Below are 57,671 nucleotides of genomic sequence, written 5' to 3'. Positions count from 1 at the left end.
TCGTTCTGCCTCCCCGTTCCGTGGGTGGCCGCACGGACGCTCCGCCGCCGAGCGACGAGGAGTACTCGCCGCGACTCAACCCGAAGTACACCTTCGACACTTTCGTCATCGGTGACAGCAACCGCTTCGCCCACGCGGCCGCCATCGCGATCGCCGAGGAGCCCGGCCAGGCCTACAACCCGCTGTTCATCCACGGTGACTCGGGCCTCGGCAAGACCCACCTGCTGCACGCCATCGGGCACTACGTGCACGACTACCACCCCAAGTTGCGGGTGCGCTACGTCAGCTCCGAGGAGTTCACGAACGACTTCGTCAACTCCATCCGTGACGACCGTGCGGCCACCTTCCAGCGCCGCTACCGCGACAACGTCGACGTCCTGCTCATCGACGACATCCAGTTCCTCCAAGGCAAGGAGCAGACGCAGGAGGAGTTCTTCCACACGTTCAACGCTCTGCACTCCTCGGGCAAGCAGATCGTGCTCACCTCCGACCAGCCGCCGGAGAAGCTGACCACGTTCGCCGACCGCATGCGCAGCCGGTTCAAGTCCGGCCTCACGACGGACGTGCACCCGCCCGAACTGGAAACCCGCATCGCGATCCTGCGTAAGAAGGCCAACGCCGAGCGCATGGACATCGGCGACGACGTCCTCGAACTCGTGGCCTCGAAGATCTCGACGAACATCCGAGAGCTCGAGGGCGCGCTCATCCGCGTCGCTGCGTACGCCTCGCTCCAGAAGGAGCCGGTCGACCGGGCCAAGGCGGCGTTCGTCCTCAAGGACGTCGTACCGAGTGAGACCGGGCAGATCACGGTGCATCAGATCATCTCCGAGACGGCCGTCTATTTCGGTGTCACGGTGGACGACATCAAGGGCACGTCCCGCTCGCGCAACCTCGTCACCGCGCGCCAGATCGCGATGTATCTCTCCCGTGAACTGACCGAGCACTCCTTCCCCCAACTGGGGCAGCACTTCGGTGGACGTGACCACACCACCGTCATGCACGCGGAGAAGAAGATCCGCCAGCTCATCGGCGAACGTCAGCCGATCTACGACCAGATCACCGAGCTGACGACACAGATCAGGCGCCGCAGCGCTTGATCCACGAGGGTGTGTTTCACGTGAAACACACCCTCCCTCGTAGGCTCGGCCGGTGACTTCCGCCCCACGACGCGCCGGCGTCCTGCTGACCCTCATCCTGGCCGGCCTGTCGATGTTCGGCCCGTTCAACGTCGATGCGCCGCTGCCCGCCTTCGGCGAAATGGGTGCGGAGTTTCACGTGGAACCAGCCGCGATGCAGTTGGTCGTCAGCGTCTACCTCCTCGCCTTCGCTCTGATGAGCCTGCTCCACGGCCCCATCTCCGACGCCGTGGGCAGGCGTCCCGTCATGCTCATCGGCATCGGCGTCTACGTCGTCGCTTCCATCGGGTGCGCCCTGTCGATCTCCCTGACGATGCTGCTCGTCTTCCGCATGTTCCAAGGGTTCGCGGCCGGTGCAGGGCAGATCATCGCGCGAACCGTCATCCGTGACCTCTTCGAGGGAGCGGAAGCGCAGCGACTCATGAGCCAGGTCTCGATGATCTTCGGTGTCGCACCGGCCGTGGCGCCCGTCCTGTCCGGGCTCCTCCTCCAGCTGGGCTCCTGGCGCACGATCTTCTGGTTCCTCGTCGCCTTCGGCATCATCATGGCCGTCTCGGTTGCTCTTTCTCTGCCGGAAAGCCTCCCCGCCGAGCACCGGACGCCGCTGCGCGTGGGCTCACTCGTGTCTGGGCTGCTCGCCGCAATGCGGAGCGGCCGCTTCATGCGCGTGGCCTTCGCAGCCGCGTTCTCCTTTGCGGGCCAGTTCCTCTACATCTCCGCCGCACCGTTGTTCCTCATCGGACTGCTCGGTCTCGGCGAATCAGACTTCTGGGTGTTCTTCGTCCCGATGGTGGCTTGCATGATCACCGGATCCTGGACGAGTGGACGGCTCGCCGGACGGGTGACGAGCGACCGCCAGATCACCTACGGCCTGGGCTTCGCCCTCCTCGCGGCCTCAGCGGGCGCCATTGTCTCGGTGACGCCGGTCGGCGACGTCCTGCCGTGGGCCATCGTGGCTCCCGCTCTCATCGCCTATGGGATCGGGCTGTCCCTGCCCACCCTGCAAATTGCCATGCTCGACCAGTTCCCCCACGCCCGCGGAAGCGCGGCGTCGGCAGGCACCTTCGTCAACCTCGTGACAAGCGCTCTCGTGGCAGGTCTCGTGGCTCCTTTCGCGGCCGAGAGCGCCTGGACGATGGCGGTCACGGCGCTCGGTCTCGTCATGCTCGGGGCCGCGATGTGGCTGTGGCACCTCGTCTCGACCCGCCCCGTCAACGCGCTCCGTCAGAGCGTCCGACGCACTGTCCCCGGCTCGTCCCGTCGGTCTTGAGCGTGAGGCCGATACTCGGGGTTGTCCACAGGTTCTGGGGACAACCCTGGGGACGCTGTGTGCAACGACCGCTCGGACGTCCCATCACAGCCGGGGCAGCCCCGACATTCCGCGAAACTCCGCCTGGGGACATCCCTGTGGATTTGTGGACAACACCACTGTGATTCACCTGCCCCACATGAACAGGACTCCTTCGTCACACGCTTTTCCACAGAATCTGGGGATAACTCCGTGGACAACGGTCGAAATCAGGGGATAACACCCCTTGAGCGCCGTCGGCGTCTGTGGACGCGAAAAATCCGTCCACACCCCCACTGTGTCGTCCCCAACCACCATCCCCACGCTGCCCACAACCGGAAACCGCGGGATCTCCGGCACAGATGTGGTTGTCCCCAGAATCCACACCCCCTATGACGACGACCAACTCTTTCTCCATCGCGATCAAGCGCCCCACGAATCCACACCCAAGCCAACTGCGGCGACCGCCTCGGACAGCTCCTCGACGCTTGGGGCGTCAGCTCCACCTGCGTTAAGCTCACCGCGAATACCTGTGCTCCTGCGCTCGCTTCCCCACGACGTAGGCGAACCACGAAGTGACGAGGACGGTGGACGTGAAGCTCCGGGTTGAACGTGATGTGTTGGCCGAAGCTGTGGCGTGGGCCGTTCGAGGTCTCTCGCAGCGCCCGCCGGTTCCGGTGCTCGCGGGTGTCCTGCTCGAAGCCACCGAGGACGGCCTGACGCTCTCCGCGTTCGACTACGAGGTCTCGGCCAAGGTCACCGTCGACGCCGACGTCGAGGAGCCCGGCACCGTGCTCGTGCTCGGCCGCCTGCTCGCCGACATCAGCAAGAGCCTGCCGCACAAGCCGATCGAGCTCGTGAGCGAGGGCTCCAAGGTCCAGGTCACCTGCGGTTCGGCCAAGTTCAGCCTCCAGAGCATGCCGACGGGCGAGTACCCGACGCTGCCGGAGAACCCCGAGCCCACCGGCGTCATCGGCGGTGACGTCTTCACCCAGGCCGTCGCGCAGGTGAGCGTGGCCGCGGACCGCGGCGACACCCTGCCGATCCTCACGGGTGTTCGCATCGAGGTTCAGGGAAACAAGCTCACCCTGCTGGCCACCGACCGCTACCGCCTCGCCATGCGTGAGGTGCTGTGGAACGGCGGTGACGAGAACGCGGAGTACGCGGCCCTCGTCCCGGCTCGCACGCTCGACTCCCTGGCCAAGGCGCTCGGTGCGGCGGGCAGCGTCTCGCTGTCGCTCAGCGGCGCGTCGACCGGCTCCGGCCTCGCCGGTTTCGAGGCCGGCCAGCGCCGCATGACGACGCGCCTGCTCGACGGCGACTACCCCAAGGTGACGAGCCTGTTCCCCACGAGCGTCGACACGACGGCGGTCGTCGAGACGGCGATGCTCGTCGAGGCCGCCAAGCGTGTCTCGCTCGTCGCCGAGCGCAACATGCCCGTGCGTCTGCGCTTCGGTGACGACGCCGTCCGCATCGAGGCCGGTACCGGCGAGGACGCCCAGGCCTCGGAGACCTTCGAAGCCCGCATCGAAGGGCCGGAACTCGAGATCGCCTTCAGCCCCCAGTTCCTCCTCGACGGCCTCGGGGTCGTCGGCACGAAGTACGTGCGCCTGGGCTTCACCCAGCCCACGCGTCCGGCCGTGCTGTCCGGTCAGGACGAGCTCGACGGCGAGGCCGACGACAGCTACCGCTACCTCATCATGCCGGTGCGCTTCGCCAACTGACCCGCCTCGTCCGGCGGTGTCGGACGGCATGTGGTCGTTCCCGCGACGGCGGCGTAGCGTGAGCACCGAACGCCGCGCCTTCGGGTGCGGCAACCAGACTTCCTCAGCAAGGAGCTAAAGACCATGCAGCTCGGACTCATCGGCCTCGGCAAGATGGGCGGCAACATGCGTGACCGCATGAAGGCCGCCGGCATCGACGTCATCGGTTTCGACACCAACCGCGAGATCAGCGACGTCGCCGATCTCGCGGAACTCGTCGAGAAGCTCGAGGCTCCCCGCAACATCTGGGTCATGGTGCCGGCCGGCAAGATCACGGACTCGGTCATGTCCGAGCTGCAGGGCCTGCTCGCCGAGGGTGACCTCGTCATCGACGGCGGCAACAGCAAGTGGTCCGATGACCTGGGGCACGCGGAGCAGTTCGCCGAGACCGGCGTGCACTTCATGGACTGCGGCGTGTCCGGTGGCGTGTGGGGCAAGGAGAACGGCTACGGCCTCATGTGTGGTGGCGCCGAGGAGGACGTCGAGCGCATGATGCCCGTCTTCGACGCGCTGCGCCCCGAAGGACCTCGCGAAGAGGGCTTCGTCCACGCGGGCAAGGTGGGCGCCGGTCACTACGCCAAGATGGTTCACAACGGCATCGAGTACGGCCTCATGCACGCGTACGCCGAGGGCTGGGAACTGCTCGAGGCGAAGGACATCGTCACCGACGTCCACGGTTGCTTCAAGGCCTGGACGCGCGGCACGGTCGTGCGGTCCTGGCTGCTCGATCTCATGGTCAAGGCGCTCGAGGAGACGCCGCACCTCGAGGGAATCTCCGAGTACTCGACCGATTCCGGTGAGGGTCGGTGGACGCTCGAGGAGGCCATCGCGAACGCCGTGCCGATGCCGGTGCTCGCCGCCGCTCTCTTCTCCCGCTTCACGTCGCGCCAGGAGAACAGCCCGCAGATGCAGGCCGTCGCCGCGCTGCGCGGACAGTTCGGCGGTCACGAGGTCATGCAGTTCGGCCAGGAGCCCTACCACGTCACCAAGGAGGGCCAGGCCGAGGTCTCGCCCGCGGCCCAGCCCAAGCAGGACGACGGCGCGTCGCGTCCGGGTGCCGCCAAGAGCGAGCACTGAGTCTTCCTCTTTCGACCCCAGGCACACGAGTTCGACGTGAGGCTGCGTCACCTGTCGCTGCGTGACTTCCGCTCCTACAGCGAGGCGGAAGTCGATCTCACCGAAGGAGTCACCACATTCGTGGGACTCAACGGCCAGGGCAAGACGAATCTCGTCGAAGCCGCCGGCTACCTCGCGTCCCTGGGGTCGCACCGTGTCTCGAACGACGCTCCCCTCGTCCGGTTCGGTGCGGAACGCGCCTTCGTCCGTGCGGCCGTCGTCCGTGATTCCCGTGAAACAGTGCTCGAACTGGAAATCGTGCCCGGCCGAGCGAACCGGGCACGCGTAGGGCGATCGGCTGCCACGCGCCCCCGTGACATCCTCGGCACGCTGCGTACCGTGCTCTTTGCGCCGGAAGATCTGGCTCTCGTCAAGGGCGACCCCGGAGAACGTCGCCGCTTCCTGGACGAGTTGCTCGTGGCTCGCCAGCCTCGGTGGGCTGGCGCACGCTCCGACTACGACAAGATACTCAAGCAGCGCAACGCCCTCCTCCGTTCGGCGCAGCCCGTCCTGCGAAAGGGAAGCCGGGGCGGCACGCTGACCCCCGAAGAGGCCGTTTCACGTGAAACGACTCTCGACACCCTCGTCGAGTGGAACACCCACCTTGCCGCAGTGGGCGCCTCTCTCGTCTATGCGCGCCTGCGTCTGCTGCGCGATCTGGCACCGCACGTGGCGTCGTCGTACGACGAGGTGAGCGCGGGCCGCTCGGAGGCTCGGCTCACGTACGTCTCGTCGCTGCCGGAGGCCGTCGCTCATCGGATCGCCGACGGTGAGGTGCCCGAGCGCGAGGAACTGGAGAAGGCCTTCCACCAAGCGTTCGAGGAGATGCGTCAGCGCGAGATCGACCGGGGCGTGACCCTCGTCGGGCCGCACCGCGACGACGTCACGCTGACACTCGGTGAGCTGCCCGCGAAGGGCTACGCCAGCCACGGTGAGTCGTGGTCGTTCGCCCTCGCCCTGCGTCTTGCGGCCTTCCACCTCCTGCGCAACGACCTCAAGACCGACCCGGTTCTCGTGCTCGACGACGTCTTCGCCGAGCTCGACGCGGGACGACGCGAGCGCCTGGCCGCCATGGTGGCCGACGCCGAGCAGGTGCTCATCACCGCCGCGGTGGCCGAGGACGTCCCCGACGCACTCAGCGGGCGCACGTACTACGTGACGAAGGGGTCGGTCTCCGCCGAGGAGGCGGATGCTGCCCCGCTCACCGAATCCGGCACCACCTCGGGGTCGCCGGCCGACGCAACGTCCGATGACGGCGGTGCCGATCATGACTGCCGGCGACGGCGACAGCCGCGGGGACGAGTCCACGGACGCCCGGACGACGCACGCGGCACTCGACGAGAGTTCGGTGGAGGCACCCGCGACGTCTGCTGTCGAGGACGACCCCCTGACGGCAGCCCGAGCGGCGTTGGCTCGCGCTCAACGGGGTGCCGCCGAACGCGGGTTCCGTCCGGGGTCTCGACCCATGCGTCGAAGCCCACGCGCCACGGACACACACGACGCGCGCAAAGGACGAGGCGGACGCAACGGTCGCGACCCGCTGCTGCTCGGCAACAACATGAAGCGACTGCTCGAGGACCGCGGATGGAATGTCGATGTCGCCGCGGGCACCGTGATGTCACGGTGGGCCGATCTCGTCGGACCGGGTGTCGCGGACCACGCCTCTCCCGTCAGCTTCGAGAACGGAATTCTCACGGTACGGGCGGAGTCGACGGCGTGGGCGACCCAGCTGACCTTGCTTGCGTCGACGATCATCCGGTCGATCGAGCAGGGCGTCGGTGACGGCGTGGTGGCGGAGCTCAAGATCGTCGGTCCCTCTGCCCCCAGTTGGGTGCGAGGTCCCCGACGTGTCGCCGGGCGTGGTCCGCGGGACACCTACGGCTGACATTTCCGACACAACGCAGTCCACCGCTAGCGTGGTATGTCCGGCGCCATAGGGGGCGCGATCGCTTCACCTCACGTTTCACGTGGAACATGAGGACGGAACGAGAGGTGACGAATGAACGAGCCGAACGGTTTCGACGAGTGGAATCGGGGCGTCGAGCGACCCCCGTCACGCGGCAGTGGCTCCGACCCGGGTGCCGAAACCGAGCCCGGTGTGGCCGACCTGTGGGGTGAGGCCAGCGAACCGGTGCCCTACCGCACCTCACGCCGACCCGACTGGTTGGCGCCGGCGCTCGTCATCGTGCTCGCCAGCCTCGCGTTCGCCACGGCGTGGTTCATCACCCGGGGATCGGGCAGCCGGCCACCCGTCGCTCAGCCGTCGGCGGCCACGGCTCCCTCCGACACACCGTCGTCCAGGACGCAGCCGCAGACCAGGACAGCCGCTCCATCGACGTCCGAGGCGCCGGCGTCCTCGTCGACGACGCCCTCGTCCTCCGCGGCGACCAAGGCATCCTTTCCTGCCGGTACCGTGGCGACGTGTGGCTCGGGCGAGGCCGTACCCACGTCCAGCGTTCGTCTCGCCCGCGGCACGAACTCCACCTGCTCCTACGTCGCCGACGTCGTGACCAAGGTCAACGCGCACCTCGCGGAGAATCCGGGTGCCACGACCTACACGGTCAGTCCGTACAGCTCCTCGTTGCGCAAGGTCGTGACGTTGCACTGCACCCGCGCCGACCACCTCTCCGAATGCACCGGTGGTTCCAACGTTCGTCTCTGGGTGAGCGACAGCGTCGGCTGAACTGTGGCAACCGGCGTCCCTCCTCCACCTAGACTGACGGCGGAGAGGGGAAGACGATCACCATGTACGAGGACGAGACGCGGGGCTACCCGCAGTCGCCGGAGCCACACGAAGCACCGACGTCGTGGGTCACGGCCGACCGGACGATGGCCGACAGCGGGGGCGCGTCGCAGCAGTACGACGGAGAACCCCCTCGCGGGCCGAAGCAGTGGCTCGTACCGGTGTTGCTCGTCGCTGCCGCGATCGTCGGCTTCGCCGTCGTCACCTTCTTCATGTCCGGGGGCGACGAGACGCCGGCGAGCACCCAGTCCTCGACCGTTGCCTCGGCACCGTCCTCCACGCCCAGCGAGCCGAGCGCTGCCGAGGCCACCTTCCCCGACGACAGCGTGACGACGTGCGGCCAGGGCGACCCCATCACCGTTCCCGACATCCGCATTGCACGCGAGTCGAACACGAGCTGCGCTTACGTCGTGGAGATCCGGAGCAACGTGCTGGCGCACCTCGCCCAGGATTCGGGCGCTACCTCGTTCACGATCAACCCCTACAGCGTCTCGAAGCGCGCGTACGTGCCGCTCACCTGTGAACGCTCCGATCACCTCAGCCTCTGCACGGGTGGCACTGCTGTGAGGGCGTGGGTGAAGGACTCGGTCGGGCCATGACCCACGACGAGGAGACGCGCGCGTCGGGCCCCGAGCACGACACGGAACCGAAGACCCCGGCGTTCTGGAACGAGCCAGAGGCCGAGACGCCGGAGCGGCGATCGCCCTCACGTGGCCTTGTCATTGCCGTCGCGCTCACATCCGTGCTCGTCCTCGCGCTGGCACTGGGGGCGCTCGCCCTGACGCGCGGACAGAAGGACGCATCCCCGCCGCCCTCCGACCCCGCTACCTCGAGCGACGCGCGGTCGACGTCGAGTTCCTCCTCCTCGAGTTCCTCCTCCTCGAGTTCCTCGAGCAGTTCGTCCTCGGCGCCGTCGTCGACGACGAGCGAGACCGGTGGCGACTCCCGAACCGCGGCGCCTGCGCCGTCGTCCCCAGCGCAGAGTGAGAGCCGAAGCTCCGTGGCCGAGGCTTCGACCAGCACCCCGACTCTCACGCGCACGGGTCTGACGCCGTTCCCGGCCTCGACGTGGAACCTGTGTGGCGACCGCACGAGTCAGCAGACCAACACCGCCGTTCAGGTGCGCCAGGGGCAGGGGCACTATTCGAGTTGCCCCTTCCTCGTCACCGTGCGTGACGCAGCGTTGAGCCAGGTGGCGCGAACGCCTGACACCTCCTCCTTCCCGTTGAAGGTCTACAGCGCCTATCGCAAGGAGAACGTCGCCGGTTCCGACGGGTACATCGACCTCACCTGCTCGCGCCGGGGTGGGCTCGTCAACTGCTTCCGGGCGAGCGATCCCGACGTTGACATCTGGGTTCAGGAAGGCGCCGCCTGATCCCCTTCAGCTCGGACGCGCGACACGTCGCAGACGGCCCCGAGCGCCTTCGGTGGCCCCAGGGACGATCCCCGGCACGCCGGGCGAGAGAAAATCGCGGAAAATGCCCGTGTGGGCATGTTTCGGGGCAGTCCTGCGTCCACTGACCCGGTAGAATGGACACGATCAGGACCTGCCACCCTCTCTCGGCCTTCGTACGCCGATCTGTGACGTTCGACCCCGTGTCGCGTCCGCACCACCGTGGCAGGCACCGCACGGTGAAGGAGCACAGTGGCCGACCAGCCCACGCACGACGACGCGACGAACGAGCCGATCCCCGGCGGCGAAGCACAGCAGGTGGTTCCGCCCGAGGCACACGTGCGCTCGCAGATCGACACCGAGTACGACGCCAGCGCCATTCAGGTCCTCGAAGGCCTCGAGGCGGTTCGCAAGCGCCCCGGTATGTACATCGGCTCGACCGGTGAACGCGGCCTGCACCACCTCGTGTGGGAGATCGTCGACAACTCTGTCGACGAGGCCCTCGCCGGCCACGCCGACCGCGTCGACGTGACGATCCTGCCGGACAACGGTGTACGCGTCAGCGACAACGGTCGAGGCATCCCGACCGGCCGCAACGAGCAGTACGACATGTCGACCGTCGAGCTCGTCCTCACGCAGTTGCACGCCGGCGGAAAGTTCGGCGGCGGCGGCTACAAGGTCTCCGGTGGTCTGCACGGCGTCGGTAGTTCCGTCGTCAACGCGCTCTCCACGCGCCTCGAGGTCGAGGTGCGCCAGAAGGGCCACGTCTACCGCATGGAGTTCGAGGGCGGTGTGCCGCTCGGCCCCCTGCGCGAGGAGGAGGCCACCGACGAGACCGGTACGACGATCACGTTCTGGGCCAGCCCCGAGATCTTCGAGACGACGACGTACGACTTCGAGACGGTGCGCGCTCGCTTCCAGCAGATGGCGTTCCTCAACAAGGGCCTCACCATCGCGCTCACCGACGAGCGTGCGGAGGTGCTCGACGAGGGCGCGGCCGACGAGGCCGCCGCTGACGCAGCAGCCGAGGGCGGCGACGCGGAGACGGCCGACGCCGCAGCCGAGAAGGCGAAGAAGGGCAAGTCGGTCACGTACCGCTACGACGACGGTCTGCTCGACTACGTCAAGCACCTCAACTCGAGCAAGCGCGCCGAGGTCGTCAACGAGGACATCATCGCGTTCGAGGCCGAGGACACCGAGCGTTACCTCTCCGTCGAGGTCGCGATGCAGTGGACGACGGCGTACAACGAGTCGGTCCACACCTACGCCAACACGATCAACACGCACGAGGGTGGCACGCACGAAGAGGGCTTCCGCGCCGCGATGACGAAGCTCGTCAACGACTTCGCCCGCCGCGAGAAGCTGCTCAAGGAGAAGGACGACAACCTCACGGGTGACGACATCCGCGAGGGTCTCACCGCCGTTATCTCCGTCAAGCTCGCCGAGCCGCAGTTCGAGGGCCAGACGAAGACGAAGCTCGGCAACTCCGAGATCAAGGGCTTCGTCCAGGCCGCCGTGCGCGACGAGTTCGACCACTGGCTGCAGATGCACCCGCGCGAGGGCAAGGCCATCGTCAACAAGGCGATCGCTGCCGCGTCGGCACGCATGGCGGCCCGCAAGGCACGCGAGACCGCACGCCGTAAGGGCCTGCTCGAGGGCGGAGGTCTGCCGGGCAAGCTCAAGGACTGCCAGAGCAAGGACCCGAGCCTGTCCGAGGTCTTCATCGTCGAGGGTGACTCCGCAGGCGGCTCCGCCGTGCAGGGTCGCAACCCGTTCAACCAGGCGATCCTGCCCATCCGAGGCAAGATCCTCAACGTCGAGAAGGCCCGCATCGACAAGGTGCTCGCCAACCAGGAGGTCCAGGCCCTCATCTCCGGTTTCGGTACCGGCATCGGCGAGGACTTCGACATCGACAAGGCGCGCTACCACAAGATCGTGCTCATGGCCGACGCCGACGTGGACGGCATGCACATCCGCACGCTGCTGCTGACGCTGCTCTTCCGCTTCATGCGCCCGCTCATCGAAGCCGGCTACGTCTACCTCGCGCAGCCGCCGCTCTACCGCCTCAAGTGGAGCAACCACGAGCACGAGTTCGCGTTCACCGACCGCGAGCGCGACGCGATGATCGCCGAAGGTCAGTCGAAGGGCCGCCGCCTGCCGAAGGACAACGGCGTCCAGCGCTACAAGGGTCTCGGCGAGATGAACTACCAGGAGCTGTGGGAGACCACGATGGACCCGGAGGCGCGCACGCTCCTGCAGGTCACCCTCGAGGACGCCGCGGCAGCCGACGAGATCTTCGCCGTGCTCATGGGGGAGGACGTCGAGTCGCGCCGCAGCTTCATCCAGCGCAATGCCAAGGACGTCCGCTTCCTGGATATCTAACCTCTGTCGCGCCTTCTCAGCGCGCGGGCTTCAGGGTCTGCTCCTTCGTCGCATCCCCTGCTTCCCGCGCTTGATCGGCGGCGCGACGTCGTGGGCGGTCGGCTCCCGTAGGGGGCGTCGCCGTCCGGGGTCGGGTCTGACGTGACGACCTACTTGCGTTGGGCAATCCTCGCCAACTGAACATCGTGTTTCACGTGGAACGGTCGGACGTTCCCGTCCTTCGTTTCACGTGAAACACCACCTAAGAACTCAATGAATTTCCCTTCGTCGAAGGAAAGAAACCATGTCTGACGACACGAACCTGCCGGGTGACGACGCGGCCGACCTCCCCGAGGTGCCCGCCGGAGACCCCGACGCGCCCGTGAGCGACGCCGCAGCGGCCACCGCCGGCACGCCCGGTGACGTCGAGACGCCGAAGGTGCCGAACACTCCGGAGGCTCGCGCCGCCGTCGAGGCCCCGGTCGCCCACCGCGTCGACCCCATCGACCTCAACGCCGAGATGCAGCGCAGCTACATCGAGTACGCGATGAGCGTCATCGTCTCCCGTGCGCTTCCGGACGTGCGTGACGGCCTCAAGCCCGTGCACCGCCGCATCGTCTACGCGATGTACGACGGTGGCTACCGCCCTGACCGTGGCTACAACAAGTGCAGCCGCGTCGTCGGTGACGTCATGGGTCAGTACCACCCGCACGGTGACTCGGCCATCTATGACGCCATGGTGCGCCTCGTTCAGCCATGGTCGATGCGTTACCCGCTCGTCGACGGCCAGGGCAACTTCGGTTCGCCGGGTAACGACGGCGCCGCCGCCCCGCGATACACCGAGTGCCGCATGGCGCCGCTCGCGTTGGAACTCGTGCGCGACATCCACGAGAACACCGTCGACTTCGAGCCGAACTACGACGGCAAGACGATGCAGCCCACCGTGCTGCCGAGCCGTTTCCCGAACCTGCTCGTCAACGGCAGCGCCGGCATCGCCGTCGGTATGGCCACCCAGATCCCGCCGCACAACCTGCGCGAGGTCGCCGACGCCGCACAGTGGCTGCTCGCCAACCCCGAGGCGAGTCGTGAGGCGCTCCTCGAGGAGTGCCTGCGCCGCATCCCCGGCCCCGACTTCCCGACGGGCGCCCTCATCATGGGCAAGAAGGGCATCGAGGACGCCTACCGCACGGGTCGCGGCAGCATCACGATGCGCGCCGTCGTCAATGTCGAGGAGATCCAGGGCCGGCAGTGCCTCGTCGTCACGGAGCTGCCCTACCAGGTCAACCCCGACGCCCTCGCCGAGAAGATCGCCATGCTCGTCAAGGACGGCAAGATGGCGGGCATCGCGGACATCCGCGACGAGACGTCGGGTCGTACCGGCCAGCGCCTCGTCATCGTGCTCAAGCGTGACGCCGTGGCGAAGGTCGTGCTCAACAACCTCTACAAGCACACGCAGCTTCAGCAGAACTTCGGCGCGAACATGCTCGCCCTCGTCGACGGAGTGCCCCGCACGCTGCCGGTCAGCGCGTTCATCCGCTACTGGGTCGAGCACCAGATCGACGTCATCCAGCGACGCACGCAGTACCGCCTCGACGAGGCCGAGAAGCGCATCCACATCCTGCGCGGTTACCTCAAGGCGCTCGACGCGCTCGACGAGGTCATCGCCCTCATCCGTCGTAGCCCCACGGTCGAGGAGGCCCGCGCCGGCCTCATCGACCTGCTCGACGTCGACGAGATCCAGGCCAACGCCATTCTCGACATGCAACTGCGCCGCCTCGCGGCCCTCGAGCGTCAGAAGATCGTCGAGCAGCACGACGAGATCCAGGCGCAGATCGACGACTACAAGGACATCCTGGCCAAGCCGGAGCGTCAGCGTCAGCTCGTCTCCGACGAGCTCGCCGAGATCGTCGACAAGTACGGCGACGACCGTCGCAGCCAGATCGTGCCGTTCGACGGCGACATGAACATGGAAGACCTCATCCCCGAGGAGGACGTGGTCGTCACCATCACGCACGGCGGCTACGTCAAGCGCACGAAGGTGAGCGAGTACCGCAGCCAGCGTCGCGGCGGCAAGGGCGTGCGCGGCGCGACGCTGCGCGGCGACGACGTGGTCGGGCACTTCTTCACCACGTCGACGCACGACTGGCTGCTGTTCTTCACGAACGCCGGGCGCGTCTACCGCACCAAGGGCTACGAACTGCCCGAGGGCTCGCGCGAGAGCAAGGGCCAGCACGTCGCGAACCTGCTCGCGTTCCAGCCGGGCGAGCAGATCGCCCAGGTGCTGCGCCTGCGCACGTACTCCGACCACGAGTACCTGCTGCTCGCCACGCGCAACGGCCTCGTGAAGAAGACGCGCCTGTCCGAGTACGACTCGCCGCGTTCGGGCGGCCTCATCGCCGTCAACCTGCGTGACGGTGACGAACTCGTCGGCGCCAAGCTCGCCGAGGCGAGCGACGACGTCCTGCTCGTCTCGCGCAAGGGTCAGGCCGTGCGCTTCGCCGCCACGGACGACTCGCTGCGCCCGATGGGCCGCTCCACGTCCGGTGTCACCGGCATGAAGTTCCGCGACGGCGACGAACTGCTGTCGCTCAGCGTCGTGCCCGAGGGTTCGAACGAGGTGGAGCGCGGCGCCGCCGAGAAGCTCTACGTCTTCGTCGTCTTCGAGAACGGCCTCGCGAAGCGCACCCCCGTCGAGGAGTACCCGACGAAGGGCCGCGCGACGCTCGGCGTCAAGGTCGCCACGATCTCCGAACGAGGCGGCGACCTCGTCGGCGCGCTCGTCGTCGAGAACCGTGACGAGGTCATGGTCGTCATGGAGAAGGGCAAGATCGTGCGCAGCGCCGTCAGCGAGGTGCGCGAGACCGGCCGCAACACCCAGGGCGTCCAGTTCGCCACCCCGGGCAAGGGCGACTCCATCGTCGCGGTTGCGCGCAACGCCGAGAAGGAAGCCGAGGAAATTGCCGACGAGCAGGTAGGTTCGGATGCGAATACGGCAGATGACGCAGAGGTGACAAACCCCTCGGAGGATGCCGTTACCGCCGAGAACGACGAGTCGGGAGACAGTGAGTGAGTAACTCGCGAGAACCGCGCACCAAACTGCCGGGCGCTGAGGCGACTGCTGCGGCACCACGCCAGGGACGCCCGCCGCAGCAGCGCGTCGCGTCACCAGCCGGCCGCTCGGCCGCGGGAGCGCCGAAGGGCGGCGCGGGGCGTCCGGCACCGCGGCGCACCACGCCTCGTCGCGTGCGCCTCACCCTGTCGCGCGTCGACACCTGGTCGGTTCTGAAGATCGCCTTCCTGCTGTCCGTGGCCGTCGCCATCGCGTCCGTCGTGCTCGTCGCGACGCTGTGGACCGTCCTCGCCGGCATGGGCACCTTCAGCGCCGCCAACGACATGCTGCGCACCCTCGACCGTCAGGGATCGCAGTTCGACATCCTCGACTACGTCGGATTCGGACGCGCCATCTCGTTCAGCATCGTCATCGGCGTGCTCAACATCATCCTCATGACGGCCATCGCCACCCTCACCGCGTTCCTCTACAACATCTGCGCCTCCCTCGTCGGCGGCGTGCAGTTGACCCTCAGCGACGAGTGAGCTCCCTTGTCCTGTCTTCCGGTGATGACCTCGCAAGCTCGGTCAGATCCCTCGGTGCGACAGGCCTTCGGGGGCGGGTCGGCTTCCAGCGTGGTCTCGTAGGTCTGCGCTGGTCCGGTTGGTTTGTTGGCAGGGTTTTCAGACCCGCGACTGAGGTCTGTCGCTGCTTTTCGAAGGCACTCACCACACTCGTGGTGGGGGCCTTCGGGCGTCTGCGGGCATCCTCGGTTCCAGCCGGTGCAGATGTCTGGATCTGGCCGCGATATATCGCCGTCAGATCGGCAGAAGTTCCCCAGATCCGGGTGGGGCTCGTCTGCGCGACGGCCCCTGCGTCGCCGGTGCCCCTCGGATTTGCGGGGCGCGCGCGGCGTAGGGTAATCTCAACGCTCGTGCCGCTCGGTGAACGAGCAGGCGCGGAAGCGGTGCAGGGGCCTATAGCTCAGTCGGTTAGAGCGCTGTCCTGATAAGACAGAGGTCACTGGTTCAAGTCCAGTTAGGCCCACCACCACTGCCCCTCGAGTTCGCTTGGGAGTTCCCGATGTACAAGGTTCTTCTCGCCGCCGCCGCCGCGGCGACAGCCATCTACGCGAACAGTGAGTACCAGAAGCAACAACTGGGCAAGGAGCTGTGGGCGAAAGCGACGGATCAGCCGGAGAACACCGCACCGGGCAAGAACTGACCGTCACCCCTCGGGGGTATGGCGCAATTGGTAGCGCACCTGCTTTGCAAGCAGGGGGTTAGGGGTTCGAGTCCCCTTACCTCCACCGAACGACGAAGGCCCTCACCGCACAGGTGAGGGCCTTCGTCGCGTCACGGGAGCAATTGGCGCGGCGACCGTAACGAAAGAAGGGCCTCGTGGGCGCGGTGACGCTCCCACGAGGCCCTTCTCCGGCGAAGTCTGCTTTCCCTGCGCGGAGGCGGGCCAGCACTCAGAGGTAGGCGATCGGGTCGAACTCGTCGATCGGGATGATGCGCAGCCGCGGCAGCGTCGCGTTGAACGCCTTGACGTCGTGCTCGAGGTCGAAGAACTCCATGCCCTGCGCCTCGAGGGGAGCGAAGCCCGAGTTGCGGAACTCCTTGAAGCCGATGAGTCCCACCTTGCGCGAGCCTCCGAGCAGCGGCTCCACCTGCGGCAGGAAGTCCCCGTCGTGGCTGACGAGCATGACGTCGGCCTGGTAGGTCCGCAGCGCGTCCAGCGTCTTCTGGATGGCCATGTCGACGACCTTTTCGTCGGACGCACCGGAGAGCGGAATCGGCTGGTAACCCAGGGCCGTCAGCGCCTGGATGAACGACATCGGCAGCTCGGGGCCGTTCGCGGCGAGGAAGAACAGACCCTTGGCATCCTGACGCCACTCCTGCTCCGCGAAGCGCAGCAGCCGATCCCAGCGCGGCCGCTCGTCCGGGTGCGGTCGTCGTCCGAGGATGGACGTGCCGAGCGTCGCGTCGATGTTCTCGCCGTCGATGAGCACGTAGGTGATGCGCTTGGTTGCCATGCCTTCAACCTATCCGTACCCCGCGCGGGACGCGCACCGACGGTGAATCATGCGGCACGAAGGGACCTTAGGTCAGCCCTCGGCGGCCAGAGCCCCCGCGAAACCGAGCATGACGACGCCCGTACCGCCCTCGACACCGCGGTTGACGAGCGGACGTGCCAGTGCATCGCGGGCACGCGTGGCCAGCCCCACGACGGCGAGCAGCACGATCGTGCCGACGATCGTCAGGGTGAGGGCGTAGGCGAGGAGCGTGAGCATCCCTGTGCCAGGGCCGGCGAACTGCGGCAGTACCGCGAGGTTGAACGCGAGCACCTTCGGGTTCGTGATGTTGCACAGGAATCCCTGACGGAACGAGCGGCGCGGGCTCCGCGGCGTCGCTTCCGGCGTCATGGCCCAGCCCTCGCTGCGCGCCTTGATGGCCGTACGCAGCGCCATGACGCCGAGGTGGACGAGGTAGGCGACACCGAGCCAGCGGATCGTCTGGAACACAGGCTCCGAACGGGCGATGATCGCGCCCAGCCCCGCCGCGGCGAGGACGCCCTGGGTGGCACCGGCGACCCCGATGCCGAGCGTCGTCCACAGCCCTCGAGCGCGGCCACCGATGACGGTGTTGCGCAGCGTGAGGAACGTGTCCGGGCCCGGTGCACCGCGGTGGCCGTCGCGAACACGACGGAGCTGAGGAAGTGCGCCATGAACGGACTGTACGGCCGGCGCCACCGAATCCGCGCGTGCCTGCCCACGCTGTGGGCGCGAGGCGGCGTTCCGCTGACGACGACGTCGAACAGGGTTACCCCGATGGGACGCGCCGATTCCCTCGGCTAGCAGAATCTAGTTATTTGTCTATCAACCGAAAGAAGCAGTGATCGACCTTTGGTGCAACGCAGCGCCGAAGCCGGGCCCGGGCGTCGGGGAAGGCGCTCACACGACGCGTCAGGAGCAGGCACACGACGAGGGGCCGCCCCCCAGCAGGGAAGCGGCCCCTCGAGCGGAGCGACTGGTCTCAGACGTCGCCGCGCGCGGCGCGACGCGAGCTGCGCGTCTCACCTTCGAGTGCCTCGGTGGACATGTGGCCCGACTCCTCGGCCTCGGTCCACGTGGCAGCGGTGCCCGGCCCACCTGCCGGCTCGGCCGTGCCGTCGCCCGCGGGGCGCACCATCGTGGTGTCGTCGGCCTTGCTGAAGTCGGTGACGGGGTTGTTGATCGTCATCTCGTCCGAACGGTCAGCCTTGCTGTCCGCGATGGCAGCCTCGGAGAGCTGGGCGTTCTTGGCCTTCTTCTTCTGCTGGTCGGCGTACACGAGGTAGCCGGCACCGGCGAGGGCGGCCGCACCGACAACGATGAGGAAGCCACCCTTCTTCTTCTTGGGTGCGAGGGCCGGGGCGTAACGCGCGACCTGCTCCTGCGCACCGTCGGGAAGCTGACCCACGACGTTGTGCGAGGCGGCGGTGCCGGCGGCGGCGGCCGTCGCGAGGATCTCCTTGAGGTGCGGGAGCAGCTCGTCCTTGTAGAAGTCGCGAGCGTTGTCGGCCGTGAGGCCCTTGTCCTCGGCGACCTGCTGGGCCTGGCCCTTCAGAGCAGCAGCCTTGTAGGCGACGTCCTGGCGCGTGTCGACGCCGAACTTCTTCGTCGCCTTCTTCTCCGCGCGCGATGCCTTGGCACCGAGGAAGCCCGCCAGAGCGGCAGCCTTCTTGTCGGCCTTCTTCTTCCTCTTCTCGGCGCCCTTGTCGGCCTGCTTCGCGAACTTGGACGACTTCTCGTCGGCCTTCTTCGCAGCCTTGCGGCCCTTCTTCTCGGCCTCGTCACGCGCGTCGGCAGCGGACTCGGCGACGTCGGCGATCTTCGCGGCGGCGACGGCCTTGGGCACGCTCACCTTGTCGGCGGCAGCCTCACGCTGGTCGGCAGTGGCGTCGGCAACCTTCTCGAGGTGCGGCGCAGCGGCTTCGCGGGCTTCCTCTGCCTTCTCCATGATGAAGTCGCGGGCCTCCTCGGCCTTCTCTGCGAGGGTGGGGACGATGTCCTTCTCGGTCTTCGCCTTGGCCTCAGCGGCCTTCGTCGAAGCCAGGTCGACCGCGGTGAGCGCAGCCTCCTTGGCCTTCTCGGTCTTGGTGGGTTCGGATTTCCACAGCACGGCTGTTCCTCTCCTGCGGGTGGATACTCTTCTGCCTCTTATCCTGCCTTGTTCGCTGCCCGCTTACCAACCGGTTCGGCAGGTCGGACGGTGGGGATGTCGGCCGGGCCCACACCAAGGGACGGAGACGTCGGCCTCGTGACGCCCGGGCTTCCGCCGAGTGCGAACACCCGCGAGGCCGCCGTGCCCGTGTGCGTTTCACGTGGAACACTGGGTGTCATGATCGCGACACTGCACACCAACCACGGTGACATCAACATCAACCTCTTCCCGACCCAGGCGCCGAAGACCGTCGAGAACTTCGTCGGCCTCGCCAAGGGCACGAAGGAGTACAAGGACGACGCCGGCCGCACCAACCCGCAGCCGTTCTACGACGGCCTCACGTTCCACCGCATCATCCCGGGCTTCATGATCCAGGGCGGCTGCCCGCAGGGCATCGGCATCGGTGGCCCCGGCTACACGTTCGACGACGAGATCTCGCCCGAGCTGAACTTCAACTCGCCCTACATGCTCGCCATGGCCAACGCCGGTAAGCGCATGGGCAAGGGCACGAACGGCTCGCAGTTCTTCATCACGGTTGCCGACACGAGCTGGCTGCAGGGCAAGCACACGATCTTCGGCGAGGTGGCCGACGACGAGTCCAAGAAGGTCGTCGACGAGATCGCCGCCGTCCGCACGGGCGGCCAGGACAAGCCGGTCGAGCCCGTCGTCATCGAGAGCGTCACGATTTCCGAGTGATCGCATCCGTGCCCTCGCTCCGAACGGTGTGAGGGTGCGGGAGACAATCGTGTGGCCCCGTCGTTGTCATGACGACGGGGCCACACGCATGAGAAGGGCAGAGACGAGAACGATGAGCGTTCCGCTGGACAACGGTTCGTACGACGAGCAAGGGATCCCGGTGTGTCCGAGGCACCCGGAGGTCGCGGCCTACACGCGCTGCCAGCGCTGCGGACGTCCGGCATGCACGCAGTGCCAGGTGCCGGCCTCGGTCGGGTTCCAGTGCGTCGACTGCGTCGCCGCCGAGCGCAAGGCGAACCCGATGCCGATGCAGCGGTCGGAGCTCGGCATGCCCGCCGCGCCGGGACGCCCGCTCGTGACCTTCGGCATCATCGGCATCTGCGTGGCCGTCTGGGTGGGTGAGCTGATGAGCTGGAGCTTCTTCGGCAACGTCGCTTTCATCGCCCTGGCAGCACAGGACGAGCCGTGGCGTTACATCACGAGCGGCTTCGCGCACGACCGCAGCAACGTCATCCATCTGCTGTTCAACATGATGGCGCTGTACTTCATGGGGCAGTACCTCGAGCCGATGTTGGGCCGTCTCCGCTTCGCGGCCCTCTACCTCGTGGCGGTGCTCGGTGGGTCGGTCGGCTATCAACTGCTGACTTCGGCGCCCGTTCGGGGTGGCGACCTCTACGCGTCGGGATGGGCGACTCCGCTCGTCGGTGCGTCCGGTGGTGTGTTCGGCCTGTTCGTCGCCGTCATCGTGCTCAACCGACACCTGGGGCGCGAGATCGGCCCGATGCTCACCCTCATCGCCATCAACGTCGTGCTGGGCTTCACGATGAGCAACGTGGCGTGGCAGGCACACCTCGGTGGCGCGATCGTCGGAGGCATCGCCGCCGGCCTCTTGTACGCCGTGCGCCGCCGCTCGGCGGCGATCCAGCTCGGTCTGCTCGGTGGTCTCGCCGCGCTACTGTTCGCAGCTGCCTACGTCAGTTTCGCGATGGCCGACCTCAGCTGGATCCAAATCGTGCGCTGATACCAGGACGTCACGCCAAGAGGGCTTCATCGAGTGTTCGATGAGGCCCTCTTGTGTTGTCTACGTCAGGTGCAAGATACGGACAGAGTGATGCATCGTGCCGAACTCGGGTCACGAACAGACGGCGAGGGGGTTCGTGGCTCCTGGACGCTCGACGATGGTCTCCTTGTGGCCCGAGCTGTCCTGGAACGTGGCACGGTTGCCGTCGATGATGACCCAGCCGCGCTGATAGGGGTCGTCCCACCCCTTCGGCGTCCCGGCCTCGCTCGCGAGAGGGCCGCCCTCGCGGACATACCAGGTGCCGTTGTTGTTGAGTTCGCGCACTCCGCAGTGCGTGTAGAGCTTGAACGGCCCGGGCGACTCGCCGGGCGTCGCGTAGGTCCAGCCCGTCACCACGGCAGCCAGGCCCAGCATGGCCACCGACGTCCGCGTCACGTACCCATGACCTGAGTGTGCGCCGCGATGCCGCCGCCGTCCAGAGGTGAGTTCTTTCGTCATCAGGACGGTTCCATGGCGTGGTGAACGCTCGCAGTTCGCCGCAACGTCGATGAGAGCCTATCCACATCTCTCGCCTCAGCTCCAGATGGGGCAAGACAAACCGAGCAAGCGTCGTCCCCAGCTGTGGAAGACCCCCTCAACTGCGTCCGAAACCAGGGTTTTCCACAGTTTCCACAGGCATGGGTGTGGAGAAACCCGCGGAATGGGCGGCGTGTCGTGGGGCCGGGCCCGGTGAGTCACATGAGTTGTCCCCAGCTGACCTGCCCTTTTCCACCGGTGGACCACCGGTTTTCCACTGATCTGGATGCTTGTCCCCGGGCCGTCCACGCGTTGTCCCCAAGTTTGTCCACAGTTGTGGAAAACGACAGCCGTGTAATTACACACAGGCTGTGGATAACTCTGGGGAAAACATCCCACAACGTCGGATGCCCTCGACCCAATAGGGCCGAGGGCATCCGACGAAGTCGAAGGGGCGCTACTTCCAGCGCGTCATCATGATGAATCCCACCATGATGAAGGCGAAGCCGACGACGATGTTGATCGCATCGACGTTGGGGATCGGATACGCGCCCGAACTGATGTAGTACGTCATGACCCACACGAGGCCGAGGAGCATGAGGCCGAGAGCGGTCGGCACCCACCACCTGGGGTTGAGGCCGCCTCCGGAGGCGCGCGCGCAGCGGCGTCGGAGTTCTTACGGGCCACGGGGTACCCCTTCCGTGTCAGGCGTTCTGGAGGTGAGTCAACTAAGGTGAGAGCCTAGTTGACTCACTCGCCGGTACGCAGCATGAAGGAGGCGTCCGCGTGGCCGATTCGCCCAGCACTCCCGCGACCGACGCGCCGAATGACGCACCGAACGAAGCGCCCGGCGTCGAGCAGAACGAGAGTGTCCGGATGCCCTCGCGCCGCCGCGTGAAGCTCTGGCAGGTCGCCGTCCCGATCGTGACGCTCGTGGCCGGCCTCATGTTCGCCGTCAGTTCGCGTGCGGCCCACGGCATCGATCTGCGCTCGGGCAACACACAGCTCAGCGACGTCGTCGCCGGAGCCGACCGACGCGTCAAGGGGAAGCAGCAGTCCGTCGCTAGCCTGCGCCGTCAGGTCGAACAGGCGCAGAGCGCCGCCGCGAAGAAGGACGGACCAGCCGCACAGGCGTCCAAGATCAACGCTCAGGCGTCGAAGGAGGAGGACCCGGCCGGTCTCGCGCCGCTGACGGGGCAGGCGATCACCGTCACCCTCGACGACAGCAAGAAGAGCGTCGACCAGCTGCCCGAAGACGGTACTCCCGACTGGCTCGTCGTCCACCAGCAGGACGTCCAGGCCGTGGTCAACGCGCTGTGGCGCGCGGGCGCTCGCGGCATGATGCTCATGGATCAGCGCGTCGTCTCGACCAGCGCGGTGCGCTGCGTCGGCAACACCCTCATCCTTCAGGGTCGTGTCTACAGCCCACCGTTCACGATCAAGGCCATCGGCGACCCGGTGAAGCTCAAGGCAGCCCTCGACGACGACGAAGCGGTGAAGATCTACAAGCAGTACGTCGACCTCGTCGGGCTGGGCTATGACGTCAAGACGGAGCAGAACGCGTCCTTCCCCGCGTTCACCGGCTCGCTCTCCCTGAAGTACGCCCGGGCCCAGCGCTGACGGCGGCGCTGGGCCGTGCGAGATGGGCGCACCTAGACTGGTGGGCATGACCGACTCGCCGCGCATTCTCGTCGTCGACAACTACGACAGCTTCTTCTTCACGATCGTCGGCTACCTCCAGCAGTTGGGCGCCGAGACGACGGTCCTGCGCAACGACGCGATCAGCGCGGCCGATGGCGCCGATTTCGACGGCGTGCTCGTCTCGCCTGGTCCCGGCACCCCGGAGGACGCCGGCGTCAGCATGAAGATGATCGAGGCGTGCGGCGAGCGCAACCAGCCGATGCTCGGGGTGTGTCTCGGCCACCAGGCCCTCGGCGTCGTCACGGGCGCGACGGTGGGGCGTGCGCCGGAGTTGCTGCACGGCAAGACGTCCGAGGTCTTCCACGACGGCACGGGCGTGCTCGAGGGTCTCTCCGACCCGTTCACCGCCACGCGCTACCACTCGCTGACGATCGACCCGGCCACCGTCTCCGACGAACTCGTCGTCAACGGTCGCACCGACACCGGAATCATCATGGCGGCCCATCACCGTGACCTGCCGTTGCACGGCGTGCAGTTCCACCCCGAGAGCGTCATGACGGTCGGTGGTCACCGCATGCTCGCCAACTGGCTGCGGATGTGCGGCTCCACGACGGCCGTCGAGGCGAGTCACGACATGGCGCCGCTCGTGCGCGCGAGCTGACCCGCCGTCGCCCGGCCACGCGACACCGACGTCGAAGGGCCACCCCGGCCGAATCGGGGTGGCCCTTCGAGGTCTTCGTGACTAGTCGTCCTCGTTCGGCGGGCTCGCCGTGTTCGACGGCGTGAGCTCGGTCGTGTCACTCGGCGAACTCGGCTTGGTGCTCGAGGAGGTGGAACTGCTCGAGGAGCTGGAGCTCGACGACGAGGAGGACGGTGTCGACGTCGGTGAGGGCGTCGCCGTGACGGTGGCCTCGGGCTTCTGGCCGACCACGACGACCACGGCCGTGCCGTTGTCCACCTTCCTGCCCTGATCGGGCACGGAGATGACCTTGCCCTGCTTGGTCTCGTCGTCCGTGCGCTCGTAGGTCACGCTGATCGACAGGTGCGCCTTGTAGAGCGCCTGCGTCGCCTCGTCCTGGGTCTTGCCGACGAGATCGGGCACGGTGACCTTGCCGCTGCTCGGGTAGAGCGTGATCTCGTTGCTCGCACCGAGCGTCGAGCCGGCCTTGGGGTTGGTCTCGGCAACCTTGCCCGAGTCGACGCCGCTGTCGTCCTTCTTCTCCGAGGAGACCTTGATGCGGTCGGCGTCGATACCTGCGGAGATGAGGGTCTGGCGCGCTGTCTCGACCGAGTCGCCCACGACGTCGGGCACCTTCACGGAGTCTGGGCCCGTCGAGACGGTGAGCGTGACGGTGGAGTTGCGGTCGGCCTTGGTGCCGCCCGGCGGGTCCTGCCCGACGACGGTGCCTTCGCTCTGGTCGGAGGACGTCTCCTTGCGCTCGACCGTGAAGTCTTGCGACAGAGTCGAGAAGGCCTGGTCGTAGGTCATGCCCTCGACCTTCGTCACCGTGACCTGGTCGGTGGTGCCGCTCGGGTTCATGAAGAGGTAGCCGATGCCGAGGATGGCGGCGAGGGCCGCGATGACGGCGAGAGCCCACAGACCGCCGCGCGAACGCTTCGGCTCGTGACGCTCGTCGAGTTCCGCCGTGTGGTCGGCGCCGCGAGAGCTGCGCCGCGGCGCGTGTAGTTGACGACCTCCGTGCTGTCGCCTGCGGCCTGGGTACTCGCGAGGGCGGCCGCGGAGATCTCCTGGCCGGAGCGAGCCGCGAGCACGTCCGAACGGAACTCGCCGGCGCTCTGGTAGCGAGCGTCCCGCTTCTTCTCGAGCGAGTGCAGGACGACGGCGTCGAGCTCGGGTGACACCGAGTGCTCGTACAGCGACGGCGGCTGCGGCTGCTCACCGATGTGCTGGTAGACGAGGCTGACCGGCTCACCGACGAAGGGCGCACGCCCGGTGAGTAGCTCGAAGAGCACGCAACCTGCGGAGTACAGGTCGGTGCGCGGGTCGACGCTCTCGCCTTGGGCCTGCTCGGGGGAGAGGTAGCGGGCGGTACCGACGACGGCCTGGGCCGACGTCATCGTCGCGCCGACGTCGGCGAGGGCTCGCGCGATACCGAAGTCCATGACCTTGATGTTGCCGCCGCGCGTCACCATGACGTTTCCGGGCTTGATGTCGCGGTGGACGATGCCCTTGGAGTGGCTGTACTCGAGGGCCGACAGGATGCCCATCGTCACACGGCAGGCCTCGTCCGAGCTGAGCTTCTTCTCGTCGTTGAGGATCTCGCGCAGCGTCTGGCCGTCGACGTACTCCATGACGATGTAGGGGATGTCGACGGTGCCGCCGCCGGCCTCGACGAAGGTGTCTTCACCCGAGTCGTACACGGCCACGATGTTGGCGTGGTTGAGCCCGGCCGACGACTGCGCCTCGCGGCGGAAGCGCTGGAGGAAGGAGGGGTCGCGCGCGAGGTCGGAGCGCAGGATCTTGATGGCGACGGAGCGTCCGAGACGGGTGTCGTGGCCGGCGTGAACCTCGGCCATGCCACCGCGACCGATGAGCTCACCGACCTCGTACCGCCCGCCGAGAATGCGTGGTGCCGTGCTCATGCGGTCTCCTCCTGAGATCTCGTCGGGGTGGTCGGTCGTCGGGTCGTTCGTGCGTGGTTCGCCGGTGGGTGGTTCGTCGCGGCGCTCGCGGCTGCGGTCTCCGTCATCGCACGGCCGCCTCGAAGATCTGGCGTGCAGCGGGTGCGGCGACGGAGCCGGCCAGGGCTTCGACGCCCTGGTCTCCGCCGTTCTCGAGGACGATGGCGAGGGCGATCTTCGGGTCGTTGGCGGGCGCGAAACCGGTGAACCACAGGTCGGCGGCGTTCTTCGTGTCGCCCTGCGCGGTACCCGTCTTGCCGGCGACCTGGACGCCGGGGACGGCGGCCTGCTTACCGGTGCCGTTGTTGACGACGGCTTCCATCATCTCGGTGAGGGAGTCGGCGGTCTGTCCGGAGATCGGCTTGGCGCGCACCTTCGGGTCGGTCGACTTGATGACGTCGAGGTCGGAGTCGACGACGTTCTTCACGAGGTACGGCTGCATCTGGTTGCCTCCGTTGGCGATGGTGGCGGAGATCATCGCGATCTGCAGCGGCGTGACACGCACGTCGTACTGGCCGATGGCCGACATCGCCGTCTGGGGCTCGTTGAGCTGGGTCGGGAACGTGCTGGGCGTGACCCGCATCGGCACGCGCATGACGTCACCGAAACCGAACTTCTTGGCCTGGGAGGCGAGCTTGTCCTGGCCCAGGTCCATGCCGAGCTGGGCGTAGGCGGTGTTGCAGCTGACCTCGAGGGCGTGCAGGAGCGACGTCTCGTCGTTGGGGCCGCACGCGCGCCCGTCGTCGTTCGGCAGGGAGTGCGTCGTCTGGGGCAGACGCAGGGTGGCCGGGCCGGGCAACGTCGAGGAGTTCGAGTAGTTGCCGGATTCGAGCGCGGCGGCCGAGGTGACGAGCTTGAAGGTCGAACCCGGCGGGTAGAGAGTGCCGCCGATGGTGCGGTTGACCATGGGCTGGTTCGCGGCCGCGTTCATCTGCGTCCACGTCTTCGTCACGGCCTCGGTGTCATGCGAGGCGAGGTTGTTCGGGTCGTAGGAGGGCGAGGTCACCATGGCGAGCACGGCGCCCGTCTTCGGGTCGAGCGCCACGACGGCGCCGCGGCGGTTGCCGAGGGCCTGCGCGGCGGCCTGCTGGATCTTGGGGTTGATCGTCAGCTCGAGGTTGGCGCCCTGCTTGGGCTTCCCGGTGACGACGTCGACGAGGCGGCGGTAGAACAGCGAGTCGCTCGTGCCGGTGAGCACTTCGTTCTCGGCACCTTCGAGGCCGCCGCCGTTGCCGTAGACGAGCGAGCTGTAGCCGGTGACGGGGGCGTAGAGGCTGCCGTTCGTGTACTGACGCTCGTAGACGTACTTGTCGTTCGACTTGCGGCTCGTGGCGATGGCCTTGCCGTCGACGAGGATCGAGCCGCGCTCGATCTTGTACCCGGCGTTGATGATGCGCGTGTTGCCCGGGCGGTTGTTGAGCGACTTGGCCTGCAGCACCTGGATGTAGCTCGCGGCGAGCAGGACGGAGCAGAACAGGGCTGCGACGACGAAGCCGAGACGTCGGATGGGCGTGTTCATCGAACCTTCACCACCTGGGTGTCGTCGCTTCCACGGGTCGGGTCGGTCTCGGCGACGCTCGGGCGCCGGGCCTGGTCGGAGATGCGCAGCAGCAGGGCGATGATGGCCCAGTTCGCGAGGAGCGAGCTACCACCGGCGGAGAGGAACGGTGTCGTCAGACCGGTGAGGGGGATGACGCGGGTGATGCCGCCGAGGACGACGAAGCACTGGAGGCACACGGAGAACGCGAGGCCGGTGGCGAGCAGCTTGCCGAAGCCGTCGCGGCAGGCGATGCCGATGCGCAGGCCGCGCTCGACGATGATGGCGAACAGCACGATCATCGCCATGATGCCGGCGAGACCGATCTCCTCACCGAAGCTCGACATGATGAAGTCGGAGTTCGCTTCGGAGTAGTTGAAGGTCGGGTAACCGCGGCCCAGGCCGGTGCCGGTGATGCCGCCGAACGCGAGGCCCATGAGGGAGCGCGCGACCTGGTCCGACTGGCCGGGCGTGAAGGGGTCGAGCCACAGCGCGACGCGGTTCTGGAAGTTCGCGAAGAGCAGGTAGGCCACGTAGCAGCCGGTGAAGAACAGGATGAGGCCGATGGCCACCCAGCTGCGCCGCTCGGTGGCGACGTAGAGCATCGCGACGAAGAGGCCGAAGAACAGCAGCGAGGTGCCGAGGTCCTTCTCGAAGACGAGGACGGCCAGGGACATGAGCCAGGCGAACATGATGGGGCCCATGTCGCGGGCACGCGGCAGGGGGAAGCCGAGGAAGCGCTTGCCGACGAGGGAGAGCGCGTCACGCGTCTGCACGAGGTAGCTGGCGAAGAAGATCGTCAGGAGGATCTTGGCGACCTCGCTCGGCTGGAAGCTGAGCGGGCCGATGTGGATCCAGATGCGGTTGCCGTTGATGTTCATACCGATGAACGGGAGCATCGGCATCATGAGCAGCGCGAGACCGGCTGCGGCGAACGTGAACGTGTAGCGTCGCAGCTTGCGGTGATCGCGGATGAGGAACAGCAGCGTGATGGCGGCGCCCACGGCGATCGTCGACCACATGAGCTGACGCAGCGCGGCGCCCTCCATGATGTCGCGGCCGCGGGCGACGTCGATGCGGTGGATCATGACGAGGCCGAGGCCGTTGAGCAGCGTCGCCGTCGGCAGGAGGACGGGGTCGGCGTAGCTCGCGACGATGCGCACGACGAGGTGGAACACGAGCGCGAGAACTCCGAGACCGATGCCGAGGGTCATGATGTCCGCCGGCATCGTGCCGTCGATGGCGAGGCCGACGCTGGCGTAGGCGAACAGCACGACGACGACCGCGAAGCCGAGGAGGAAGAGCTCGGTGCCGCGTTTCGTGCCGGAGGTGGTGCGGGTGAGGCCGAGACTCACTGCTTGCACTCGCTTCCGTTCGGTGAGGCGGCGAGGCACTTCACCATCTCCGCCCGGAGACGTTCGACGGTGGCCGCGGCTTCCGAGTCGCTGGAGGCCTCGAGGCCGGCCTTGACCTTGGTGCGCCAGAACTCGGGCAGGTCGGCCGTCGGGATGTCCGTCTTCTCCTCCACATGGCTGAGCTCGAGCGGGCCGAAGCCGCCGTCAACGCCCTGGTGGATGGTGACTCGTCCGCCGGAATCCTTGACGAAGTACTGGCTCTGCGACCACGTCCAGCCCCAGATCGCGGCGACGGCGAGGGCCGCGAGGACGACCAGTGCGGCGATGGCGGCGTAGAACCGGCCGCGACGGCGGGGGCCGTCCTCGGCGAGCTGGGCGCCGCTGTGCTCCTCGGTCTCCTCGTCCTCGTCGTCGGAAACTTCGCGCGAGAGAGCGCGGGCCTTCTCGGCGGGCGTCTGGTCGCGCACCGGCACGGCCTCGGTGACGCCGTGTGCAACGGCGGCGCCGACGACGGCCGGCTTGCTCGAGAGGTCGAGCTCGTCGCTGTCGGCGACCTCGCCGACGACGACGGTGACGTTGTCGAGCGTCGAGGCCTTGAGGGCGATTTCGATGAGTTCGTCGGCGACGCGGTCGATCGGCTTGCCGGAGGTGAAGATCTCCTCGATCGTGCGGCCGCCGACGTAGTCCGACAGGCCGTCGGAGCACAGGAGGAAGCGGTCGCCGATGCGGGCCTCGCGCAGCGAAAGGTCAGGAACGTCGTTCTCGCGGCCGGTGAGGACGCGGGTGACGAGGCTGCGCTGCGGGTGGTGGACGGCCTCGTCGGGGGTGATGCGGCCGGAGTCGAGCAGGCTCTGGACGAAGGAGTGGTCCTTCGTGATCTGCGTGAACTTGCCGTCACGCAGTTGGTAGGCGCGGCTGTCGCCGATGTTGGCCATGGCGAGCTGACGGCCGGCCTTCATGAGGACGATGAGCGTCGTGCCCATGCCTTCGCGGGTCGGGTCGGCGTCCATCTCGCTGCGCAGCTTCTCGTTGGCGAGGTGGATGCGGTCCGCGAGCTGGTCGAGGACGTCGTCCGCGCCGACGTCGTCACCGTCGAGGGGCACGATCTGGCCGACGACGGTGGAGCTGGCGATGTCACCGGCGGCGTGGCCGCCCATGCCGTCGGCGAGCACGAGCATCGTGTTGCTCGCGTAGCCGGAGTCCTCGTTGCGCTTCTTCGAGCCGAGGCCGACGTCGGAACGAGCGGCGAATCTCAGGGCGATGGGCATGGGGTCACTTCCTCAGCTCGAGGACGGTGCGGCCGATACGGATGCGGGTTCCCGCGTCGACGTGGACGTGCTCGCCGATGCGTTCGGCGCCGATGTACGTGCCGTTGGTGGAACCGAGGTCGTCGAGGTACCAGCCGTCGGCCTCGGGGTAGATGCGTGCGTGACGCCCGGAGGCGAAATCGTCGGACAGGACGAGAGAGCACTCGGGGTTGCGCCCGAGCAGGACGCCGGATTCGGTGAGCGGCAGTGTCGTGCCGCGCATGGCGCCCTCGATGACGGCCACGTGCGTCGGGCCCTTCTTCACGGCGCGCGGCGTCTTGGCGCCGCGCTCACGCGAGGAGGCGCGCGAGGCGCGTCCGCCACCGGTCTTCGCTCCGTAGAGGTCTCCGCGCAGGACGCCGACGACGGCGAACACGAAGAACCACAGGAGGGCGAGGAGGCCGATGCGGATGGCCGTCAGCGTCAGTTCGTTCACGTGCGGTCTCCCAGGTGGATCGTCATCGACGTGCGGCCCAGGGTGAGCCGGTCACCGTCGTGGACGTGGGTGGAGTCGATGCGTTCACCGTTGACGTAGGTGCCGTTGGTGGAGGCGAGGTCGCGCACGCTCATCACGAGGTGGGGGCCGTCGTGGGTGATGCGGATTTCGCTGTGGCTTCGGCTGACGCCCGGGTCGTCGATGATGATGTCGGCCTCGTCGTCGCGGCCGAGCACCGTGATGGCGCCCAGCAGCGGGTAACGCTGGCCGTCGATCTTGAGCCAGGGGCGCTCACGCGGCGAGACGGGGCGCGGTGGGCGTGCGGCACGCCGGCGGGGATGTGACGTGCCGTGGAGTCCTGCGGCTCCTCGGCCGGGGAGAAACCGGTGGGGTCGCCGTAGTCGTCATCGTCGTCCCACGCGAGGCCGCGGCCGGTGGCGCGGTTGTCGGGGTGGGCGTCGTCGAAGCCGTTGCCGTAGTCGTTGTTGTCATACGCGTCGTCGGCGTACCCGTTGTCGACGTCGTGACCGGCGCGCTCGTCGCCACGCTCGTCGGCGAAGCCGTCGTACTCGTCGTGGCCGTCGTGTGCGTCGTGCTCCTGACGGCGCGGCGCATCCGACCCGGCAGCGTCCCGCGAGTAGGCGCCGCCGAGGCTCGAGGGCGCACGGTTGGTGTTGCCCTCGAAGGGATCGGGGGCGTGCGAGCGGCCGTCGTATCCGTAGTCGCCGTTGGTGCCGTGTGCCTGACGGTGGTCACGGCGGATGTCTTCGCGCGGTTCACGCGGCTGGTGCTGCTCACCCGGGGCCGGCTTCGCGGCGTCGTCGGGGGCGTAGCCGGTGAGGTAGTCCTTGATGCGAGAGCCGAAGCCACGGCTGGCGGGTGCTGCGGCGCCCGCGCCTGCGGCCGTTCCGGCGGCAGCGGTCGCCGGGCGGCCGGCGTCGCGGCCGGGGCGGGGCCCGCGGTTGGAGGAGTCGTGCGAGTTGCGCTCGTCCTGTTGGTTGTGGGGACGGACGTTCGCGCGCTGGTGCGCGAGGGCTTCGGCGGCCTTCGCGGTGGCGGGGCGCAGGCGGAAGACGCCGGTCTCGAGGGTCTCGGATTCCTGCAGGACGATGGTGAACGGGCCGCCGGGCGAGTAGCGCTGCTCGTCGGCGTGCTCCTGGGCGCTCGCGATGAGTTCGTCGTCGAGTTCGTCACCCCAGGCCGAGAGGCGGTCGTAGTCGGTGGGGGAGAGCTCGATCGTGAAGAGGTTGGGCACGATGGGGCGCTTGCCGCGGCCGACGGAGGCTGCGCGGTCGTCCATGGCACGGCGGATGCCGGAGGCGATCTCGACCGGCTGCACCTCGCTCTTGAAGGCGCGGGCGAAGGCGCCGTTGACACCTTGTTCGAGTTTGCTCTCGAGCTTGTCGAACAACCCCATGGGTGCCTCCTCGTTGTGTCGTGGCCGGCGTGGAGGCCGGTGGGCCTCACGGCCTTCGACTCCCCTCGCGGCGCGGTGGTTCCGTCGGTCGGCGGCCTGTGCGTCGGTGGTGTGCGGGCAGCACGCCGGTCTGGTCGGGTGAACCAGGGATTCGATCGTAGCCGTCGGCCATGGGGAACCGCTGAATTCCTGCCCTCCGCGCGTGCCTGTGCGCCTGCTGAGGAGCCGGTTCGACGCCCGGTCCGGTGGCCGGGGCGACGCGCGCCCTGCCGATTTGGCGAACCGTGTGGCGGTAGGGAATGATAGTTGAGCACTCGCGCGAGTGGCGGAACGGCAGACGCGCTGGCTTCAGGTGCCAGTGTCCGAAAGGGCGTGGGGGTTCAAATCCCCCTCGCGCACGCGGGGTAGTTCACGAAATAGGTGGGCTTGAGTTCACGAATCCCGGTTTGAGAGAGATCTCGGACCGGGATTCGTGCTTTTCGGGGGTATGTGGAGCGTCGTTGAGGGGGTGGGGGTGGCTTGGGTTGGCACCTGAGTCATGGTTGGGGCGCACGTGGCGTTTTGTGGCATGAATATGGCCCCAGTCCGGGTGTTTCCGGGCTGGGGCCATTGCTGGCTGTGCGTGTCAGCTGCGTGTGGGGCGTGTTCGGTTTGTCTTGGGCTCAAGCGGAGGCTCGCTGCTTGGCTGCGGCCCGGCTCGGGGTGGTTGGTCGTCGTTGAAGACGGTCAGTTCGCCCGCTGGCTGGGGCTCGACTGGGGTGCCTGCGGGTGGGAGCTGCTCGGGTTTGCCGTCGTCGTGGTTGTAGCAGGTGCGTAGGACGGCGATGTTGGTCGCTGCGACGATGAATCCCAGCATGATGGTGTTCTTCGCGAGTCCGAACACGCGCGCACTGTGGCGTTGCAGGCTCATGTGGTGTTTCTTCACGGAGGCGTTGAAGGATTCGGACATGTTGCGGGCGCCGTAGGCCTCGTGCCAGCGGCTGGTGCCGAATAGTTCGGGCTGGCGGTGCTTGGCGCGAGGGTCGGCTGCCTTGACGGTGATCGTGGCCCCGCAAGCACACTTCGTGCCCGCGTCGCAGTTAGTCAGTGGCTTGTGCTCTGCCCAACGCATGGAGCGGGGGTGGTTGGGGCAGCGGACCTTGCCCGTGAGGACGGGGCCACGGTAGCGCTGGTCCCCATCTGTTGCCTTTCCCTCGCCGTTCTCATCGCGTGGGCTCAACTTGGCTGGTCCGTTGGCGGAGAACGCGTAGGCACGGCGTTCGTCGTAGTCGCGCGCCGCGGCCGCCTTCTCCTCTTTGGTAGCGCCTAGGCCCGGGCGGCGAAGTTCTTTCAGGCGTTTGGGCATGTTCGCGATATACGGGTGGCCGTCGAGAAAGATGATGCCCGGCTTGTCAGCGGGGGCGAGACGGGTCTCTTTTTCGCCAAGGTCGTGGTGCTGGACGATGCCCTGCTTGCTCAGTTGGAGCGCCCAGTTCTCGTGTTTGGCCATGGAGTAGCCACGATCCACGCACACGGCCGCGATCCTGTGACCGTCTTCTTCGAATGTTCGGTTCAGACGCTCGATCAGGTTAAGTCCGGCCCTGGCCTTCGATGAGCCAGCAGGCGCGACTTCGATCCCGTAGGCGAGTGCTGCCCGTGCGTCTGAGCCTTTGACGGGCGTCGAGGTCGCGATGTGGAGGTCATAGCCGAGGAACGTGTCCTTGCCTTTCATTTGTTTGCCCGAGCGGTAGCCATCCCTAGCGTCCTCGTCGAGTGAGTGCACGAGCCGCTTGTCGGCACCGACGTAGGGAAAGGCGCGCACCTGTGCGCCTCGGGTCCGGTGGCGCGAGCGGCGCATGACCTTGCCGTCGACAACTTCCGTTGGTGTCTCTTTGTCGGAGTCGCCAGCGATGGCCTCGCCGGCCAGTCCGAGGACGTTCAGGCTGGCGCGGGAGCGGCGCGCAGCATCGGTTTCGAAGTCGGTCGAATCCATCGCGATCGTGTCTGACAAGACCATCCCTGGGGGGTGGGTGGCACGGATCAGAGAATTGGCGATGTCGTGTTCTGTGAGGGTGAGTCGAGGTGGCCGGACCTGTCCTGTTTTCACGTTCACGGATGGACGGCACGCTTTGATGATGGTTTCGAGCCCTGACTCCACGTGGGCGTAGGTGATGTCGAGGCCTCGCAGCCCCAGCTGCCACCGTTGCGTGGGCGTAAGTCCGTTAATGACGGCTAGCGCTCCTGTCATGTGAGCTTGGCCGCGTGAGTGCATGACCGCCAATGCGATTGCGGTGAACCACGCTTCCCAGGGAAGGTAGCGTCGGGGGCCGGGGCGGTGACCATCGAGCTCCGTCGCGACGATCTTGACCGTTTCCATTCGACGGACGGCGGCCAGGGCGCGATCAAAGTCCCACGAACCCGTCTGGACAGCGGTCGCCGGTGCCATCCCGTGTTCTTCATCGGTGATGACTATGGCGGTAAGCCCGTCTGTTCGGCTCGCCCTGCTCGTGTTGGTCATCGTGATGTCAGCCGATCTGTCCATCAGGCTGCGAGCCGCCACGGCGGGACCTCATCCCGGCGGCCAGTGGCATCCATGCGTCGTGCTGTGAGCGCACCGGAACGTACGCGAGGTAGTTCGAGACTGCGGAACTGTGGTGGAGGCCAGCCATCGCTGCGAACTCCGCGATGGTGACCTCGCCCGAGAGACACTTCACGGCCCACGTGGTCCGCAAACGCATCCACGTCAGAGGCGGCAAGGAAGCGGGCAGGGCGAATGTGCTCAGGTCTTTCCAACCGCGCGACACGCTAGGCGCCGTGCTCGATCCGCCAAGAAGGCGCCCGACGGGGCGGGCCCGGCACAGGAGTCGCAAGGAGTCCGAAACGTCGCGCCGTACCGGCACGAGCCTGTCCACCAGCGCCAAGACGAGGAGATTGTCATGCAGCGGATGCTCCAGGACCTGCTCGCCGCGTAGTTCGAGCATCTCCGTCGGTCGCAAACCCGCGCCGAGCCCAAGGGTCAGGACACTCGTGAGAATCTCGCGCCTGCGCGCTGTGGATTGTGCGCCGGCAGCCGCCCAGAAGCCTTTCAATTCACCCGACGTGTAAGGCGGACAGGCCGTGGGGTGCTCGCGAAGGTTGGGTCCCGGGTGTGCCCACCCCGCTCGGGTCGTCGCCGCGCGCCCGACGCTGCTGAGTTCACTCCGCACTTCTCGTCGGGAACGATCCGATCGTGTTCCGCGCAAGGACGCGACGTACTGCTCGACCCGGGCGGGCGTGAAGATCAGCTCCGCTGAGAGAGGCACGTCGAGCCGCAAACACCACAACGAGAACGCCGTGACCACCTTCAAGCGCTTCTGAGTTGTCGTAGGCCCGTTCGTGATGGCGAGCCGAACACTCTCACGAACGAGGCTTTCAATGCGCTTCCACTCGCCGGCCGTGCAGGTTCTCCGAGTCGGCTCGTACGCGGCGATGACCTCTGCGCTGGTGTGACAGACCACGCCACCAACTGCGATGGGCTTCGGCCGGTCCGGGTGAAACAACAACTCCGGTGCTACCTGGGACCGGACACGTGCGACCTCGTTGTGAAATGCCGTCACCCGGTCGTCAGGTGTGCCGCTGAAGCAGTGGGGGGTTTCAGTGCTGAGAGTTTTTGGGTGTACTGAATTCATCAGCCGCGTCCTTTCGCTGAGCGGTTGATCGTGGTGGCCGCTGTTGCAGCAGCGAGCCGCTATATGTCGGTCCCGGCGTCGCGGGGCGTGAGTGTCGTGGTGTGACGCTCGCGCCTCGCCCGGGATGGGTGCCGTGTCTGCTCGGCGCCGGCATGCCGTCTGGTGTCTGTCACCTCCCTCGCATGTCTGATTTCTGCTGGTGTGTGGTTCAGGACCTACGTGTTGCGCGGTCAGGCCCCGATCTGGAACGCGTTGTCGGCGGCTCAGGGGTCTGAGGCTGTCCGTGCATCGCGCTGGTCTTTCGACCTGAATCAAGCCAAACAGCGAAGTGACGACTGCGGCAGGGGGGTTTTCGCCGCTGTCCGCTTCGTCCTCCGACCGGTGTGAAAACGCGAGATACACCCGCCATCTAGGGGAAAATGGCGGGTGTATCGCGGTATTTGTGTTGCTGGTTTGCTGTGGACTGCACGCAATGCGGCCCGCCAAGTGTGGCCTCCGGTAAGGGGTGGGGGAAGGCCCAAGGTGTGTCATGTTCATGAGGTCCTGGGTGCGTGTGCGCTCACACCTTCCCGGCGCGCGGAAGGGTGGTTTTGCTCACAGGGCGGCTGGCCTGACGCGATCGACATCCACTCGAGATCGGTGCGAACACGAACGTGGGGGAGGTAAAGCTCAAGGGACTTGGCACTAGTCGTTCCGGCCATTTGAAGAAATTCAGCGATTGTGACGCCCTCCGACAGAACGGCGGTTGCCCAGGTCGTTCGCAGTCGCGAAAGGGATAGCTGCGGCACACCACGCGGGATGTCGAGGTGGCGTCGCAGTGCGTGACTGCGGTGTTTCACCGCCGCGGCCTCCGACACCCGTTCTCCCAATAGGGGCCCCTCGGGCTGTGATGCGCACAACTCCTCAAGCACTGCGGTGACGTCCTGGCGAACGGGTACGAGACGGTCCGGCAACACGATGACCCACAACCGGGGGTTGACAGGATGTCGGAGAACATGCTTGGCGGCCACCACCGCGACTTCGCCACTGAGCAGGCCGGCTCCCAGCCCCGCGACTAGCAGCGTCCGAAAGTATCGACGAGCTCTCGCGTTGCGCTGTGCTTCTGCTACCTCGAAGAGTGCTTGCGTCTCGTCTGCGGTGTAGGGGAGAGCGAGGTAGGCGTTTCTTCGTAGCGGGGTCACGGGACGTGACCAGGCCGCCTTCGTCGTGCAGGCGATGCCTATGGTTCTCAACGCGCCCCGGATAGATCCGACGCTTCGATCAGCGCGACCGCTGAGTACGCCGATTGCATACGTTTCGACTCGTTCTGGCGTGAACACTCTTTCCGGGGCCAAGGGCACATCCTGTGCATGGCACCAAGCGACGAAGGATGTCGCGTAGGACATTCGTGTTCGGGCTGTCGCCGGCGAAGTACAAGGCGCCTGACTCACACACTGGCGAACGAATGCGCCGATCTCCGCCCACAGTTCCCGCGAGACTTCGTGTTGCGGTCCCGGGACGTAGGCCGCGTACACCTCAGCAGAGGTCCTACACGTCACCCCACCCGCTCTCACAGGAGGGGGCTGGGTGGAGGAGCGCCATCTGGGATCGATGCGCTGCTCTGCGCGAACCCGCTCGACGGCCTGGTCAAACTCAAATCTTGTCGGAGTTCCGTCTGGCGACACGTCAGTCTCCTAGTGCTTTGGCTGGTCCGCTTCCTGCCTCTATCCCTGCGTCGACGAAGGTGGTTGCACCGGAGTGCGCCCGCGATGGTTGACACGACATATCGGGGATACTAATCTCCAAACTGTGCCGCATGCCAGCCCTCAGATCAGAAGCTCGGCCTCGGGATACCATCAGGCCATGCCCCGCTATAGCCGACCTCAGCCGTGGGAGCTGTCGGCGAATTGGCCGGACGTTGCGGCAAGTGATTCCGCTGGGGAAGTGGCACGTCTCTTGGCCGTGAACCTCAGGAAAGCGATGGGCGGGCGTAGTGCACGTGCGGTCGCCGCCGAGACGGGCGTTGACCACACCCTTATCGGCAAGGTGTTGAACGGCAAGACGTGGGCCGACCTCGCCACCATCGCCCGCCTGGAGGACGCCCTTGGGGTTGATCTCTGGCCTCGACGAACTGACCGATCCAACTCGGTCAGCTAGGGGTAGTGCGCCAAACCCTGCCCTCAAGCGCGGCGCTTGGATGATCGCTTCGCTGAAGGTGGCCAGTCGGTGCCGTCGAGGCAAGGTCGGCCCCTCCATTGGAGGTCATGACGGCGAGGTCGACGCATGAGAACGCGGTCCGGTGTTGACTGTTGGACACCCCAATTAGACGTCGCCCTGTGGTGACACCCCTAGACCGCAGTTCGGGTCATTCGACGTGGGGTCAGTAGTTCGAAGTGCAAACTGGCCGCCCACCGCGGGGTGCTCAGCCGGAGTTGGTCACTTGAGAAGATCGGAGGGTTGGACGACAAGAGCAGTCGCAAGGTCTTCCAACCGCTCGAAGAGTAGGCCCCTGCGGCCGTGCTCGACTTCAATGAGTTGATTGCGGCTCAGACCGCATTCGAGCGCCAGAGCCTCCTGGGTCAAGCCTGCCCGTACGCGTTGTGCGCGGATGTTCGCGCCTACTCGCATGCGGCTGGCTTGCCACCGTTCCTGCTGCTCAGGCGTTGCGGCGGAACGGCGTGCGGGCATGCACCTGATGTCACGCTAGAAGGGCGCGAATGTCTGCCCTACTAGTTGGGCATTTCGGTAGGGTGGGATCTGCCTAACCATCGACCGGAGGCCTTGGCCATGAATGCCCACCCAACACGCACCGTCGCTACCTGCCTGGTGGCCCTTGCATCGCTCACTGCCTGCGGGGGTGGCAGCGGTGCGGGTGATAAGGCCTCGTCCTCGTCCTCGTCGCCGGCGGTGAAGGTGAGCTTCGCTGAGGCGATTAAGTCGGAGCAGGCCGCGACCGAGGCGTGCCGTGCCTTGGTCGGGGATGGGATGAAGCAGGCGCGGTGGTTGACCCATGTCTCGACCGATGGTGGAACCAAGGTTGATGGGACCATTGGGCAAGCCACCCGGGGGCCGTCTTTCACGTGCACGGTCACCGACAAGAAGGGCGAGTTTGCTGGGGACGGGTTCACTGTCGTGACTGGCCGGGAGAACTTCGACTACGAAGCACGCCAGGATATTGAGAGTGCTTCTGAGCCGGATCGCGCGGCTTCAGCTTGGAACGAGCGCGCTGGGCTCGGGGTGCTCGCCGACGCGGTCCGGACCGGCAAGAACCAGGCTGCCGTGCGTGACTTGCAGTCGGTGATCGATCAGGTCGGGAAGTAGCTTGTGAGCATGGTGCGAGACCTTGTCACTTACGAGATCTACAAGGGGTTTCACCGCGCCGCGAATCGTATGCTCACGAACTTGCACAAGCGCCACGACGGGCCCTCCGGGCAGAGTCCGCCCGACGCTGATCGGGCTCGTGTCGGCATCGAGGTGGCCCTGTGTGAGATCGCCGGTTCTCTCGACGCGGCTGTTCTGTACGAGAGGGCCTGTTCGTTGGAAGCCCTCCTCGTGCCGCGCGGGTGGGTCACCCACTGGCGAAACGTGTTGAGCGAGACGTACAGCCCTTTCGTGGTCTTCGCGTGGCACCCCTCGTCTCCGGATGACGAGACGTCGCCCACAATGATCGCCCTGGTCACGAACCGCGACGGCTTGGGGAACCCCGCGCTGCTTGTGACTTTGGCGGACCGTCAAGACGCGCCCCGTTTCCACCGACGCCTGTCCAGTGCCGAGGTCGAGGAACTGGACCCGTTGCTCGATGAGCTCGAGGCCTACCAGGCGCCGCCGCGCCCTGCCGGTGTGCCGCAAGGATTCCAAGGCGGCGGACCGCTTCTTTTCACGACAGCACGGTTCATGGACGACGTCCATCCACCACAGAGTGTCGGGTAGCGAAGCTCAGCGGGAGCAGGTCAGGCGTGAGCGTCAATGATCGCGTCGAGATCGATCGCGTGAATGTTGTCCTCCGGTGCTGTGGACGGCAGCGCGGTGGCATGGACGTTGAGCACGGCGAGGACTTGCGCGAGTGCTGCGCGGTCGTGACCGTGTTCGAGTCGGGCGACGAATTGCTCGTCGACGTTCGCGCGACGGCCGAGTTCGGTGTGGGTCCACCCCTGCGCAGTGCGTTCTTCACGCACGACGTGCGCCACAGCCTCAGGCGTGGTCATGTGCCGATTCTTCAAGGTATTCATACGTGGAGTTGTTCCCTCCAGGTCGCGTCCAAGAACTCACGATTATCCCCAAGGATCTATACGCCAGCCCACGGCGGACTCGGCCCGGCCAGTCAGCCAGGCGAGCACTTCGGCGCGTTGCTCGGTGCCGCTGATCCGTTCCGTCAACGTTTGAGCCACCACTCCCATTTCCCAGTCGACATATTCCGTTGGCCACGAGACCGGCGTCAGGCCAATGTCCAAGTCCACGCCATGCATCAAGATTTCACGCAGTCGGTGTGCAGGACAGGCGGTCACTGGGTAGCTTCCGCCTCCCATGTACTGCCCGTTAGGCCAGCCGTTTGCCTCCGCTTCCCGAAGGCGGTCGCCAAGACGTGAAAGGAACGTTCTGCGTCGGCAAGCAGATCTGTGCGCGACTGTCGAACGCTGACTTCGATCTCCTTCGTGCGTTGTCCCTCACCACCGGGGTACTTGGGCTCGTCGATACCTCGTAACGCTCCGTGGACCCGCCGCGCAGTCGCATCTGCATTGCGCGCCAAATGTGCGACGACGTGAGCCCGTGACCAACCTGGCAGCGCTGAAGGCCGGCGCAACTCTGCCTCGCCGAGCCTCAGGATAAGCCGCAGCAAAAGCTCCTGGTGCTCGAAGCAGAGACGCGTTGCAGTGCGCGTTCCTAATTCAAGGTCGCTCATGTGCTCATCTTCTCTCGGCTGGAAGAGAAACCCAGGGCGCTTCACGTCGAACCGGCCATTGGGGCGGGTAGCTGAGGGATGCTGCCGTGGGGTAGGGACGCGCGGTGCTCGTGCGGCCTCACCCGATGGAAATGGAGATTGAGCGGATGCTGTTGCCTCATGAGTTGGCTCGTTCCGTGGAGGGTCTGTCGCGCGTTGTGAGCGACTTCGGGGACGAACGGGACCCGTCAGGACGCGCTGAAAGCGCTTTCAGCGGTTCGAGGGGGTCGCCTGGAAGTGGACGAGTGGTTACGCCTGATGGAGCGCGCAAGCGACCTACCTTGACCGCGAAAACAGGCCACAACGCCACCCACGCGCCGCGCCCAAATACCTGCCACAGGCCGCGCGCTGGTCCTCCGAACGTGACGCGCAGTCGCGGCCCAACGCGTACGGCCAGGGCCAACCCTGAAGGCGGTTGTCACCACCGCCGTCTAGCGTCATTCGAGAAGGGAAAGGGGGTCCATATGACGAGCGAGGCAAAGCCGCAGCGCACGATCATTGATCCGGTGGCGACGCATGACTCGATGTTTGAGGGGGCTGCAGCACTCCCATTCTTCTGGCAGGCCGATCGCCGGTCATCTATCCGACGCTGTAGCCAATGCCGGGTTGGACTTTGCGCTTCCCACACATCTGATCCCGTATCCCCTGAAACTATCGGTCCCATCCACCAGACTGATGCACGCAGCCTGGGTCGAGTGAGAAAGGGGGTGCTCCGGGATGGTTGAAGTCCGGAAGGGCAGCACCGCCGAAACCTTGGAGTTCTTCCACGGTCTGCTCGATGCGCACTTCCGCGCGATTCATGAGCGACGCCAGCAACTCGGCACGCCGGCGCCGGTCTTCGCGCTCGAACACGGACTGGATGGGGACGACCGCAAGCTCCTCCACGATGCCGTCGTGGCGGCGCATACCGAGCGCATCATTACCCGAGCTTCGAGTCGCTGGTGGTTGCCGCTCGTCGTCCACGCCGCTGAGGTTGGCTACATCTACGATGGCATCGAGTTCTGGCCGATCTATGCGAAGGCGACGCCGGGTTGGATCGACAGCGAGTACGAGCGCGACTGCGTTCGCGCATGGTTCAACAAGTTCTCCAGCGAGTACGGCGGCGCGATCCCCCGTGGCGCCTGGGCGACCACGTTCCGGAAGATCGCCTGGCCGATCACCCACGCCGTTTTGCCTCGCTACCTGCAAGTGCAACTGGCTCGGATGCTGTTCGACTATCGGACGGCGTGGCCGAGCCTGCTGGACGATCCCCAAGCGCTGGGCATCCGGCTCCACTCCTGGTCGCGCTACTACGGCGAACGGCTAGAGAAGTTTTGTCAGAACACCGCCCTGCTTGGCCACGTGGCGGTCGCCCTCCTCCTCTCAGGCGAGGACACGCCCTCGCCTTACATCGAGTCGTCAACGCTTGACCGTCTCGTCGACAGCCTCAATAGCGAGCGCCAGTCACGGCGGTGGCTGCACGATGCGCGGCGCTGCGCCAGCACGGTCCGGACTCGCAACTTCAAGGCGGCGTCAGGCGGCGGTGACGCAGGGACAGGAAAGGTCGAACGACGTCCGCCTGCCCTGACGGACCCGAAGCTGCAACTCAGGGAGTTGGACGGCGTTTGGCACGCCTACGCGGTCATCCCAGACCTGAAGCCGCTGCAACATCGTCTGCATGTCGTCTACGACGAGATGCGTCGCGCACGAGCCTCCGTGGCCGGGTCAAAGGACATCATCCGGAGCGGAGCCCTCCTCTATGCACTCGCACCCATCGAATTGTCCACCTGGCCGTCGCCCCGGGACCCGTTCCTTCAGTTGGCAGGCGCGCCGCAAGAAGTGAACCTCCTGATTGCAGACCAGTGCCGAATGACGCGCGGCCCGTGGTGGGTCTTCCGGCGCAAACAGGGACAGCCGGCGCCGGAGATCAAGGGCAAATTCGTCCGCCCGGGCGGCCGGTACGTCATCCTCGGAGCACCGGACCTGGATCCGCCGGAGGTCGCGTGGTGCGAGCCTGTCGAGCCTGCCGTCAATGGCACGACCATGTACTCACTGGACGTGCCAAAGGCAATCTCTGAGGAAGAGTCAAGGGCGCTCGTCGCGGCCGGACTTTCGATTGTGTCGGATCTATCGATTCAGCCGGCGGGAGTGGCAGCCAGCAGTTGGGACGGCGAGGGCGCGGCCGAGTGGCTCGCCGGTGAGCCGATCCTCGTTATGATCCACGCCGAACACTCGCCGCAGAACTGTCGCCTGACGATCAATGGCGACCCGTACTACGTTGAATGGCCGTCCGGTGAGACCGACCTGTTCCTGTCGCTCGACGGGCTGGCAACCGGCACCCATGAGGTTGTGGTGTCACTGGGCGACCCCGAGCACGACGCGCGCCAGGTCAGCGGGACGCTCACGGTATCGATCGTCGACCCCCAAGCTCCGGCCGAAGGTCTCTCGGCGGGCGAGGGCATCCGCGTCCGAACCTCCCCCGCACAGCCGACATTGCCGGAGTTGTGGGACGGCCATGCCGTTATCGAGGTGGACGGCCCCGAGGCGACGCGAGCCGATCTGCTCATCACGCTGCAAGACGGGGACGCGAAGCCGCTGGGCGACACGCTCAAGCGAACTTTGGAGTTGCCGGTATCGGGAGAAGACTGGCGCCGGGTGTTCTCGAAGCTTCGGGAGAGCAACGAGTTGGCGCGACACTACGACGAAGCCGACGTGGCCGACGTGACGATCAGCCGGGCGGGGGTCGGGTTCGCCCGCATCGCCTGCGAACGCGGCTTCCGCGGCCTTCGGTGGGTACTCAACAAGGACCACCAGAGCGGCTATCGGGCACGCCTCATCGACCGAACCGACGGCGAGTCGGTCTCGGTTGACTTCTACCCGATGGATCGTCCGCTCAGTGCGACAACTCACGCTCCAGAACAGGAGTTCATTGGCCCACCCCGAGGCGGCCTGCTGTGGGCTTCCAGCGGTGACCAGGTTGCGGGACAGATCATCCCGCCTGACCCCAACGAGTTGCTTCGGATCGGGCCGACAACACCGTCCTTACCTGCGCGCCCCAAGTCACTGGACGAGGTTTGCACGCTCATCCACCACCACCGCCGCTGGAGTGCCGCCGAGCTGCCTGCCCACCCCTTTGGTGTGCGAGACCGGGTGCGGGTGCTTCAGACGCTCACCACGGCGATGGCAGTGATGCTGGCTCCCGGGCGGTGGGCGCACTTTGAGCACCAGATCGCGGACCTTGCACCGGAGGACGTCGATCTGAATCGCGCCCAGAAGCTGGTGGGTGATACGACGCCGCAGCGGGCGACGGCGCAAGCGATCGCCTCGCGCCTATGGGAGTGGAACACTCCGGAGGCGCTGATCGTGGGATTCACCGCAGCGATCTCCGACCTGGCGACGTCGAGCGGCATGAAGGACACCCGCAAGGGCGCTCGATTCCTGCTGCAACTCGCTAGTTCCCCTGGCGAGCTTGCCGACTGGGACGAGGACGAGCTGAATCACTACCTGCGCTGTGTTCTCACCGATCCAGTGCTTGTGCGATCTGCTCGCTTTGCGGTGCTGGGAACGATCGATGAAGTAGCGGGAGGCGTGGGATGACCGTCCAACGGATCGAACGGGCTGAGGTCGCCGCCCGCGCGGTGGCCATCCTCGGCCTGGATCACGAGGTGATCGACCTTCTCTCGACTGAGGCACTGTGCGCCTCACTGCGACGAACCGCGTCGTTTCTCTGTCCGGCTTCGCCTCGTCAGATCGTCGATACCGTCATGAATGCACTCGCACCACTGGCCGAGGATCTCGACCGTGACACAGTCGTCGAGGCGCTTGATGCCCTCTTGATGTCCGGCGATCTGCTGGAACTCCGCCAGCCGGGCGAACGAACTCGTCTCCTGTTCCTCGGCCCACCATCCTTCGTTGAGAAGCAGCCCGGCGAATACATGCTGCTCGGGGTCCGGCCACGAAATATTGCGCTCGTCGACCAAGTTGCCGAGGATGTCGAGGTCATCCACGATGGGCACACACGGTCCGTCCTGTTAGACCCGACAACGGGCCAAGAGACGCTTATCGCGGCCGGACTGCACCGAATCTCGAAGGAGCAGTGGACCAAGGCACCGCGAATCGAGCCTGCCGCGCAGGTGCTCGATCACCTGCGCAAGCAATTTGCCGCTGAGCGAGCCCCGGGTGTCGTCACCGGACTGACGATCATCGACCCCTCACGGCCGATGCACTTCTACAAGGGCCGATGGAACGAGCCGGCCGAGGAGCACACGGGCATCTTCACCGGGCGCCGTCCACAGGCCTACGGCGCGCCAATCTGGTGCGCCATCGAGATGGCGGGGGGTGTGCCGCAATCAGTGCTGGACCTTCCGGTGAACTCAAGCATCGCGCCGGGCTGGGACGAGGCTCGGCGCATTCAGGCCGCGCTCGATGCGGAGCGCGGCACTCCGCAGACCTTTCGACGTCGCCGCGACGGGTCGCCAACTGGCGGCACGTTTTTGGACTTCTTCGCGCCGTTGCCTACGTGGGCCGAGCGCTACTTGGCAATCAGTGGATGGTCGGCGCCGAAGGGGCCGAAGTCGCTCTTCACCTACTGCCTGCCTGCCGGCGCGATAGACGATGCCGAGCAGTTTCTCTCCAACTCCCTCTGGATGACCTCAATCAAGGAAGATCAGTGACATGACGACGCGTGCTCTGACGATCGCCGAGACGATCAGTGAGATTCGCCAGGCTCTTCGCGAGTACATCGAGGCGACTTACCACATCGGTCACCCCTCCCTGATCCGGCAGCGCCAGTTGCTGCTTGACCAACCTGGCAACACGTATCAGTCGCCGTTCCTGGAGAGCACGCCACGCTACACACCCGGCAAGCGGTTCGCCGACCTCGACCTCGATCCCGCTGTGCACCAGTTGTTCGCCACGTTGACGTCGAAGGACGGCGGTCAGAAGCCGCTCGTCTTTGACCCGCCGTATACCCACCAGGCGACCGCGCTAGAGGGAATAGCACGTGACGGCAAGAGCCTGGTCGTCATGACCGGTACCGGCTCGGGAAAGACCGAGTCTTTCCTATTGCCGATGCTGGCCAAGCTCGCTCAAGAGGCGGCGAACCGACCCGATTCCTTCGCCGCCCCAGCGGTGCGTGCACTCGTGCTGTACCCGATGAACGCGCTCGTCAACGATCAGCTTGGCCGCCTGCGTCTGCTGCTGGGCGACGACCGAGTGACCTCGCAGTTCACGGCCTGGGCAGACCGACCTGCCCGCTTCGCGCGCTATACCAGCCGCACGCTGTACCCCGGCGTCCGAACCGCCAAGAAGGACGGACTTCGACTCAACTCGATCAAGCGTTACTACATCACCCTGCTGGAGGAGGCGGCCAAGGACGGCTCACCTCGCCAAGAGCGATCGAAGCAACTGATCAAGGAGCTGAGGTCTCGGGGGAAGTGGCCCGCGAAACCAGACCTCGCTGCGTGGTACGGCTCGGGCGAGTGGTTCGACCGCAAGACCAAGAAGCCGCGCCGAGCGGTGATGCGGCCGGAGGATGCCGAGTTGCTGACTCGCGACGAGGTTCTCAACTGGCCGCCCGACGTCCTGATCACCAACTACTCGATGTTGGAGTACATGCTGATGCGGCCGCTCGAACGGCCGATCTTTGATGCCACCCGTCAGTGGCTCCAGGACAACCCGGAGGAGAAGTTCCTCCTCATCATCGACGAGGCGCACCTCTACCGCGGCGCGGCTGGGGCGGAGGTCGCGCTCCTCATGCGGCGACTTCGTGCCCGACTCGGCATCCCTGCCGATCGTGTGCAGGTCATTGCGACGAGCGCCAGCTTCTCAAGCAAGGACTACGCCCGCGAGTTTGCGGCCGCGCTGACCGGCAAGCAAGTGAGCGACTTCGCCGAAGCCGTCACGGGTGACCTCGACCTGAGGAAGCCCGATGCCCCCGGGTCGACTTCCGATGCGGAGGTACTCGCCGCAGTGCCCATGGACTCGTATTACGCGGCCGAAGATGACTCGACTCGACTCGCAGCCCTAGCCGAGTTGCTCGACTACCTCGACGCAGTTCCCGACGATGGCGCCACTGCGAGTGCAACGCTCTATGAGGCGCTCCGTGCGTTTCCACCACTCGCGCGCCTGGTCAACGAGACGATGAAGAAGGCGTTGCCGGTCAGCGATCTGGGTGCGCTGGTCTTTCCCGACGCCGAACAGTCGATTGCAGAGCAGGCAGTCTCGACGTTGATCTCCTTGGGGAGCGCCGCGCGACTGAGCGACGACGAGGCGGGCCTCCTGCCGTGCCGTGTACACGCCTTCTTCCGTGGCCTCCCTGGCCTCTGGGCCTGCCTCGACGAGAACTGCACCGTTGATCGCGGCGGGATCCCGAAGGGCCCGACTGGTGCCATGTACGGACAACCGCAACAGACCTGCGACTGCGGGGCTCGGGTATTCGAGCTCTACACCTGCCGCCAATGCGGCGCCGCGTATGCGCGTGCCTACACCGACGATCTGGAGAATCCGACCTTCCTCTGGCAGGAACCGGGCCGCGCCTTCAACGCCGCATCTGGGCCGGTCGCCGAACTGCTGCCGATCGATCTGCTGCTTGAGCCTCCGTCCGATGACATTGACTACGCGCAGTTGCAGGAACTTGACCTCATCACCGGCCGACTCAATCCCCACGGCCTCGGAGAGCGCTGGCGACAGGTCTGGCTGCGGTATCCGAGACACGGTGAACAGACAATCGGTGACGATGACGACTCAGAGAAGTCGAAAATCACGGGCGAGTTCATTCCGTGTGGGGTTTGCGGCGACAAAGCCAACTTCGGTCGAACCAGCGTTCAGGATCACCAGACGAAGGGCGATCAGCCGTTTCAGGCGCTCGTCAGTCGACAGATCGAGGTGCAGCCGCCCGGCCCGCAGGCAGCCGATGGCTTCGCGCCCCTCCGTGGACGCAAGGTGCTGGCGTTCTCTGACTCGCGTCAGGTCGCGGCCCGCCTTGCCCCGAACCTGCAGAACTACTCGCTCCAGGACGCGATCCGGCCGATCGTGCTGAAGGGGTGGGCTGAACTCTCGAAGCAGCAGATGGTCGCGCCGGCGCTGAGTCTGGAGAACCTCTATCTAGCCGCCATGGTCGGCGCCAAACTGCTCGGCGTTCGACTCCGCCCCGAACTGACCGGCACCGAGGACTTCACGGCGTTTGCGCAGGTGTCGAAGTCCATCGACAAGGGCGCGCTCACCGATCCGGCCCAGTTCATCCAGTTGTACTCCGTGCCGAATGATCCGCCGCAATCGCTCCTTCGAAGCCTCGTACCAACCCTTACCAGCCGCTACTACAACTTCTCGGCGCTTGGTCTGGCCTCGCTCCGCGAACGCGGCAACCTTCGCGACGAGTTCCTCGACGAACTGATCGACATTCCTGGTGTGGCCGTCACTCCCGAGGAGAAGCTGGCGCTCGTTCGTCTGTGGCTCTCGCTTTGGATCCGCCAGGGAATCTGGTTCTCCGCGATGAGTGCGGAGTGGAAGGGAACCAAGGTTCAGAGTGCGACAGGCAAATTCACGAAGCTGACTAGGTGGCTCGGGACCAAGGAAGCCCGCAAGACCTTCGAGACCGAGTGGCTGCCGGTCCTACAGGCCAAGTTCTGCAAGAAGGTGGGCGACAAGTACCAACTCCAGGCGCAAAACGTTGCGCTCGAACTGGATGGGGAATGGGGCTATTGCGACAAGTGCCGCTTTACGCAACGCCCGTTCCCAGGCAGGTCAACGTGCATCTCCTGCGGCGCCGACAAGGTTCGGAACCTCAAGCCCGCCGAGGACGCGGTCTTCACCGCACGGAAGGGCTACTACCGCGCGAGTTCGATGCGGGCACTAGCGACACCGGCAGGCGAGGTAATGAGCATCGTGGCAGCGGAGCACACCGCTCAGCTCAACTCGTCGCAGACGGACGACATCTTTTCAAAAGCGGAGATGTACGAGTTGCTGTTCCAGGACGTGAACATCGCTGTGCCTGCACGGGACGAACAGCAAGATGTGGCGATTGACCTGCTGTCGTGCACCACCACGATGGAGGTCGGAATCGACATCGGCAGCCTGAGCGGCGTCGCGCTACGCAACATGCCGCCCTCCCGCGCCAACTACCAGCAGCGGGCGGGACGTGCCGGACGCCGCGGCAATGCCGTCGCCACGGTTGTGGCGTTTGGTAGCGCGGACACGCACGACGATCACTACTTCCGCGAGCCACAGGACATGATCAGCGGCGACGTCACTGACCCGATCCTGACCATGGGCAACATCGACATCGCCAAGCGTCACGTCACGGCGTTCCTGCTCCAGCGGTATCACCAGGACCGAGTCCAGACCTTCGATCCCGAGACCATGCCAGCCAACCTGTTCGAGGTGCTCGGATCGGTCACTGACTTCCTATCCGACACCGCGACTCTGAACCGAACCGACTTCGAGATGTGGCTCGCGTCCAATGAGTCGAAGCTCCGGGCTGAGGTCGACGATTGGCTGCCCGAGGAAATCGGTGGCAACCAGCGTAATGGCCTTCTTGACGGTCTGATCAAGACAACACTCAGCGATATTGACGAAGCGCTGGACCTCACAACCGGCACGGGGGCTGCCGGAACCGCTGATGACGAGGAGGGCGAGACGCAACCGGAGTCGAGCCCGGGTGACATCGCCGACGAGGACGACGAGCGGGCCGTCACAGACGGAGATACCACCGTGGAGTCGGACAACCCGGCTGAGGATGGCGGCGAGGACCTCGACTCGCAGCGAGCACGCACCAAACTGCTCGACCGGCTGCTCTACAAGGGCGTGCTGCCGCGCTATGCCTTCCCAACGGATGTCGTCAGTTTCCATATCTTCGATGACGACCGATCAACGCCGTTCCGTCCGGTCTTCCAGTACGCACCCAGTCAAGGGCTGAGCGTTGCGTTGAGCCAGTACGCGCCGGGCAAGGTCGTCTGGGTCGACAAGCGCGAGTGGACATCGACTGCGCTCTACTCCCCGATGCGTGGCGAACTCGCCGATGCCTGGCGTGACCGCCTCATGTACTTCGAATGCCAGGACTGCCACCACGCCACCCATATTCCGTGGGAGCAGGCCGACCGCGGACACACCGTCTGCTGTCCGGCCTGTAAGGGCGAGCGATTCGGCCCCGGCATGAACTGGCTACGCCCGCCGGGCTTTGCGCATGCCGTGACGGAGCCGCCGGGCACCAGCCCCGACGATGCCCCAGCCATCTCCTACGCGACCCGGGCCAAGCTCATCGCACACGGTCCTGGCGACGAGAATCTGTGGCATTCCATCACGGACCGCGTACAGCAGAACTTTGACCGTCAGACACTTCTCGTCTCCAACACGGGTCCACGCAACGAGGGCTACACGTTCTGCACCTGGTGCGGTCTCATCGAGCCGACAGCAATGCCGACGCCGCTGCTCGCCGGAACCCATGCCAAGCCGTTCCCGACTGATCCAAAGGACGCCATGTGCCCTGGCGGGCGGGCCACACGTGGCTTGGTGCTCGGCACTGACTTCATCTCGGACGTCCTCCTCATTCGACTCGCCGTTGCCGACCCAGTGACGCTACGGCCCTCGTATCTGTCCTCGCAGGTCGCTCTCCGCACTGTGGCGGAAGCACTGACCATTGCCGCCACCGAGATGCTTGAGATTGAGGCGAGCGAACTCCAGGCAGAGTTCCGGCCCGCGCTGACTCCCCTTGGGGGACATGGGCGCGAAGCAGAGATCTATCTCTACGACACGCTGGCTGGTGGCGCTGGCTTCACCGAGCAGATCAGCAGGCTCGGCGTGGACATCTTCAAGGCCGCGCTGGAGCGCCTTGAGAAGTGTCCGGCCGACTGCGAAGAGTCCTGCTACCGCTGTCTGCGGAGCTTTCGCAACCGCTTCGAGCACACGCAGCTTGATCGACACGTCGGAGCGAGTTTGCTGCGCTACCTGCTCGACGGGACGCTGCCGATGCTGTCGCAACAACGCCTCGGTCGATCGGCCGATCGTCTATTCGAGGACCTCGTCCGTTCGGGCATCGAGGACGTGACCTTCGAACGCAACGCGACGGTCCCTGTCGAGGGCATCGGAGAAGTCCTCGTGCCGATCCTGGCCAACAAGGCGAACGGCGATCGAGCGCTCATCGGTATCCACAACCCACTGACGCCCGACGTTGCTCCGTCTCTCGAACTCCACCGTGTGAATCAGGAGACCTTCGAGCGAGTCAGGCTCATCGACGATCTGGTGATTGCTCGCAGCCTTCCGAGTGCGTCGCGTGAGGTGCTGGAGTTCGTCCGGTGAACGCTCTGGCCGCTCGGTTCGACACGGAAGTCCCCGGAATCTGGGGCTATTGGCCGGTGACGCCTGCGTTGTGGAGTTATTCATCGCTAAAGGAGATGGAGGCGTGTCCTCGTCGTTGGATGCTGTCGCGCGCCACATACCCAGATGTCTGGGATCGTCGCGGATACCCACAGCAGCCCGCTGCGGCCGGTGTCTTCGGCAACGTCGTGCATGGCGTCGTCGAACGTCTCGCTGAGGCGCTCGCTGACGCGGGCATCAAATTTGCCAGCCCGAGCGCCGTGATCGGCGTCCTGGGTGAGCAGGGTGGCTGGCGCGGCATCGTTCTCAAAGAGATCGATCATCAGTTGGCTCAGTTCGATGACAACCCCCGCGTCAGTCGTGAGCGGATCGATCGCCTGCGGGAAGAGTTGATTCGCCGCGCACCGCAGGCCGCGGATCAGGTGAAGACATTCCTCGGCCGGCGAGCGCTACCTACCGGGAGGACGTCAGCCGGTGGTGAGTCGTCGGAACAATCCCACAAGCGGCTCCCGGTGACGTCAGGAACCCATTCGGAGCGAGAAGTGTGCGCCGAAGAACTGCGTCTGACGGGACGAATCGATCTGCTCGTCGTCGATGACAAAGACGTCGCCGTGGTCGACTTCAAGACAGGGGACGAGGACCATGGCCATGCCGATCAGGTACGCCTCTACGCATTGCTGTGGCAGTTGGACGAGCAGACCAATCCCTACTCTCGCCCAGCGACGAAGCTCGAACTTGCATACCCATCTCACACACTCTCAGTCGAGCCACCGGACTCGGCCGCGCTCAATGCCCTCCAGGCCGGAATGGTGGAACGCATTGCGGCTGCCGACGAAGTCACCGCGGCCACCGCTCCGTCGGCGACGCCTAGCGTCGAGGGTTGTCAGTTCTGCCAGGTCAAACACCTGTGCGACAGCTACTGGCTGAGCATCCCGCCCAACGTGTCCGAGGCGACCACCGAGGAATGGTTTGACTTCGAAGGGCGAGTCCTTCGTCCCCAAGGAAGTCGTAGCTGGTTCCTCGAGACCGACGACGCGACACAGGTCCTTGTCCGGACTGTGGAGAGCCACGTGCCGTTCCCTCAGGGCGACAAGGTGCGCCTCCTCGGGGTCAGGCGAACGATCGACCCCGACAAGGACACGCGTCTCGTCATCGCGATGGTCAGCACGTCGGAGTGGTACGCGGTGTCGTCGTAACTACGCCCGCGAGCCACCCGCTGCCTGTGTCGAGAAGCCAGACGGGCCATCGTCGTCGCTCGGCAGTGGTACACGCGCACCGTGGCGGATCGGCCGAACAAGCCGGTGCCCACGCATCGCCTCGCGCACATGCTCCTGGCCGGCCCGTTTCAGCGCCCATCGCTCCAGCCACCAACGTGCGACCCCTTGACCTTGATCCTGAGACTCCGGATCGAGCAGGTAGTCAGGCTCGCTGTCGATGCCGAGCGAGTAGTCCCGGACGTTCGCAACGAGTGGTACGCCGTAGAGGATTCGTTCGCGGCCATGCCTGAGAAGCTCATTCGTCGGCCAGCCCAGCGCTGCAAGACCCAGCCGCACCTTTCGCAGCCGAGGACTTACGCCTTCGCCGAACAAGCTGTTGACCCGCACCATGCCGCCGGTTTGTTGCGACAGTCGCACCAGTGCATCGACAGTCACGTCCGAGAAGTGCGACGTTCCGAATGAGCGAGATCGGCCGAGTTCGTGGAAGCCCATCCGCTGACCGTCGTCACCCCCCATCGCAGTGGCGGGCCAGAACAGCCGGTTGTACTGGCTGGAGCCTGTTCCGTACAGCGACGTCGTCCCAATGAAGGACAAACGGGCCTCACGCGTGATCGGGCGGCCCGCCATCGCCGAGGCGATCTCGCTGGGGCGCGCGTACTTCGTCCGGTAGGCAGACAGCACCGTAGGAGAGGTGGCCATGGCGCCGACGAGCTTGCCTGCCGCCAGCGCGTTATACGGTGCGACGGCACCGCAGACCGTTAGGTCTGCGATAACCGTGCCTACGCGCTCGCCACGGGCCCGCCTAACCAGTCGCCCGATCTGCGTCCTGGCCTTGGGGTCATCCAGCGCCCTCTTGAGTCCATCCACGGTGGCCGTCGTGCCGAGGTAACTGCCAACTAGTGACTGGATCTCGAGCGTCTCGGCGAGAAGCGCCGATCGCTTCGACCGGAACAGATGGGTCTCAGCTCGCTCCACCCATGCATCGGTCTCGATGTTGCGGACCTCACGGATCACGCCCGCACGGTGGTGCTTCGCGCGGTGCCGCTCTGCATCCGCCTTCAGGCGAGCGACGACGTCAGACGCGGGCTCCTTCAGGTCGCGTGGTTGCAGGACGCCGTCGCGCAGGAGGTCGTCAACGTAGATCTCGTCGCGCTGTGCCTCGATACGGCGAGCCAGCCACCGGGCGACTGCGGCCGTCGGCTCCACCGCGATCGCACTAACGAACTGCTTGGTGTCCCACCCCATCCAGTTGTCGCGCTCGGCGATCTGGACCACCGGGCTAGAGATGGCGGCAAGCCCGATCACGGCGTGGTGCTCGGTAGCGGCATCCCGGATCAGGATTGGCATGGAGCGGCCGGGCACCGTCGAGTAGGCGTTCGACCACGTGTGGCGGAAGTACCGCCAGATGTCGTGCAGCTTGAAACCGGTCAGCTCGCAGATGCTGGCACTGTCTACGACTTGTACATACGGCTGGATGGCGTCGGTTGCCTCAGTGTGCTCAGCGAGCGCCTCGGCTAGCTCCCGGCCGTCGCGCATCAGGTTGAAGACCGACACCAGCTTGCCGTCGTGCTGATGGCTGCGCTCCATGCTGCTCACGAAGCGCCGCACGCTCGGTTGCCGCAGCTGGGCGTCGCGACGCAGGTGTTCTTGACGGCGGATGCGAGCCTTCTCCGTATCCCGATCCGCATGCGTATCGGGCGGGCTGAGCAGCGGACCGTACTTATCGACCTGAACCGTCCAACCCTGGTCGACGAGGTCGATGACCGTGTGGGCAGCAGCGGCCAGCGTCGGCTTGTTATAGAGGTCCTTCAGTCCCGCAGCCGTGAACCAGAACGCGTGGTCGAACGGCGTATCGGGAGCAAACTGCGCACGAGCCAGCAGGGTGCACAGGCTGGTGAAGCCGCGGCGTTCCGCTGGGGTGGCACCGGCGGGCAGGGTCAGGGGAACGCCTTTCGCGTCGTCAGTCATGACTTCTGCAGCATCCGTCCGTACGTACTGCTCCATGCGTGGACGAGTTCGTCGAGCGGCTGTCCGGCCCGCTCCAATTGGACCGCAATGCGGGCGAACGACAGCAGGAATAGCTCGAGCGAGGTGCGGAGTTCGGCTGCCGCCTCACCCTCAATGGCCTGGAGCGGCTGGTACAGCGCGGCGAAGGCCGGGTGGTCTGCGTTCATGGTCAGGTCGAGAGTGCGATCGGACAAGGCCGAATGGAACATCGCCTCCATGGGCAGCGCCTCCGACCACAACCGATACTGGATCGCACCGCTCCGCCCTGGCGACGGGATCACTGGCAGATCCGGGTCGGCTGCCGCCGCGATCCGACAGGAGGCCTCGGCGGCTGCCTGGAACTTGACGTCCTCGAAGGCCTGACGGACGCGGGCATTGAGCATCCGGGCGATGGATTCCAATTCCGACTCAATCGCCTCGCGAAGCATCGCGGAGGGCCGGATCCCTTGCTTGTTGATCGTGATGCCGAAGTGCTCATCAAGGCTCGGGTCGAACTCGATCTCGCACCGCCACCAGTCGTCGTAATTCTCCTTGCGCTTGCCGCCCATCAGGTACCAACCATTAGCGATCTCTCTTCCGGCGCGAAGAATCGAGACGCCTCCATTGCCGACGATGCCAACCCGACGCTTGGTGACGTTGTCGAGTTGGTGCCAGCGCTCGACCGGGAGCATGGCGAAACGAACCGTCACGATGGCGGTTCCTCCGCCGGCCGTCTCCAACTCGTAGTGGAGTTCCTCAAATGCCAGGCGCGCCGATGCTCCCTCGACCGCGGTGGTCAGCATGGTGGGGTCGACCGCTTCGACCGGCGTTCCGTTGATCGTCAGGCGTAAACCGGAGGCGATGAAACGGCGGTACATCCGCCCTAACTCCCGATGCAGTGAACGCTGCAGCCAGACCAGACGCCGGTATTCGATCCGGTCGCATTGAATCCAGCGCACGCGGCAGCCTGATGAGGAAGTTCCGCGTGATCCGCGGCTCGCGACGGGCGTCGGATCGCTCCCCGCCACGATGGCATCCACGTCCAGAGCGACTGTGCGCTCATAGCCGCCACCCCGCCACGCGGTCACTTCGACGCGTCGTGCCTGGCTGAGGCTCGCCGCCGGGAGCCCCATGCCGAAGCGTCCGAACGACTGACGGGCGTCAAAGCGGGAAGAGCCGCCAAACCGCAGGCAGAGTTCCAACTCGGCCTTCGACATTCCACAGCCGTTGTCCTCGACCACGATCTCGGGGAGGGCATCCGCCCCGTCGCGGGTGATAGAAATCGCCACTTCGGAGGCCGACGCCTGGAGGGAGTTGTCGACCAGTTCGGCGAGGGCAGTCGAGATGCTGAGGTATCCGGACTCGCGTACAGCGCGGATGAAATTTGAGGAAACCAGAAGATCGTCGACTCGGGGAGCGTGTCGGCTCATGGTCCTCCTCAGTGCATGGTGCGTCGGCTCAGAGTAGCTCCTCGGATGGGCGAATGTCACACTGCCAGCACGCCTGAATGGTCGCGTCACGTCCGGGCCGAGACGGTCACCGTGATCCGCTTAGTCTTGGCCGGTTCCGTGAGGTCGAGACCTTGTCCGTCACCGAGCAAGAGGCGGACCGTCGGGCGGACGGAGCCAGCAGCCACGCTGTAGGGCTCCGCTCTAGGGAGCCATACAATCTTCCCTGTGCGCTGTAGGTCAAAAGCCACACGATGACGCGTGGTTGTCAGTGTGAGGAGGCGATCCGAGACTGCGTACCCCTCGATCGCATCGTCAGTCAGCGCATCAAGTGGGGGCGAGAATGACTTCAGCGAATTGACCCCCAGCACCTGTAGGTTGACGATCCTCTGCCCCTCCAGGCGAGCCAAAATCGTCTTGATCTCCTCGGGGGTCTGAATGACGGCCATGAGGCACAGTCTGCCGCACCCTAGCGGCGAGCGCGCCGCCGCCCGATGGGCTGACGCGGCATGGGCTAAGGGAGGCTGAGGTACGGCTAGGGCCGGCCGGATTAGACCGACCATGTTGGCCGCAAGTGATGAGCGTGATGCACAAGTGTGCTCGCGACAGTGTCCTGCCGGTTGGCGCAACGGCTTATGACATGACATCGCTAGCTGTGATGTCCAGCCAGGTTATCCAACCGGGTGATGGGCGCGACTCTGCCGATGGCTGAGTGGGGCCGGTGGTGGTTGTACTGGTGGATCCATGGTGCCAGCGCCGCGAGGCGCTCGTCTTCGCTGTCATAGAACTTCGCGAACGCCCACCCGTCGGCCAGGGTGCGGTGGAAGCGTTCTATCTTGCCGTTCGTCTGTGGACGGTAGGGGCGGGTGCGCTTGTACACGACGCCAAGCTCGGCGCAGGTGTCACGCCAGTGGTGGCTCTCATACGCCGAGCCGTTGCGTTGTCGCTGAGGACGCGTTGGACGCTGACGCCGCGCGCAGCGAACCACGCGATCGCGTTTCTGAGTACGGCCGCTGCGGTCTCTTTCTTCTCATCTGAGTGGGCTTCGACGTAGGCAACACGGGAGTAGTCGTCGATGACGGTGTGCAGGTAGCAGATGCCCAGGCGGGGTGCGTGGGTGCTGTTACGGGTGGCGTGGCCGGCTTTCACGGTGGCGATACGGTTCAACTCGCCTTGGGCGCGTCCGACGTAGCGGTGGCCGCCGCCGTCGGGTACGCGTCCGAGTTTCTTCACATCGACGTGGATGAGGTCGCCAGGGTGTTCGTGTTCGTAGCGGCGTACGCGTTCACCAGTGGCGCGGTCGATGTGGGTGAGCCTATTGAGGTGGCAGCGTGTCAGGACCGCGTGCACCGTGGAAGCGGGCAGATCGAGTTTCGCGCCGATTTCGATGGGGCCGAGGCGTTGACGTTGCCGGGTCCGCACGACCTTGCGGACCACGTGTGGTGGGGTCTTGTTCGGTTGGTGGTGGGGGCGGCTGGAACGATCCAGGAGACCGTCGGCGCCTTCAGCTTCGTAGCGGCGTGCCCATTTCGCGGCGGTCTTCCAGGACACGTCGTAGCGTTCCGCAGCGCGTGCGATAGGCCAGTTGTCGTCGATGATGAGGCGGGCCAGGCGTAGGCGGGCGCGGACTGTGAGAGCGGCGCCTGAGTGGGTAGCGTGGGCCATGAAGACCTCCCGGTGTGTGGGTGTGGGACCTAGACAGCTCCACTGCACACCGGGAGGTCTTCGCTTGTCACCCGTTCAGATCATCGAGTCGCACTGACTCGACCAACGTGCCTGGTCATCACAGCTAGCTGCACCGGGCCTGTACAGATACGACGACCTAACTAGGCGTCCCGCCAAGGGACATTCCTGCTGGCCGCGGGATCTCTATCAAAAATGGAAAAGTCCAATCCCGGAATCCAGCTGTCGAGCAGAATCCCGTGCGCTTCGTACAAAAAGAAGGCGGCCGACGCCCAAAAGCTTCCGTATGTATGCGCTGCGGATAGCGGGAATCGATAGTATAGTACGCCTTCGTATTCGTCAGGGTGTAGTTCCACAAGACCGCGGCCCCTGAGTTCATCCAAGGCGGACTCAAAAGCATCCTTCCTCCCGCCAATTACTCTATTTTCGACCCGCGAAGCGGGAAGCTCTGGCGTCCTATCGCCGAAATTGAAGGTGTCGCCTTCTTTGATCGAAAGTTGCCATACTGCAAAGAGTTTGGCGAGGGTTTCCAGTGCTGGCCGCGAGAGGCTTGTGAGTTCATTCTGAATTTCTTTTAGCTTAGAAACAACTTCTTTGCTTGTGTCTCCTGTGGATGCCGCGAAAGGTTCGGCGTGTTCGGCGTGGACGGATGGGTTTGGGGGCTCTTCACAGATGAGGGTGTAGCGGTGGTGTGACCTGGGGCGGCGCGTCGGTGTCGGGGTGAGGCGGACCTACCACCGACGCCGACGGCAAGACGCCCTCGGCCGATTGACCCCCGTCGAATACGAGACCATCATGACCGCACCGGTCACTCAGGCCGCGTGACCACCGTGTCACCTATCCGTGCAGCGGTCCC

General features: G+C 65.9%; 44 protein-coding genes, 3 tRNA genes and 2 pseudogenes (1 of these 49 running past the window's edge). 27 read left to right on the top strand and 22 right to left on the bottom strand.

Annotated elements, in window-relative coordinates:
* From dnaA to D1832_RS10605, 15 genes and pseudogenes are all read left to right on the top strand, one after another.
* Positions 1-1,097 carry the 3' portion of a chromosomal replication initiator protein DnaA gene (gene dnaA, locus D1832_RS10670; protein WP_415557239.1) on the top strand. 403 nt of this gene lie to the left of the window's left edge, so 1,097 of the gene's 1,500 nt are visible here — the last part of the coding sequence; the start codon falls outside the window, past its left edge; it ends in the stop codon at positions 1,095-1,097.
* 52 nt (positions 1,098-1,149) lie between these two features.
* Complete coding sequence (locus D1832_RS10665; protein ID WP_241510977.1) at positions 1,150-2,406, top strand: multidrug effflux MFS transporter; 1,257 nt, start codon at positions 1,150-1,152, stop codon at positions 2,404-2,406.
* Between the two features lie 611 nt (positions 2,407-3,017).
* Positions 3,018-4,148 (top strand): DNA polymerase III subunit beta, encoded by a 1,131-nt coding sequence (gene dnaN / locus D1832_RS10660; protein WP_118914004.1) that lies wholly within the window; start codon positions 3,018-3,020, stop codon positions 4,146-4,148.
* Positions 4,149-4,232: 84 nt separating this feature from the next.
* Positions 4,233-5,264 carry a phosphogluconate dehydrogenase (NAD(+)-dependent, decarboxylating) gene (gnd, locus tag D1832_RS10655; RefSeq protein ID WP_274541962.1) on the top strand — a complete coding sequence of 344 codons (1,032 nt, stop codon included), beginning with the start codon at positions 4,233-4,235 and terminating at the stop codon, positions 5,262-5,264.
* Positions 5,265-5,300: 36 nt separating this feature from the next.
* Positions 5,301-6,368 (top strand): annotated as a pseudogene (gene recF / locus D1832_RS10650) (DNA replication/repair protein RecF); the annotation flags it as partial.
* A gap of 124 nt (positions 6,369-6,492) precedes the next feature.
* Positions 6,493-7,188, top strand: a complete 696-nt coding sequence (locus tag D1832_RS10645; protein WP_338067320.1) for a DciA family protein — start codon at positions 6,493-6,495, stop codon at positions 7,186-7,188.
* A 114-nt stretch (positions 7,189-7,302) separates the two neighbouring features.
* Positions 7,303-7,986, top strand: a complete 684-nt coding sequence (locus D1832_RS15385) for a hypothetical protein (protein WP_182434757.1) — start codon at positions 7,303-7,305, stop codon at positions 7,984-7,986.
* A gap of 62 nt (positions 7,987-8,048) precedes the next feature.
* Positions 8,049-8,645, top strand: a complete 597-nt coding sequence (locus D1832_RS10635; RefSeq protein WP_118913927.1) for a hypothetical protein — start codon at positions 8,049-8,051, stop codon at positions 8,643-8,645.
* Entirely contained in the window at positions 8,642-9,421 is a 780-nt protein-coding gene (locus D1832_RS15380; protein WP_182434756.1) for a hypothetical protein, read from the top strand. The genes D1832_RS10635 and D1832_RS15380 overlap by 4 nt, the downstream gene beginning before the upstream one ends.
* A 270-nt stretch (positions 9,422-9,691) precedes the next feature.
* Positions 9,692-11,821, top strand: coding sequence for a DNA topoisomerase (ATP-hydrolyzing) subunit B (gene gyrB / locus D1832_RS10625; RefSeq protein ID WP_415544810.1), 2,130 nt, complete (start codon positions 9,692-9,694; stop codon positions 11,819-11,821).
* A 283-nt stretch (positions 11,822-12,104) separates the two neighbouring features.
* Positions 12,105-14,870, top strand: coding sequence for a DNA gyrase subunit A (gyrA, locus tag D1832_RS10620; RefSeq protein WP_118913925.1), 2,766 nt, complete (start codon positions 12,105-12,107; stop codon positions 14,868-14,870).
* A complete protein-coding gene (locus tag D1832_RS10615; RefSeq protein WP_118913923.1) occupies positions 14,867-15,394 on the top strand; it encodes a DUF3566 domain-containing protein in 528 nt (175 codons plus the stop codon). Before gyrA ends, D1832_RS10615 begins: the two co-directional genes overlap by 4 nt.
* Positions 15,395-15,822: 428 nt before the next feature.
* Positions 15,823-15,899: transfer RNA gene (locus D1832_RS10610), tRNA-Ile, on the top strand.
* Between the two features lie 33 nt (positions 15,900-15,932).
* Entirely contained in the window at positions 15,933-16,073 is a 141-nt protein-coding gene (locus D1832_RS15375; RefSeq protein ID WP_165357973.1) for a hypothetical protein, read from the top strand.
* Between the two features lie 12 nt (positions 16,074-16,085).
* Positions 16,086-16,158, top strand: a tRNA-Ala gene (locus tag D1832_RS10605).
* A gap of 165 nt (positions 16,159-16,323) precedes the next feature.
* Here D1832_RS10605 and D1832_RS10600 read toward each other — a convergent pair.
* From D1832_RS10600 to D1832_RS10590, 3 genes are all read right to left on the bottom strand, one after another.
* Positions 16,324-16,887 carry an NYN domain-containing protein gene (locus D1832_RS10600; RefSeq protein WP_047310850.1) on the bottom strand — a complete coding sequence of 188 codons (564 nt, stop codon included), beginning with the start codon at positions 16,885-16,887 and terminating at the stop codon, positions 16,324-16,326.
* A gap of 72 nt (positions 16,888-16,959) precedes the next feature.
* On the bottom strand, positions 16,960-17,604 hold the full coding sequence (locus D1832_RS10595) for a LysE family translocator (protein WP_206609391.1): 645 nt from the start codon (positions 17,602-17,604) through the stop codon (positions 16,960-16,962).
* A 283-nt stretch (positions 17,605-17,887) separates the two neighbouring features.
* The gene (locus D1832_RS10590; RefSeq protein ID WP_118913922.1) at positions 17,888-19,015 is read right to left on the bottom strand and encodes a hypothetical protein; all 1,128 of its coding nucleotides are present in this window, start codon (positions 19,013-19,015) and stop codon (positions 17,888-17,890) included.
* A 219-nt stretch (positions 19,016-19,234) separates the two neighbouring features.
* Between D1832_RS10590 and D1832_RS10585 the strand changes: the two genes are divergently transcribed.
* Both D1832_RS10585 and D1832_RS10580 read left to right on the top strand, forming a co-directional pair.
* On the top strand, positions 19,235-19,753 hold the full coding sequence (locus D1832_RS10585) for a peptidylprolyl isomerase (protein WP_118913920.1): 519 nt from the start codon (positions 19,235-19,237) through the stop codon (positions 19,751-19,753).
* Positions 19,754-19,865: 112 nt separating this feature from the next.
* On the top strand, positions 19,866-20,774 hold the full coding sequence (locus D1832_RS10580) for a rhomboid family intramembrane serine protease (RefSeq protein ID WP_118913919.1): 909 nt from the start codon (positions 19,866-19,868) through the stop codon (positions 20,772-20,774).
* A gap of 111 nt (positions 20,775-20,885) precedes the next feature.
* On the opposite strand, the gene D1832_RS10575 is transcribed toward D1832_RS10580, so the two are convergent.
* Both D1832_RS10575 and D1832_RS10570 read right to left on the bottom strand, forming a co-directional pair.
* Positions 20,886-21,209, bottom strand: a complete 324-nt coding sequence (locus D1832_RS10575; protein WP_147362681.1) for a hypothetical protein — start codon at positions 21,207-21,209, stop codon at positions 20,886-20,888.
* 538 nt (positions 21,210-21,747) lie between these two features.
* Positions 21,748-21,909: a cell division protein CrgA gene (locus tag D1832_RS10570; RefSeq protein WP_118913915.1), complete on the bottom strand. Its 162-nt coding sequence runs from the start codon at positions 21,907-21,909 to the stop codon at positions 21,748-21,750.
* 167 nt (positions 21,910-22,076) lie between these two features.
* Between D1832_RS10570 and D1832_RS10565 the strand changes: the two genes are divergently transcribed.
* Both D1832_RS10565 and D1832_RS10560 read left to right on the top strand, forming a co-directional pair.
* A complete protein-coding gene (locus D1832_RS10565) occupies positions 22,077-22,910 on the top strand; it encodes a DUF881 domain-containing protein (protein ID WP_241510976.1) in 834 nt (277 codons plus the stop codon).
* A gap of 46 nt (positions 22,911-22,956) precedes the next feature.
* Positions 22,957-23,592 (top strand): aminodeoxychorismate/anthranilate synthase component II, encoded by a 636-nt coding sequence (locus D1832_RS10560; protein ID WP_118913913.1) that lies wholly within the window; start codon positions 22,957-22,959, stop codon positions 23,590-23,592.
* Positions 23,593-23,673: 81 nt separating this feature from the next.
* Here the strand turns inward: D1832_RS10560 and D1832_RS10555 are convergent, their stop codons facing one another.
* The 8 genes from D1832_RS10555 to D1832_RS15850 all read right to left on the bottom strand — a co-directional run bounded on the left by D1832_RS10555 (position 23,674) and on the right by D1832_RS15850 (position 31,626).
* Positions 23,674-24,471 carry a PASTA domain-containing protein gene (locus tag D1832_RS10555; RefSeq protein WP_118913911.1) on the bottom strand — a complete coding sequence of 266 codons (798 nt, stop codon included), beginning with the start codon at positions 24,469-24,471 and terminating at the stop codon, positions 23,674-23,676.
* Positions 24,468-25,535 (bottom strand): protein kinase domain-containing protein, encoded by a 1,068-nt coding sequence (locus tag D1832_RS10550; RefSeq protein WP_118913909.1) that lies wholly within the window; start codon positions 25,533-25,535, stop codon positions 24,468-24,470. The genes D1832_RS10555 and D1832_RS10550 overlap by 4 nt, the downstream gene beginning before the upstream one ends.
* A 103-nt stretch (positions 25,536-25,638) precedes the next feature.
* Entirely contained in the window at positions 25,639-27,093 is a 1,455-nt protein-coding gene (locus tag D1832_RS10545; RefSeq protein ID WP_118913907.1) for a peptidoglycan D,D-transpeptidase FtsI family protein, read from the bottom strand.
* Positions 27,090-28,466, bottom strand: a complete 1,377-nt coding sequence (locus D1832_RS10540) for an FtsW/RodA/SpoVE family cell cycle protein (protein WP_118913905.1) — start codon at positions 28,464-28,466, stop codon at positions 27,090-27,092. Before D1832_RS10540 ends, D1832_RS10545 begins: the two co-directional genes overlap by 4 nt.
* Positions 28,463-29,734, bottom strand: coding sequence for a PP2C family protein-serine/threonine phosphatase (locus D1832_RS10535; protein WP_047310841.1), 1,272 nt, complete (start codon positions 29,732-29,734; stop codon positions 28,463-28,465). Before D1832_RS10535 ends, D1832_RS10540 begins: the two co-directional genes overlap by 4 nt.
* Positions 29,735-29,738: 4 nt before the next feature.
* Entirely contained in the window at positions 29,739-30,209 is a 471-nt protein-coding gene (locus tag D1832_RS10530) for an FHA domain-containing protein FhaB/FipA (RefSeq protein WP_118913903.1), read from the bottom strand.
* Positions 30,206-30,445: an FHA domain-containing protein gene (locus D1832_RS10525; protein WP_241510975.1), complete on the bottom strand. Its 240-nt coding sequence runs from the start codon at positions 30,443-30,445 to the stop codon at positions 30,206-30,208. The genes D1832_RS10530 and D1832_RS10525 overlap by 4 nt, the downstream gene beginning before the upstream one ends.
* Positions 30,343-31,626, bottom strand: coding sequence for a DUF3662 domain-containing protein (locus tag D1832_RS15850; protein ID WP_241510974.1), 1,284 nt, complete (start codon positions 31,624-31,626; stop codon positions 30,343-30,345). The genes D1832_RS10525 and D1832_RS15850 overlap by 103 nt, the downstream gene beginning before the upstream one ends.
* Positions 31,627-31,942: 316 nt before the next feature.
* Between D1832_RS15850 and D1832_RS10515 the strand changes: the two genes are divergently transcribed.
* Positions 31,943-32,024, top strand: a tRNA-Leu gene (locus D1832_RS10515).
* Between the two features lie 227 nt (positions 32,025-32,251).
* Here the strand turns inward: D1832_RS10515 and D1832_RS10510 are convergent.
* Positions 32,252-34,165: a hypothetical protein gene (locus D1832_RS10510; RefSeq protein WP_147362680.1), complete on the bottom strand. Its 1,914-nt coding sequence runs from the start codon at positions 34,163-34,165 to the stop codon at positions 32,252-32,254.
* The gene (locus tag D1832_RS15160) at positions 34,131-35,273 is read right to left on the bottom strand and encodes a hypothetical protein (RefSeq protein WP_147362679.1); all 1,143 of its coding nucleotides are present in this window, start codon (positions 35,271-35,273) and stop codon (positions 34,131-34,133) included. The genes D1832_RS10510 and D1832_RS15160 overlap by 35 nt, the downstream gene beginning before the upstream one ends.
* A 1,842-nt stretch (positions 35,274-37,115) precedes the next feature.
* Here D1832_RS15160 and D1832_RS16230 point away from each other — a divergent pair.
* Positions 37,116-37,409: a helix-turn-helix domain-containing protein gene (locus D1832_RS16230; protein ID WP_118913996.1), complete on the top strand. Its 294-nt coding sequence runs from the start codon at positions 37,116-37,118 to the stop codon at positions 37,407-37,409.
* Between the two features lie 279 nt (positions 37,410-37,688).
* Here the strand turns inward: D1832_RS16230 and D1832_RS16225 are convergent, their stop codons facing one another.
* A complete protein-coding gene (locus D1832_RS16225) occupies positions 37,689-37,880 on the bottom strand; it encodes a helix-turn-helix domain-containing protein (protein ID WP_370563168.1) in 192 nt (63 codons plus the stop codon).
* Positions 37,881-38,039: 159 nt separating this feature from the next.
* Here D1832_RS16225 and D1832_RS10490 point away from each other — a divergent pair, with 159 nt between their 5' ends.
* The gene (locus tag D1832_RS10490) at positions 38,040-38,573 is read left to right on the top strand and encodes a hypothetical protein (RefSeq protein WP_182434755.1); all 534 of its coding nucleotides are present in this window, start codon (positions 38,040-38,042) and stop codon (positions 38,571-38,573) included.
* Positions 38,574-38,582: 9 nt separating this feature from the next.
* On the top strand, positions 38,583-39,182 hold the full coding sequence (locus D1832_RS10485) for a hypothetical protein (protein WP_118913892.1): 600 nt from the start codon (positions 38,583-38,585) through the stop codon (positions 39,180-39,182).
* Positions 39,183-39,202: 20 nt separating this feature from the next.
* Here D1832_RS10485 and D1832_RS10480 read toward each other — a convergent pair whose 3' ends face one another.
* Both D1832_RS10480 and D1832_RS16220 read right to left on the bottom strand, forming a co-directional pair.
* On the bottom strand, positions 39,203-39,457 hold the full coding sequence (locus D1832_RS10480; RefSeq protein ID WP_182434754.1) for a helix-turn-helix domain-containing protein: 255 nt from the start codon (positions 39,455-39,457) through the stop codon (positions 39,203-39,205).
* Positions 39,458-39,753: 296 nt separating this feature from the next.
* On the bottom strand, positions 39,754-40,152 hold the full coding sequence (locus D1832_RS16220; protein ID WP_118913888.1) for a maleylpyruvate isomerase N-terminal domain-containing protein: 399 nt from the start codon (positions 40,150-40,152) through the stop codon (positions 39,754-39,756).
* 756 nt (positions 40,153-40,908) lie between these two features.
* Here D1832_RS16220 and D1832_RS10465 point away from each other — a divergent pair.
* From D1832_RS10465 to D1832_RS10450, 4 genes are read left to right on the top strand one after another with little or no spacing between them, the layout of a single operon-like run.
* On the top strand, positions 40,909-43,767 hold the full coding sequence (locus tag D1832_RS10465; RefSeq protein ID WP_118913886.1) for a hypothetical protein: 2,859 nt from the start codon (positions 40,909-40,911) through the stop codon (positions 43,765-43,767).
* Positions 43,764-44,843 (top strand): hypothetical protein, encoded by a 1,080-nt coding sequence (locus tag D1832_RS10460; protein WP_118913884.1) that lies wholly within the window; start codon positions 43,764-43,766, stop codon positions 44,841-44,843. The genes D1832_RS10465 and D1832_RS10460 overlap by 4 nt, the downstream gene beginning before the upstream one ends.
* A 1-nt stretch (position 44,844) precedes the next feature.
* Positions 44,845-50,463: a DEAD/DEAH box helicase gene (locus D1832_RS10455; RefSeq protein WP_118913882.1), complete on the top strand. Its 5,619-nt coding sequence runs from the start codon at positions 44,845-44,847 to the stop codon at positions 50,461-50,463.
* Positions 50,460-51,677: a PD-(D/E)XK nuclease family protein gene (locus D1832_RS10450; RefSeq protein WP_147362677.1), complete on the top strand. Its 1,218-nt coding sequence runs from the start codon at positions 50,460-50,462 to the stop codon at positions 51,675-51,677. The genes D1832_RS10455 and D1832_RS10450 overlap by 4 nt, the downstream gene beginning before the upstream one ends.
* Here the strand turns inward: D1832_RS10450 and D1832_RS10445 are convergent, their stop codons facing one another.
* The 4 genes and pseudogenes from D1832_RS10445 to D1832_RS10430 form a co-directional block, all read right to left on the bottom strand.
* Entirely contained in the window at positions 51,678-53,666 is a 1,989-nt protein-coding gene (locus D1832_RS10445) for a Druantia anti-phage system protein DruA (RefSeq protein WP_118913995.1), read from the bottom strand.
* Positions 53,663-55,114 (bottom strand): ATP-binding protein, encoded by a 1,452-nt coding sequence (locus D1832_RS10440; RefSeq protein ID WP_118913878.1) that lies wholly within the window; start codon positions 55,112-55,114, stop codon positions 53,663-53,665. The genes D1832_RS10445 and D1832_RS10440 overlap by 4 nt, the downstream gene beginning before the upstream one ends.
* Positions 55,115-55,200: 86 nt before the next feature.
* Entirely contained in the window at positions 55,201-55,581 is a 381-nt protein-coding gene (locus D1832_RS10435) for a hypothetical protein (RefSeq protein ID WP_118913876.1), read from the bottom strand.
* Positions 55,582-55,781: 200 nt separating this feature from the next.
* Positions 55,782-56,797 (bottom strand): annotated as a pseudogene (locus D1832_RS10430) (IS481 family transposase).
* Between the last annotated feature and the right edge of the window lie 874 nt (positions 56,798-57,671).

The organism is Dermacoccus abyssi (assembly GCF_003515945.1).
Classification (GTDB): Bacteria; Actinomycetota; Actinomycetes; order Actinomycetales; family Dermatophilaceae; genus Dermacoccus; species Dermacoccus abyssi.
This window is presented reverse-complemented; position numbering and strand designations above follow the sequence as displayed.

Excerpts from the sequence above, each read along its gene's own strand:
- D1832_RS15160 (WP_147362679.1), bottom strand. The coding sequence starts at position 35,273 with ATGAATTCAGTACACCCAAAAACTCTCAGCACTGAAACCCCCCACTGC.
- D1832_RS10645 (WP_338067320.1), top strand. The coding sequence starts at position 6,493 with ATGCTGCCCCGCTCACCGAATCCGGCACCACCTCGGGGTCGCCGGCCG.
- gyrA (WP_118913925.1), top strand. The coding sequence starts at position 12,105 with ATGTCTGACGACACGAACCTGCCGGGTGACGACGCGGCCGACCTCCCC.
- D1832_RS15380 (WP_182434756.1), top strand. The coding sequence starts at position 8,642 with ATGACCCACGACGAGGAGACGCGCGCGTCGGGCCCCGAGCACGACACG.
- D1832_RS10435 (WP_118913876.1), bottom strand. The coding sequence starts at position 55,581 with ATGGCCGTCATTCAGACCCCCGAGGAGATCAAGACGATTTTGGCTCGC.
- D1832_RS10460 (WP_118913884.1), top strand. The coding sequence starts at position 43,764 with ATGACCGTCCAACGGATCGAACGGGCTGAGGTCGCCGCCCGCGCGGTG.
- D1832_RS10560 (WP_118913913.1), top strand. The coding sequence starts at position 22,957 with ATGACCGACTCGCCGCGCATTCTCGTCGTCGACAACTACGACAGCTTC.
- D1832_RS10480 (WP_182434754.1), bottom strand. The coding sequence starts at position 39,457 with ATGACCACGCCTGAGGCTGTGGCGCACGTCGTGCGTGAAGAACGCACT.
- D1832_RS10535 (WP_047310841.1), bottom strand. The coding sequence starts at position 29,734 with ATGCCCATCGCCCTGAGATTCGCCGCTCGTTCCGACGTCGGCCTCGGC.
- D1832_RS10600 (WP_047310850.1), bottom strand. The coding sequence starts at position 16,887 with ATGGCAACCAAGCGCATCACCTACGTGCTCATCGACGGCGAGAACATC.
- D1832_RS16220 (WP_118913888.1), bottom strand. The coding sequence starts at position 40,152 with ATGAGCGACCTTGAATTAGGAACGCGCACTGCAACGCGTCTCTGCTTC.
- D1832_RS10445 (WP_118913995.1), bottom strand. The coding sequence starts at position 53,666 with ATGACTGACGACGCGAAAGGCGTTCCCCTGACCCTGCCCGCCGGTGCC.
- D1832_RS15850 (WP_241510974.1), bottom strand. The coding sequence starts at position 31,626 with ATGGGGTTGTTCGACAAGCTCGAGAGCAAACTCGAACAAGGTGTCAAC.
- D1832_RS10555 (WP_118913911.1), bottom strand. The coding sequence starts at position 24,471 with ATGAACCCGAGCGGCACCACCGACCAGGTCACGGTGACGAAGGTCGAG.
- D1832_RS10485 (WP_118913892.1), top strand. The coding sequence starts at position 38,583 with ATGGTGCGAGACCTTGTCACTTACGAGATCTACAAGGGGTTTCACCGC.
- D1832_RS15385 (WP_182434757.1), top strand. The coding sequence starts at position 7,303 with ATGAACGAGCCGAACGGTTTCGACGAGTGGAATCGGGGCGTCGAGCGA.
- D1832_RS10465 (WP_118913886.1), top strand. The coding sequence starts at position 40,909 with ATGGTTGAAGTCCGGAAGGGCAGCACCGCCGAAACCTTGGAGTTCTTC.
- D1832_RS10440 (WP_118913878.1), bottom strand. The coding sequence starts at position 55,114 with ATGAGCCGACACGCTCCCCGAGTCGACGATCTTCTGGTTTCCTCAAAT.
- D1832_RS10545 (WP_118913907.1), bottom strand. The coding sequence starts at position 27,093 with ATGAACACGCCCATCCGACGTCTCGGCTTCGTCGTCGCAGCCCTGTTC.
- D1832_RS15375 (WP_165357973.1), top strand. The coding sequence starts at position 15,933 with ATGTACAAGGTTCTTCTCGCCGCCGCCGCCGCGGCGACAGCCATCTAC.
- D1832_RS10490 (WP_182434755.1), top strand. The coding sequence starts at position 38,040 with ATGAATGCCCACCCAACACGCACCGTCGCTACCTGCCTGGTGGCCCTT.
- D1832_RS10580 (WP_118913919.1), top strand. The coding sequence starts at position 19,866 with ATGAGCGTTCCGCTGGACAACGGTTCGTACGACGAGCAAGGGATCCCG.
- D1832_RS10455 (WP_118913882.1), top strand. The coding sequence starts at position 44,845 with ATGACGACGCGTGCTCTGACGATCGCCGAGACGATCAGTGAGATTCGC.
- D1832_RS16230 (WP_118913996.1), top strand. The coding sequence starts at position 37,116 with ATGCCCCGCTATAGCCGACCTCAGCCGTGGGAGCTGTCGGCGAATTGG.
- D1832_RS10550 (WP_118913909.1), bottom strand. The coding sequence starts at position 25,535 with ATGAGCACGGCACCACGCATTCTCGGCGGGCGGTACGAGGTCGGTGAG.
- D1832_RS16225 (WP_370563168.1), bottom strand. The coding sequence starts at position 37,880 with ATGCGAGTAGGCGCGAACATCCGCGCACAACGCGTACGGGCAGGCTTG.
- D1832_RS10635 (WP_118913927.1), top strand. The coding sequence starts at position 8,049 with ATGTACGAGGACGAGACGCGGGGCTACCCGCAGTCGCCGGAGCCACAC.
- D1832_RS10585 (WP_118913920.1), top strand. The coding sequence starts at position 19,235 with ATGATCGCGACACTGCACACCAACCACGGTGACATCAACATCAACCTC.